The 54252-nt window shown below is 68.0% G+C and carries 60 protein-coding genes and 2 riboswitches (1 of these 62 only partly in view); of the genes, 36 read left to right on the top strand and 24 right to left on the bottom strand.

Annotated features, from left to right (window positions below; genetic code table 11):
• The 5 genes from trpC to ACXJLU_RS16710 form a co-directional block, all read right to left on the bottom strand.
• On the bottom strand, positions 1-229 hold the 5' portion of the coding sequence (trpC, locus tag ACXJLU_RS16730; RefSeq protein WP_457332807.1) for an indole-3-glycerol phosphate synthase TrpC. Its footprint begins 560 nt before the window's first position; 229 of the gene's 789 nt are visible here — the first part of the coding sequence; it begins with the start codon at positions 227-229; its stop codon lies off the left edge, out of view.
• Positions 226-1260, bottom strand: coding sequence for an anthranilate phosphoribosyltransferase (trpD, locus tag ACXJLU_RS16725; RefSeq protein ID WP_457332805.1), 1035 nt, complete (start codon positions 1258-1260; stop codon positions 226-228). Before trpD ends, trpC begins: the two co-directional genes overlap by 4 nt.
• A 19-nt stretch (positions 1261-1279) precedes the next feature.
• Positions 1280-2293, bottom strand: a complete 1014-nt coding sequence (gene ltaE, locus ACXJLU_RS16720; RefSeq protein WP_457332803.1) for a low-specificity L-threonine aldolase — start codon at positions 2291-2293, stop codon at positions 1280-1282.
• Positions 2290-2874 (bottom strand): anthranilate synthase component II, encoded by a 585-nt coding sequence (locus ACXJLU_RS16715; protein ID WP_073467484.1) that lies wholly within the window; start codon positions 2872-2874, stop codon positions 2290-2292. Before ACXJLU_RS16715 ends, ltaE begins: the two co-directional genes overlap by 4 nt.
• 249 nt (positions 2875-3123) lie before the next feature.
• Positions 3124-4194, bottom strand: coding sequence for a Fic family protein (locus ACXJLU_RS16710; protein WP_457332801.1), 1071 nt, complete (start codon positions 4192-4194; stop codon positions 3124-3126).
• A gap of 136 nt (positions 4195-4330) precedes the next feature.
• Positions 4331-4568, top strand: a riboswitch (cobalamin riboswitch).
• A gap of 84 nt (positions 4569-4652) precedes the next feature.
• On the opposite strand from ACXJLU_RS16710, the gene ACXJLU_RS16705 reads away from it, so the two are divergent.
• The 14 genes from ACXJLU_RS16705 (at position 4653) to ACXJLU_RS16640 (ending at position 17442) form a co-directional block, all read left to right on the top strand.
• On the top strand, positions 4653-5957 hold the full coding sequence (locus ACXJLU_RS16705; protein ID WP_457332799.1) for a cobyrinic acid a,c-diamide synthase CobB: 1305 nt from the start codon (positions 4653-4655) through the stop codon (positions 5955-5957).
• Positions 5954-6754 carry a precorrin-4 C(11)-methyltransferase gene (gene cobM / locus ACXJLU_RS16700; RefSeq protein WP_457332797.1) on the top strand — a complete coding sequence of 267 codons (801 nt, stop codon included), beginning with the start codon at positions 5954-5956 and terminating at the stop codon, positions 6752-6754. The genes ACXJLU_RS16705 and cobM overlap by 4 nt, the downstream gene beginning before the upstream one ends.
• Positions 6751-7629 (top strand): sirohydrochlorin chelatase, encoded by an 879-nt coding sequence (locus ACXJLU_RS16695; RefSeq protein WP_457332795.1) that lies wholly within the window; start codon positions 6751-6753, stop codon positions 7627-7629. Before cobM ends, ACXJLU_RS16695 begins: the two co-directional genes overlap by 4 nt.
• Positions 7604-8296: a precorrin-8X methylmutase gene (locus ACXJLU_RS16690; RefSeq protein WP_457332793.1), complete on the top strand. Its 693-nt coding sequence runs from the start codon at positions 7604-7606 to the stop codon at positions 8294-8296. The genes ACXJLU_RS16695 and ACXJLU_RS16690 overlap by 26 nt, the downstream gene beginning before the upstream one ends.
• Positions 8293-9402, top strand: a complete 1110-nt coding sequence (locus ACXJLU_RS16685) for a cobalt-precorrin-5B (C(1))-methyltransferase (protein ID WP_457332791.1) — start codon at positions 8293-8295, stop codon at positions 9400-9402. The genes ACXJLU_RS16690 and ACXJLU_RS16685 overlap by 4 nt, the downstream gene beginning before the upstream one ends.
• On the top strand, positions 9395-10705 hold the full coding sequence (gene cbiE / locus ACXJLU_RS16680) for a precorrin-6y C5,15-methyltransferase (decarboxylating) subunit CbiE (protein ID WP_457332790.1): 1311 nt from the start codon (positions 9395-9397) through the stop codon (positions 10703-10705). Before ACXJLU_RS16685 ends, cbiE begins: the two co-directional genes overlap by 8 nt.
• Positions 10702-11487, top strand: coding sequence for a precorrin-2 C(20)-methyltransferase (gene cobI, locus ACXJLU_RS16675; RefSeq protein WP_457332788.1), 786 nt, complete (start codon positions 10702-10704; stop codon positions 11485-11487). Before cbiE ends, cobI begins: the two co-directional genes overlap by 4 nt.
• Complete coding sequence (locus ACXJLU_RS16670; RefSeq protein ID WP_457332786.1) at positions 11480-12223, top strand: cobalamin biosynthesis central domain-containing protein; 744 nt, start codon at positions 11480-11482, stop codon at positions 12221-12223. The genes cobI and ACXJLU_RS16670 overlap by 8 nt, the downstream gene beginning before the upstream one ends.
• Complete coding sequence (locus ACXJLU_RS16665; RefSeq protein ID WP_457332784.1) at positions 12220-12615, top strand: cobalamin biosynthesis protein; 396 nt, start codon at positions 12220-12222, stop codon at positions 12613-12615. The genes ACXJLU_RS16670 and ACXJLU_RS16665 overlap by 4 nt, the downstream gene beginning before the upstream one ends.
• A gap of 29 nt (positions 12616-12644) precedes the next feature.
• On the top strand, positions 12645-12836 hold the full coding sequence (locus ACXJLU_RS16660) for a CbtB domain-containing protein (protein WP_457332782.1): 192 nt from the start codon (positions 12645-12647) through the stop codon (positions 12834-12836).
• Positions 12837-12849: 13 nt separating this feature from the next.
• Positions 12850-13650 carry a CbtA family protein gene (locus ACXJLU_RS16655; protein WP_457332780.1) on the top strand — a complete coding sequence of 267 codons (801 nt, stop codon included), beginning with the start codon at positions 12850-12852 and terminating at the stop codon, positions 13648-13650.
• Positions 13647-14633: a precorrin-3B C(17)-methyltransferase gene (gene cobJ, locus ACXJLU_RS16650; protein ID WP_457332778.1), complete on the top strand. Its 987-nt coding sequence runs from the start codon at positions 13647-13649 to the stop codon at positions 14631-14633. The genes ACXJLU_RS16655 and cobJ overlap by 4 nt, the downstream gene beginning before the upstream one ends.
• 45 nt (positions 14634-14678) lie before the next feature.
• A riboswitch (cobalamin riboswitch) is annotated at positions 14679-14887 on the top strand.
• An 89-nt stretch (positions 14888-14976) separates the two neighbouring features.
• Positions 14977-17076: a TonB-dependent receptor gene (locus tag ACXJLU_RS16645; RefSeq protein ID WP_457332776.1), complete on the top strand. Its 2100-nt coding sequence runs from the start codon at positions 14977-14979 to the stop codon at positions 17074-17076.
• 24 nt (positions 17077-17100) lie between these two features.
• Positions 17101-17442 carry a (2Fe-2S) ferredoxin domain-containing protein gene (locus ACXJLU_RS16640; RefSeq protein WP_457332774.1) on the top strand — a complete coding sequence of 114 codons (342 nt, stop codon included), beginning with the start codon at positions 17101-17103 and terminating at the stop codon, positions 17440-17442.
• Position 17443: 1 nt separating this feature from the next.
• Here the strand turns inward: ACXJLU_RS16640 and ACXJLU_RS16635 are convergent, their stop codons facing one another.
• Both ACXJLU_RS16635 and trpE read right to left on the bottom strand, forming a co-directional pair.
• Positions 17444-18139: a CTP synthase C-terminal region-related (seleno)protein gene (locus ACXJLU_RS16635; RefSeq protein WP_457332772.1), complete on the bottom strand. Its 696-nt coding sequence runs from the start codon at positions 18137-18139 to the stop codon at positions 17444-17446.
• Positions 18139-19623: an anthranilate synthase component I gene (gene trpE / locus ACXJLU_RS16630; RefSeq protein ID WP_073467499.1), complete on the bottom strand. Its 1485-nt coding sequence runs from the start codon at positions 19621-19623 to the stop codon at positions 18139-18141. Before trpE ends, ACXJLU_RS16635 begins: the two co-directional genes overlap by 1 nt.
• A gap of 412 nt (positions 19624-20035) precedes the next feature.
• Between trpE and ACXJLU_RS16625 the strand changes: the two genes are divergently transcribed.
• Positions 20036-20677, top strand: coding sequence for a chalcone isomerase family protein (locus tag ACXJLU_RS16625; protein WP_457332823.1), 642 nt, complete (start codon positions 20036-20038; stop codon positions 20675-20677).
• Between the two features lie 75 nt (positions 20678-20752).
• Here ACXJLU_RS16625 and gph read toward each other — a convergent pair whose 3' ends face one another.
• The 5 genes from gph to ACXJLU_RS16600 all read right to left on the bottom strand — a co-directional run bounded on the left by gph (position 20753) and on the right by ACXJLU_RS16600 (position 25719).
• Complete coding sequence (gene gph, locus ACXJLU_RS16620) at positions 20753-21427, bottom strand: phosphoglycolate phosphatase (RefSeq protein WP_457332769.1); 675 nt, start codon at positions 21425-21427, stop codon at positions 20753-20755.
• A gap of 223 nt (positions 21428-21650) precedes the next feature.
• Entirely contained in the window at positions 21651-22109 is a 459-nt protein-coding gene (locus ACXJLU_RS16615) for a hypothetical protein (RefSeq protein ID WP_457332767.1), read from the bottom strand.
• 200 nt (positions 22110-22309) lie between these two features.
• Positions 22310-22744, bottom strand: coding sequence for a hypothetical protein (locus tag ACXJLU_RS16610; RefSeq protein ID WP_457332765.1), 435 nt, complete (start codon positions 22742-22744; stop codon positions 22310-22312).
• Positions 22745-22898: 154 nt separating this feature from the next.
• Entirely contained in the window at positions 22899-23303 is a 405-nt protein-coding gene (locus ACXJLU_RS16605; RefSeq protein WP_457332764.1) for a hypothetical protein, read from the bottom strand.
• Between the two features lie 118 nt (positions 23304-23421).
• A complete protein-coding gene (locus ACXJLU_RS16600; protein WP_457332762.1) occupies positions 23422-25719 on the bottom strand; it encodes a TonB-dependent receptor in 2298 nt (765 codons plus the stop codon).
• Positions 25720-26106: 387 nt separating this feature from the next.
• Here ACXJLU_RS16600 and ACXJLU_RS16595 point away from each other — a divergent pair, with 387 nt between their 5' ends.
• The 5 genes from ACXJLU_RS16595 to ACXJLU_RS16575 all read left to right on the top strand — a co-directional run bounded on the left by ACXJLU_RS16595 (position 26107) and on the right by ACXJLU_RS16575 (position 29402).
• The gene (locus ACXJLU_RS16595) at positions 26107-27120 is read left to right on the top strand and encodes a transglutaminase family protein (protein ID WP_457332760.1); all 1014 of its coding nucleotides are present in this window, start codon (positions 26107-26109) and stop codon (positions 27118-27120) included.
• Between the two features lie 25 nt (positions 27121-27145).
• Positions 27146-27757: an RHS repeat-associated core domain-containing protein gene (locus ACXJLU_RS16590; protein ID WP_457332758.1), complete on the top strand. Its 612-nt coding sequence runs from the start codon at positions 27146-27148 to the stop codon at positions 27755-27757.
• A gap of 439 nt (positions 27758-28196) precedes the next feature.
• Entirely contained in the window at positions 28197-28646 is a 450-nt protein-coding gene (locus tag ACXJLU_RS16585) for a hypothetical protein (RefSeq protein ID WP_457332757.1), read from the top strand.
• Positions 28647-28667: 21 nt separating this feature from the next.
• Complete coding sequence (locus ACXJLU_RS16580) at positions 28668-29126, top strand: ankyrin repeat domain-containing protein (protein ID WP_457332755.1); 459 nt, start codon at positions 28668-28670, stop codon at positions 29124-29126.
• A 33-nt stretch (positions 29127-29159) separates the two neighbouring features.
• Positions 29160-29402, top strand: coding sequence for a hypothetical protein (locus ACXJLU_RS16575; protein WP_457332753.1), 243 nt, complete (start codon positions 29160-29162; stop codon positions 29400-29402).
• Positions 29403-29438: 36 nt separating this feature from the next.
• Here ACXJLU_RS16575 and ACXJLU_RS16570 read toward each other — a convergent pair whose 3' ends face one another.
• Genes ACXJLU_RS16570 through ACXJLU_RS16540 form a run of 7 tightly spaced genes read right to left on the bottom strand, consistent with a single transcriptional unit; the run spans position 29439 to position 35785 of the window.
• Complete coding sequence (locus tag ACXJLU_RS16570; RefSeq protein WP_457332751.1) at positions 29439-30080, bottom strand: response regulator; 642 nt, start codon at positions 30078-30080, stop codon at positions 29439-29441.
• On the bottom strand, positions 30077-31015 hold the full coding sequence (locus ACXJLU_RS16565; protein WP_457332749.1) for a sensor histidine kinase: 939 nt from the start codon (positions 31013-31015) through the stop codon (positions 30077-30079). Before ACXJLU_RS16565 ends, ACXJLU_RS16570 begins: the two co-directional genes overlap by 4 nt.
• Before the next feature lie 22 nt (positions 31016-31037).
• Entirely contained in the window at positions 31038-32006 is a 969-nt protein-coding gene (locus tag ACXJLU_RS16560; RefSeq protein ID WP_457332747.1) for a Bug family tripartite tricarboxylate transporter substrate binding protein, read from the bottom strand.
• Complete coding sequence (locus ACXJLU_RS16555; protein WP_457332745.1) at positions 32003-32872, bottom strand: ABC transporter permease; 870 nt, start codon at positions 32870-32872, stop codon at positions 32003-32005. The genes ACXJLU_RS16560 and ACXJLU_RS16555 overlap by 4 nt, the downstream gene beginning before the upstream one ends.
• A gap of 5 nt (positions 32873-32877) precedes the next feature.
• A complete protein-coding gene (locus tag ACXJLU_RS16550; protein ID WP_457332821.1) occupies positions 32878-34023 on the bottom strand; it encodes a type 1 periplasmic-binding domain-containing protein in 1146 nt (381 codons plus the stop codon).
• Between the two features lie 44 nt (positions 34024-34067).
• Positions 34068-35045, bottom strand: a complete 978-nt coding sequence (locus ACXJLU_RS16545) for a PQQ-dependent catabolism-associated beta-propeller protein (RefSeq protein ID WP_457332743.1) — start codon at positions 35043-35045, stop codon at positions 34068-34070.
• A 26-nt stretch (positions 35046-35071) separates the two neighbouring features.
• The gene (locus tag ACXJLU_RS16540; protein ID WP_457332819.1) at positions 35072-35785 is read right to left on the bottom strand and encodes an ATP-binding cassette domain-containing protein; all 714 of its coding nucleotides are present in this window, start codon (positions 35783-35785) and stop codon (positions 35072-35074) included.
• Between the two features lie 471 nt (positions 35786-36256).
• Here ACXJLU_RS16540 and xoxF point away from each other — a divergent pair, with 471 nt between their 5' ends.
• The 10 genes from xoxF (at position 36257) to ACXJLU_RS16490 (ending at position 45611) form a co-directional block, all read left to right on the top strand.
• The gene (gene xoxF / locus ACXJLU_RS16535; RefSeq protein WP_457332817.1) at positions 36257-37999 is read left to right on the top strand and encodes a PQQ-dependent ethylene glycol dehydrogenase XoxF; all 1743 of its coding nucleotides are present in this window, start codon (positions 36257-36259) and stop codon (positions 37997-37999) included.
• A 112-nt stretch (positions 38000-38111) separates the two neighbouring features.
• Positions 38112-38507, top strand: a complete 396-nt coding sequence (locus tag ACXJLU_RS16530; RefSeq protein WP_457332741.1) for a c-type cytochrome — start codon at positions 38112-38114, stop codon at positions 38505-38507.
• Positions 38504-39394: a substrate-binding domain-containing protein gene (locus tag ACXJLU_RS16525; protein WP_457332739.1), complete on the top strand. Its 891-nt coding sequence runs from the start codon at positions 38504-38506 to the stop codon at positions 39392-39394. The genes ACXJLU_RS16530 and ACXJLU_RS16525 overlap by 4 nt, the downstream gene beginning before the upstream one ends.
• 1 nt (position 39395) lies before the next feature.
• A complete protein-coding gene (locus ACXJLU_RS16520) occupies positions 39396-40097 on the top strand; it encodes a hypothetical protein (RefSeq protein ID WP_457332737.1) in 702 nt (233 codons plus the stop codon).
• Entirely contained in the window at positions 40094-40459 is a 366-nt protein-coding gene (locus ACXJLU_RS16515) for a hypothetical protein (RefSeq protein WP_457332735.1), read from the top strand. Before ACXJLU_RS16520 ends, ACXJLU_RS16515 begins: the two co-directional genes overlap by 4 nt.
• Positions 40435-41409: a YncE family protein gene (locus tag ACXJLU_RS16510; RefSeq protein WP_457332733.1), complete on the top strand. Its 975-nt coding sequence runs from the start codon at positions 40435-40437 to the stop codon at positions 41407-41409. The genes ACXJLU_RS16515 and ACXJLU_RS16510 overlap by 25 nt, the downstream gene beginning before the upstream one ends.
• Positions 41410-41432: 23 nt before the next feature.
• Positions 41433-41978, top strand: a complete 546-nt coding sequence (locus tag ACXJLU_RS16505) for an SRPBCC family protein (protein ID WP_457332731.1) — start codon at positions 41433-41435, stop codon at positions 41976-41978.
• 268 nt (positions 41979-42246) lie between these two features.
• Positions 42247-42906, top strand: coding sequence for a vWA domain-containing protein (locus ACXJLU_RS16500; protein WP_457332729.1), 660 nt, complete (start codon positions 42247-42249; stop codon positions 42904-42906).
• A complete protein-coding gene (locus ACXJLU_RS16495) occupies positions 42903-43664 on the top strand; it encodes a PP2C family serine/threonine-protein phosphatase (protein WP_457332727.1) in 762 nt (253 codons plus the stop codon). The genes ACXJLU_RS16500 and ACXJLU_RS16495 overlap by 4 nt, the downstream gene beginning before the upstream one ends.
• Before the next feature lie 6 nt (positions 43665-43670).
• Positions 43671-45611: a helix-hairpin-helix domain-containing protein gene (locus ACXJLU_RS16490; RefSeq protein ID WP_457332725.1), complete on the top strand. Its 1941-nt coding sequence runs from the start codon at positions 43671-43673 to the stop codon at positions 45609-45611.
• A gap of 48 nt (positions 45612-45659) precedes the next feature.
• On the opposite strand, the gene pqqE is transcribed toward ACXJLU_RS16490, so the two are convergent.
• The 5 genes from pqqE to pqqA form a co-directional block, all read right to left on the bottom strand.
• Positions 45660-46802 carry a pyrroloquinoline quinone biosynthesis protein PqqE gene (gene pqqE, locus ACXJLU_RS16485; RefSeq protein WP_457332723.1) on the bottom strand — a complete coding sequence of 381 codons (1143 nt, stop codon included), beginning with the start codon at positions 46800-46802 and terminating at the stop codon, positions 45660-45662.
• Between the two features lie 3 nt (positions 46803-46805).
• Positions 46806-47081 carry a pyrroloquinoline quinone biosynthesis peptide chaperone PqqD gene (gene pqqD, locus ACXJLU_RS16480; RefSeq protein ID WP_457332721.1) on the bottom strand — a complete coding sequence of 92 codons (276 nt, stop codon included), beginning with the start codon at positions 47079-47081 and terminating at the stop codon, positions 46806-46808.
• Positions 47078-47818 (bottom strand): pyrroloquinoline-quinone synthase PqqC, encoded by a 741-nt coding sequence (gene pqqC, locus ACXJLU_RS16475; RefSeq protein WP_457332815.1) that lies wholly within the window; start codon positions 47816-47818, stop codon positions 47078-47080. The genes pqqD and pqqC overlap by 4 nt, the downstream gene beginning before the upstream one ends.
• 20 nt (positions 47819-47838) lie before the next feature.
• A complete protein-coding gene (gene pqqB, locus ACXJLU_RS16470) occupies positions 47839-48759 on the bottom strand; it encodes a pyrroloquinoline quinone biosynthesis protein PqqB (protein ID WP_457332719.1) in 921 nt (306 codons plus the stop codon).
• Between the two features lie 64 nt (positions 48760-48823).
• On the bottom strand, positions 48824-48898 hold the full coding sequence (gene pqqA, locus ACXJLU_RS16465) for a pyrroloquinoline quinone precursor peptide PqqA (RefSeq protein ID WP_168563526.1): 75 nt from the start codon (positions 48896-48898) through the stop codon (positions 48824-48826).
• 276 nt (positions 48899-49174) lie between these two features.
• Between pqqA and ACXJLU_RS16460 the strand changes: the two genes are divergently transcribed.
• From ACXJLU_RS16460 to ACXJLU_RS16435, 6 genes are all read left to right on the top strand, one after another.
• Complete coding sequence (locus tag ACXJLU_RS16460) at positions 49175-50197, top strand: AAA family ATPase (RefSeq protein WP_457332717.1); 1023 nt, start codon at positions 49175-49177, stop codon at positions 50195-50197.
• Positions 50198-50201: 4 nt separating this feature from the next.
• The gene (locus ACXJLU_RS16455; RefSeq protein ID WP_457332715.1) at positions 50202-51050 is read left to right on the top strand and encodes a DUF58 domain-containing protein; all 849 of its coding nucleotides are present in this window, start codon (positions 50202-50204) and stop codon (positions 51048-51050) included.
• A complete protein-coding gene (locus ACXJLU_RS16450; RefSeq protein ID WP_457332714.1) occupies positions 51043-51945 on the top strand; it encodes a hypothetical protein in 903 nt (300 codons plus the stop codon). Before ACXJLU_RS16455 ends, ACXJLU_RS16450 begins: the two co-directional genes overlap by 8 nt.
• The gene (locus ACXJLU_RS16445) at positions 51942-52994 is read left to right on the top strand and encodes a vWA domain-containing protein (protein ID WP_457332712.1); all 1053 of its coding nucleotides are present in this window, start codon (positions 51942-51944) and stop codon (positions 52992-52994) included. The genes ACXJLU_RS16450 and ACXJLU_RS16445 overlap by 4 nt, the downstream gene beginning before the upstream one ends.
• A complete protein-coding gene (locus ACXJLU_RS16440; protein ID WP_457332710.1) occupies positions 52985-53530 on the top strand; it encodes a tetratricopeptide repeat protein in 546 nt (181 codons plus the stop codon). Before ACXJLU_RS16445 ends, ACXJLU_RS16440 begins: the two co-directional genes overlap by 10 nt.
• Positions 53527-54252: vWA domain-containing protein (locus ACXJLU_RS16435; RefSeq protein ID WP_457332708.1), on the top strand; the 726-nt coding region annotated here is incomplete at its 3' end. The genes ACXJLU_RS16440 and ACXJLU_RS16435, both read left to right, overlap by 4 nt.

Here is a 54252-nt window from a genome sequence, read left to right as displayed (position 1 = left end):
CCGGCACGAAGTGCTCGCGCAGCACGCCCTTGCTCGGGCTCGCCTTCTTGACCTCGGCGATCACCGCGGCCGAGCCGGCGGCGATCTTGCCGCGCAGCGCCTTCGTGAAGTCACGCAGCCCGCCGAGCGATTCGGCCTCGCGCCGCACCGAGGCCTCTTCGCGCAGCTTGCGTGCTGCCGCGATCTCGTCATGCTTGACCGCGACGATCTTGTTCAGGATATCGCTCATGCCGTCTTGAACTGGTTGGTGACTGCGACGAACTGGCTCAGCTTGGCCAGCGCCTTGCCCGAGGCCACCGCCTCGCGCGCCATCCGCACGCCCTCGGTCACCGACGACGCGACGTTCGCGCAGTACAGCGCCGCGCCGGCGTTCAACAGCACGATGTCGCGCACCGGCCCGTCTTCGTTCGCGAACGCGCGCTGGATGCACTGCACCGACTCGGCCTTGTCGGCCACCTTCAGCACGCGGGTGTCGTAGACCGGCATGCCGAAGTCGCTCGGGTGCACCATGTACTCGCGCACCTCGCCGTTCTTCAGCTCGCCGACCAGCGTCTCGCCCGACAGCGAGATCTCGTCCATGCCGTTCATGCCGTACACCACCATCACGTGCTCCGAGCCCAGGCGCTGCAGCACGCGCACCTGGATGCCGACCAGGTCGGGGTGGAACACGCCCATCAACTGGTTCGGGGCCCCGGCCGGGTTGGTCAGCGGGCCGAGGATGTTGAAGATCGTGCGCACGCCGAGTTCCTTGCGCACCGGGCCCGCATGCTTCATCGACGCATGGTGGTTGGGCGCGAACATGAAGCCGATGCCGCATTCCTGCAGGCACTGCGCGACCTGCGCGGCATTCAGGTTGACGTTGGCGCCGAAGGCCTCCAGCACGTCGGCGCTGCCCGAGCTCGACGACACGCTGCGCCCGCCGTGCTTGGCGATGCGCGCGCCGGCCGCGGCCGCGACGAACATCGCCGCGGTCGAGATGTTGAAGGTGTGCGCCGCGTCGCCGCCGGTGCCGCACAGGTCGACCAGGTGCGTCGTGTCGGCCACCACCACCGGCGTCGCGAACTCGCGCATCACCTGGGCGGCGGCGGCGATCTCGCCGATGGTTTCCTTCTTGACGCGCAGCCCCATCGACAGCGCGGCGATCATCACCGGCGACATCTCGCCGCTCATGATGCGGCGCATCAGCGTCAGCATCTCGTCGTGGAAGATCTCGCGGTGGTCGATGACGCGGGCCAGGGCTTCGGTGTTGCTGATGGACATGGTTCGGCTCGTCAAGGCGTCAGGAGGACATGTGCTCGCGCACCGCGGCGATCGCGCGGTCGACGCCGGCGGCATCGACGTCGAGGTGGGTGACGAAGCGCAGCCGGTACAGGCCGGTGGCCAGCACGCCGCGCGCCTTCAGGTGGTCGATCAGGCCGGCCGCCTTCGGGCCTTGCACGTCGACGAACACGATGTTGGTCTGCGGCGGCTCGACCGTCACGCCCGGCACGTCACCCAGGCCGGCGGCCAGCCGCTGCGCGAGCGCATGGTCGTCGGCGAGGCGCTCGACGTGGTGGTCGAGCGCATGCAGCACCGCGGCCGCCAGCACGCCCGACTGGCGCATGCCGCCGCCGAGCATCTTGCGCCAGCGGTGCGCGCCGTGGATGAAGGCCTTCGAGCCGACCAGCGCCGAGCCGACCGGCGCGCCGAGGCCCTTCGAGAAGCAGACCGACACGCTGTCGAAATGCGCTGCGATCTCGCGCGCGGCGATGCCCTGCTTCACCGCGGCGTTGAAGAGCCGCGCGCCGTCGAGGTGGGTCGCGAGGCCGCGCCTGCGCGCAAGGCCGGTCGCATCGGCCAGGTAGGCCTGCGGCAGCACCTTGCCGCCGAGCGTGTTCTCGAGGCACAGCAGGCGCGAGCGCGCGAAGTGCGAGTCGTCGGGCTTGATGGCGGCCTCGATGTCGGCGAGCGCCAGCGTGCCGTCGGGCTGGTGCTCGAGCGGCTGCGGCTGCACGCTGCCCAGCACCGCGGCACCGCCGCCTTCCCAGCGGTAGGTGTGGGCCATCTGGCCGACGATGTATTCGTCGCCGCGGCCGCAGTGGGTCATCATGCCGACCAGGTTGCTCTGCGTGCCGGTCGGCACGAACAGCGCGGCCTCCTTGCCGAGCAGCGCGGCGATGCGCTCCTGCAGCGCATTGACGGTCGGGTCGTCGCCGAAGACATCGTCGCCGACCTCGGCGCGGGCCATCGCCTCGCGCATCGCGGGCGTCGGCCGCGTGATGGTGTCGCTGCGCAGATCGACGACACCGTTCATGCGCGCAACTCCAGGAAGTTCTTCAGCATCGCGTGCCCGTGTTCGGTGAGGATGGATTCGGGGTGGAACTGCACGCCTTCGAGCGGCGTCTTCGTGCCAGCCAGTGCGGTGTGGCGCACGCCCATGATCTCGTCGTCCTGCGAGGTCGACGTGATCTCCAGCTCGGCGGGCAGCGTGTCGCGCTCGATCACCAGCGAGTGGTAGCGGATCACGGTGAACTGCTGCGGCAGCTCGGTGTAGACGCCGCGCTTGTCGGTGGTGATGACGTCGGTCTTGCCGTGCATCTGCGTCTTCGCGCGGATGATCTTGCCGCCCAGCGCCGCGCCGATCGCCTGGTGCCCCAGGCACACGCCGAGGATCGGCAGCCGGCCGGTGAACTCGCGGATCGCGTCGACGCAGATGCCGGCCTCGGCCGGCGAGCACGGCCCGGGTGACAGCACCAGCCGGTCGGGCTTCAGTTCGCGGATCCCGTCGAGCGTGATCTCGTCGTTGCGGAACACCCGCACGTCCTCGCCGAGCTCGGCGAAGTACTGCACCAGGTTGAAGGTGAAGGAGTCGTAGTTGTCGATCATCAGCAGCATGTGCTCAGGCCTCTGGAATCAGTGGGTTCGGGGCGGGTGCCGGCCGACGGCGGGTGGATCGCAGGGTCGGGGGCAGGGGCGCGGCGGAAGACTGGAGCGCCCGCGCGGGCGCCATGAGGTGGCTTCAGGTCGTTGGCTTGCGCCAACGCCAACCGCGGAGCGTCGCTGTGAATGAACGCGTGGAGACCATGGGGCCGCATTATGGCCTCGGGCCGGCATCCGAGAAAAGCCCTCCGGGATATTCCGGGGCTACGGCTGGGGCGGCTGCAAGACGGCGTTCAGCGCCAGGTTCACGTAGTAGTTTCCGCGACCGACCTTTTGTTTGCGCACGAAACCGCCCTGCGTCAACGCCTCCAGGTACTTGGTCGCAGTCACACGCGAGACGCCCAGGTCGTTTTGCAGGAACTCGATCTTGGTGTACGGGTGAGTGAACAGGTTGTTGATCAAGTCCTGGCTGTAGAACTTGTAGCCGCTGCGAATCCGATGCTTGTAGTCGAACAGCGCCGCCTTGATGGAATGAATCGTCGCGATGGTCCGACCGGCGGTTGCTTCCACCGCCTCCAGCATGTAGAGCACCCAGTCCTCCCATCGATCCTGGTCGCGCACCGCTTGCAGAAGACGGTAGTAGTCGGCCTTGGTGCGAACGATGTGGCTGCTCAGGTAAAGAACCGGTATGTCGAGCAAGCCTTCTTTCACCAAGTACAGGACGTTGATGAGGCGTCCCGTGCGCCCATTCCCGTCGTAGAACGGATGGATGCTCTCGAACTGGTGATGAATCAACGCCATCTTGATCAACGGGTCGACCGGGAATAGCTCGGGCTCATTGACGAAGTGCTCCAGGCCACGCATCAACTCGACGATCTCGGACGGCGTCTGCGGCGGCATGTAGACCGTCTGCCCGCTCGAATCCTTGAGGGCCGTGCCAGGCAGTTTCCTGAAGCCGGCGTTGTTGCGCTCCAGCTCGGCCTGGATCTCGATGATGTGGTTGGCGGTCAGCAACCCGCTGTCACGCACCAGGTCGAATCCGACGCGCAGCGCCTGCCGGTAACGCAATACTTCCTTGGCCGCCGGGTTCGCAAAGGCCTCTGGCAGCACATCGTCCTTGAAGAGTTCGTCATGCGTGGTGACGATGTTTTCGATCTCGGAACTGTCCTTCGCTTCCTGGAGACCCAAGGTGTTGATCAGGATTCCCTGGTTCGGGATGGAGGCGGCAATCCCCTTCAACTCGGCAAGTGCCCGACTGCTGCTCGCCAACCGCTTGAGGATGGCTGGTGCATCGAAGCGCGCGGGATTGAGCTGTGGGAGTGGGGCGATGACCATGGACAGGCGACATGTATAGGAAAAGCGATTTTCTATGCATGTGAGCCGCCATGCGCATAGAAATTCCGATTTCTTTGACATGTCCCAGGCACTCGTGCCCGGCAGCTGCTCGCCGCGCTCGGCGGGCTCGGCGGGCTATCATGCCGCCCACGTTGGTGCTCGCCGCGGCCGTCCGGTCGCGGCAGTGAAACGGGAATCAGGAAGATGAGCCCTGCCGGGGCGAATCCAACCTGAGCTGCCCCCGCAACGGTAAGCGGACGCCCTCCCCGGAGAGCGCTCCCGTGCGAATCACCCACTGTCGGCCCCGCGCCGATGGGAAGGGTGCACGGGAGATGTCCGCCAGCCCGGAGACCGGCCAACCCAGTGGGTGCGCGCCCGCGGCAACGCAGCGCATGCCTGTTCACGAGACCCTGCGGGGAAGCAGGGCGACGGCCGGTCTGTTGCGAGTTGTCCATTCGATGGAAGTCCCCGAGCTGCGCCCCGTGCGCTGCCCTGCCCTGCTGGTGTCCGCCCCCGCCTCCGGCCAGGGCAAGACCAGCGTCACCGCCGCGCTCGCGCGCCTGCACGCCCGCCGCGGCCGCCGCGTGCGGGTCTTCAAGGCCGGCCCCGATTTCCTCGACCCGATGATCCTCGCCCGCGCCAGCGGCTCGCCGGTGCAGCAGCTCGACCTGTGGATGGGCGGCGACGCACACTGCCGCGCGCTGCTGCACGAGGCCGCGCAGCATGCCGACCTGGTCCTCGTCGAAGGCGTCATGGGGCTGCACGACGGCACGCCGTCGACCGCCGACCTCGCGCTGCGCTTCGGCCTGCCGGTGCTCGCGGTGATCGACGGCAGCGCGATGGCGCAGACCTTCGGCGCCATCGCGCTCGGCCTCGCGAGCTACCGCGACGGTCTCGCGATGGCCGGCGTGCTGGCCAACCGCGTTGCCGGCGACAGCCACGCCGGGCTGCTGCGCGAGAGCCTGCCCGCGTCGATGCGCTGGTGGGGTGCGCTGCCGCGCGACGAGCAGATCGCGCTGCCCGAACGCCACCTCGGCCTGGTGCAGGCCGCCGAACTCGACGACCTCGACGCCCGCCTCGACCGCGCCGCCGATGCGCTCGGCCCCGATGCCGGCGAGCTGCCGCCCGCGGTCGGCTTCGAGCCCGGCCACGCGCCGCCCGTCGAGCCGCTGCTGCGCGGCGTGCGCATCGCGGTCGCGCGCGACACCGCGTTCTCGTTCCTCTACACCGCCAACCTCGCGCTGCTGCAGGCGATGGGCGCGAGCCTCGCGTTCTTCTCGCCGCTGCACGACACCGCGCCGCCCCCGTGCGACGCGATCTGGCTGCCCGGCGGCTACCCCGAGCTGCACCTGGACACACTGGCCGCCAATCGCTTCATGCACCAGGCGCTGCGCGACCACCATGCAGCCGGCACGCCGATGCTGGCCGAATGCGGCGGGCTGCTGCTGCTGCTGCAGGCGCTGACCGACGTGCAAGGCCGGCGCGCCGCGATGGCCGGGCTGCTGCCGGGCCACGCGGCGATGCAGACGCGCCTGGCCAGCATCGGCCTGCACGAGGCCGCGCTGCCCGAAGGCACGTTGCGCGGCCACAGCTTCCACTACTCACGGCTGGAATCGCCAATGACCCCGCTGTGCACCACGCAGCCGATGCGCGCCGGCCGGCGCGGCGAGGCGGTGTACCGCAGCGGCCGGCTGACGGCCTCGTACTTCCACGCCTATTTCCCGTCCAACCCGCAGGCCGTCGCGCGCCTGTTCACGCGATGAGCGCCGTGAACGCGATGTCGGGCCGCGTGTGGTTCGTCGGCGCCGGCCCCGGCGACCCCGAGCTGATCACCGTCAAGGGCCGCGCGCTGGTCGAGCGTGCCGGCGCGATCCTGTTCGCCGGCTCGCTGGTCAACGAGGCAACCACGCGCTGGGCCCCGCCCGGCTGCGTGATCGCCGACAGCAAGGACATGACGCTCGAGCAGATGGTCGCGTGGCTGATCGCGCAGGCCGCGCGCTGCGACACCGTCGTGCGGCTGCAGACCGGCGACCCGGCGCTGTACGGCACGCTGATCGAGCTGGTGCAGCCGCTCGACGCAGCCGGCATCCCGATCGCGGTGGTGCCCGGCGTGTCGTCGGCGATGGCCTCGGCGGCCGCGGCGGTCGAGAGCTTCACGCTGCCCGAGGTCACGCAGACGGTGATCTTCACGCGCGTCGAAGGCCGCACGCCGATGCCGGCGGGCGAATCGCTGGCCGAGCTGGCGGCGCACCGCTGCACGCTGTGCATCTTCCTGTCGATCACGCTGCTGCACAAGATCGAGGCCGGGCTGCGCGAGGCCGGCTGGGCCGACGACGCGCCGATGCTGGTCGTGCACAAGGCGAGCTGGCCCGGCGAGGAACGCATCGTGCGCGGCACGCTGGCCACCATCAAGCAGCAGTGCCGCGAGGCCGGCATCGTCAGCCAGGCGATGGTGATCGCGAGCCCGGCGCTGGGCGCGCGCGGCTGGGCCGAACTCGCCAAATCGAAGCTCTACGACGCTGCATTCACCCACCGCTTCCGGAAAGCGACCGCCCCATGAAAGACACCATCCTGCTGGTCGGCCACGGCTCGCGCGAGAAGAGCGGCAACGATGAGATCGAGCAATTCGCCGCGCTCTGGCGCGCGCGCCATCCGCACTGGCGCACCGAGCTGTGCTTCATCGAGTTCGCCGAGGTCGAGGTCGAGGACGGGCTGGACCTCGCCGCGGCCGGCTCCGAGCGCGTGATCGTCGTGCCGCTGATCCTGAACGCGGCCGGCCACGTCAACGTCGAGATCCCGTCGCACATCGCGCGGGCCCGGCTGCGCCATGCCGGCGTGCGCTTCGACTACGCGCCGCACCTCGGCGTGTGCGAGCCGGTGCTGGAGGTGCTGCGCCGCCAGCTCAAGCAGTGCATGCATGCGCTCGACATGCCCGACCCGACCGGCACCGGCGTCGTGCTGCTCGGCCGCGGCTCGTCGAACCGCGAGGCCAACGGCGAGATGGCGCGGATGGCGCGCTGGCTGTTCGAGGAAGGCGACCACGAGCTGGTCGACCTGGCCTTCACCGGCATCGCCTGGCCACGGCTCGAGCGCGTGGTGCAGCGCCAAGTGCAGCTGGGCATGCGGCAGGTGATCGTGCTGCCCTACTACCTCTTCACCGGCACGCTGATCCAGCGCATCGGCCGGCAGGTCGAGCACCTGCGCGGCCAGTACCCGCAGGTGCGCTTCGCGAGCGGCACGCATTTCGGCTTCGAGCCCGAGATCGCGCAGCTGCTGGCCGGGCGCGTCGACGCGCTGATGCACGGCGCGCTGGCGGCGGTGCCCGTGAGCGACGAAGCCGCGCAGTGGGAGGCCCATCACCACGACCACGATCACGCACACGACCACGCCCATCCCCACGAGCACGCCCATGACCACGCAGAACACGGTCACTGAACAGCTCACGCGCGCCGGCCGGGCGATCGAGCACGACAGCTTCGCGGTGATCGACCGCGAGGTCGGCCCGCACGACTACGCGCCGCACCAGTGGCCGATCGTGCGCCGCATGATCCATGCGAATGCCGACTTCGACTTCAACGGGCTCACCGCCTTCCATCCGCGCGCGGTGACGGCCGGCATCCACGCGATCCTGTCGGGCCGTTCGCGCGTGGTCGCCGATGTCGAGATGATCTGCGTCGGCCTGTCGGCGCCGCGGCTGGCGCATTTCGGCATGCGCACGCACCAGTTCATCGCCGATGCCGACGTGATCGCGCAGGCCAAGGCCGACGACACGACGCGCGCGGTGCAGGCGATGCGCAAGGCGCACCGGCTCGGGCTGCTCGATGACGCGGTCATCGGCATCGGCAACGCGCCGACTGCGCTGATCGAGCTGGTGCGGCTGATCCGTGACGAAGGCGCGCGCCCGGCGCTGGTGGTCGGCATGCCGGTCGGCTTCGTGTCGGCTGCCGAGTCGAAGGAGCTGATGTCGCAGGTCGATGACGTGCCGTGGATCGTGATCCGCGGCCGCAAGGGCGGCTCGACGCTGGTCGTCGCCGCGATCCACGCGCTGCTCAGCCTCGCCGAGGCGACGCCGGAGCACGCGCCGGGGGCCACCCCGCCATGATGGAGAAGACCGTCAAGCGCGGCACCCGCACCGGTTTCACGACCGGTGCGTGTTCGGCTGCGGCCGCGCGCGCGGCGGTCCTGGGCTTGATCGACGGCGAGGTGCCGCCGTCGGTCGAAACACTGCTGCCGAACGGCCAGCGCGTGCGCTTCGACGTGAGTGACGGCCAATGCGACGCGGGCAGCGCCCACGCAATGGTGATCAAGGACGCCGGCGACGACCCCGACTGCACCGACAAGGCCCACCTGACGGCCGACGTGCTGCGCCTGCCTGGCGCGGCCGGCGAGGTGGTGCTGCTCGGCGGCTTCGGCGTCGGCACCGTGACGATGGCCGGGCTCGGCCTCGCGGTCGGCGGGCCGGCGATCAACCCGGTGCCGCGCCGCAACATCGAAGAGAACGTGCGCGAGGTCGGCACCGCGCTGCTCGCGAGCGACGGCCTGCAGGTCACGATCTCGGTGCCGCAGGGCCTAGAGATGGCGAAGAAGACGCTGAACGCGCGCCTGGGCATCCTCGGCGGCATCTCGATCCTCGGCACCACCGGCATCGTCAAGCCCTACAGCACCGCGGCCTACCGCGCGAGCGTGGTGCAAGGGGTCGAGGTCGCGGCCACCACCGGCAGCGACACCGTCGTGCTGACCACCGGCGGGCGCACCGAGAAGTTCGCGATCGCCGAGATGCCCGGCCTGCCCGAGGCCTGCTTCGTGCAGATGGGCGATTTCCTGCGCTACGCGCTCGACGCCGCGGTGAAGGCCAAGCTGAAGCGCATCGTGATCGGCGGCATGGTCGGCAAGCTGACCAAGATCGCGCAGGGCGAGACCATCACGCACGCGAACCGCGCCGAGGTCGACACCGACTTGCTGGCCCGGCTGGCCGCCAGCATCGGCGCGCCGCCCGACGAATGCGCCGCGATCGCCGCCGCCGAGACCGCGCGCTTCGCGGCCGAGCGCATGCAGGCGCTGGGGTTGATCGACCCGTTCCACCGCGCGCTGGCGCGCCAAGTGGTCAGCACCGTGATGGGCCGCTACCCGGGCCGTTTCCGGCTCGACGTGCTGGTGTGCGATTTCGACGGCAAGAAGGTTGCGGAGGCCTCTTCGAATGATGAATGACATGACCCACGACGCTCCCCGCCCGCACCGCTGCCGCATCGTCGGCGTGCTCGACGACGGCGCCGCGAGCCTCGGCGCACCGGCCCTGCAGGCGCTGGCCGAGGCCGACCTGGTGATCGGCGCGAAGCGCACGCTGGCGCTGCTCGAATCGCGCATCCAGCCTGAGGCCGAGCGCCGCGCGATCGGCGGCCTGGCTGCCGTGGCCGAAGACATCCGCCAGGCCCAGGCCACCGGCAAGCGCTGCGTGGTGCTGGCCACCGGCGACCCGCTGTGCCACGGCATCGCCGGCTACCTCGGCATGCAGCTGTGCCTGGACGCGATCGAGGTGCTGCCCAACCTGTCGACCATCCAGCTCGCCTGCGCCCGCGTCGGGCTGGTGTGGCAGGACCTGAAGATCGAGAGCGTCCATGCGAAGGACGCCGGCGAATGGCCCGGCCCCGGCGCCGAGCCGTCGCACGGCCTGTACGCGCTCGCGCAATCGCTGCGCCGCCAGGCGCGGCTGGCGGTGCTGACCAGCCCCGACAACACGCCCGACCGCATCGCGCGGATGATGCAGGCCGAGGGCCTGGCGGACGATTTCCAGATCGCGGTCGCCGAGCGGCTGCTGCAGCCCGAAGAGCGCATCGTCACCGGCTTGTCGATCGCCGACGCGGCGCAGGCGCGCTTCGCCGATCCGAACGTCGTGCTGCTGTGGCGCCAGTCGGCGCGGGCCCTGCCGGTGCGCTTCGGCCTGCCGGACGCGAGCTACGAACAGCGCCATCCGGACAAGGGCCTGATCACCAAGCTGGAGGTGCGTGCGGTGTCGCTCGCGCGCCTGCAGCTGCGCGAAGACAGCATCGTCTGGGACATCGGCGCCGGCTCGGGCGCGGTCGGGCTGGAGGCGGCACGGCTGTGCCCGGCCGGCCATGTGTACGCGATCGAGAAGAACGACGACGACGTGGCCATCGCCGGCCGCAACCGCGCGGCGCTGGGGGTCGGCAACCACACGCTGGTGCACGCGAAGGCGCCGCAGGCGATGGACGGCTGGGCCGACCCGGACGCGGTCTTCATCGGTGGCTCGGGCGGCGAACTGGCCGAGCTGATCGCGCTGTGCCTGCGGCGGCTGCGCCCGGGCGGGCAGCTGGTGATGAACTTCGTGACGATCGAGAACCTGGGCACCGCGACCAGCACGCTCGCCGGACTCGGCGCGGAGTGGGACGTCGTGATGCTGCAGGCTTCGCGCAGCAAGCCGATCCTGCACATGCACCGGATGGCGGCCGAGAACCCGGTCTGGATCGTCTGCGCGCGAAAGGCTGCAGCATGACGCTCGGACGATTGATCGGCGTCAGCCTCGGCCCGGGCGACCCCGGCCTGATCACGCGCGCCGCGTGGGCGCAACTGGCGCGCCGCGACACCGTGTGGACCTACCCGACGCGCAGCACGAAGACGCCGAGCTATGCCTTCGACATCGTCGTTCGCAGCGAGCTCACGCCGCCGGCCGAGCACCTGCCGCTGCTGTTCCCGATGACGCACGACGAGGAGAAGCTGCTGCGCAGCTGGCACCGCGCGGCCGACACCGTGCTGCCGCTGCTGCTGGCCGGGCGCGACGTGCTGTTCCTGGTCGAGGGCGACGCCAGCACCTACGCGACCTTCGGCCACCTGGCGCGCACCGTGAAGGCCCGCGACGAGCGCATCGCGGTCGACACCATCGCCGGCGTCAACGCCTTCAACGCTGCTGCCGCCACGCTCGGCCGCCCGCTGGGCGAGCAGGACGACACCATCGCGGTGGTGCCCGCGGCCTATGGCGTCAGCGCGCTCGACCGCCTGCTCGGCGATTTCGACACGCTGGTGCTGATGAAGGTCAAGCCGCTGATCGAGGACTTGCTCGACTGGCTGCAGCAGCGCGCGCTGCTGGACGGCGCGGCCTTCATCGAACGCTGCGGCGCGCCGGACGAGCGCGTGCTGCGCGGTGCCGAGATGCTGTCGCTGCGCGGCCAGAAGGTCAGCTACCTGTCGCTGATGCTGGTCCACAACCACCTGCGCGTCCGTGGCGAACGGATCCGCGGATGCCTCAAGAAATCCAGCCCGGAGACCCTCGATGACTGACCCCCGCATCGCGATCGTCGCGATCACCAAGCACGGCGCATCCCAGGCGGCCCAACTGGCCGCGCAACTGCCGCACGCCCACATCGTCTGCGCCGAGAAATTCGCCGCCACTTTCGCCGGCCTCGCGAACCCGCTGCGCGCCTACACCGCGGCACTGCGCGACGAGATCGGCCCGCTGTTCGCGGCCTACGACCAGCTGATCTTCTTCGTCTCGCTCGGTGCCGTCGTGCGGCTGATCGCGCCGCACCTGAAATCGAAGGACGAGGATCCCGGCATCACCGTCGTCGACGACGCCGGCCAGTTCGTGATCCCGGTGCTGTCGGGCCACGTGGGCGGCGCGAACGCCTGTGCCGAACAGGTCGCCGCGCTGCTCGGCGCGACACCGGTGCTGACCACCGCCTCCGACGTCGGCAAGACGATTCCCGTCGACATCCTCGGCCGCGAACTCGGCTGGAAGGTCGAGGCGCCGAAGCTCAACATCACCCGCGTCTCGGCCCACGTCGTCAACGGCGAACCGATCGCCTTCGTGCAGGAAGCGGGCAGCCCGAACTGGTGGACCCGGCCGACGCCGCTGCCGGCCAGCATCCATCGCTTCGAGCGCTTCGAAGACGTGGACCTGGCGCGCTTCAAGGCGGTGCTGTGGGTCACGCGGCGCGCGATCGACGACACGCTGTGGCAGCAGTTGAACGAGCGCCTGGTCGTCTACCGCCCGCCGCTCGACGAGGCTGCGCCATGAGGGTCGCGCTCGGGCTCGGCTGCGACCGCGGCACGCCGGTCGAGACGCTGTCGCGCGCGGTCGGCGAGGCGCTGGCGCTGGCAGGCGTCGCGCTCGCCGACGTGGCCGCGGTGGCCAGCATCACGCTGAAGTCCGACGAGCGCGGGTTGCTGGAACTGGCCGGACAGCGCGGCTGGTCGCTGCACTTCTACGATGCCGCCGAGCTGGCCGAGGTGCAGGTGCCGAACCCGTCGGAGACGGTGCGGCGCTACACCGGCACGCCGTCGGTCAGCGAGGCGGCCGCGCTGCTTGCGGCCGGCGCAGCGCCAGCAAGCTCATTGCTGGTTGAGAAACACATCCTGCGCGGTGACGACGGTCGCCACGCCACCGTCTCCATCGCGCGCTGCAGATAACTCTCCCCCCTCTTCTGAAAGGAAATCCCATGAACTCGCAACAAGCTCTTCAACCCACCATCGACCTCCCCGCCACCGCCTCGCGCGGCGTGCTGCGCCAGCTCGCCGCCGGCGCGCTGCTCGGTGTCGTGATGCTGTACGGCGTCGCGTTCGCCGAGAGCCCGCTCGCGCACAACGCGGCGCACGACGTGCGCCACGCCACCGGCCGTCCGTGCCACTGAGCGGGAGCCGATGATGCTGTTCCGACGCCTGGTGTGGTGTGCACTGCTCGTCGCCTTGGCGGTGGGCAGCCTGCAGTGGATCGTGCAACGCTGGCAGGCGGTGCCGATCATCCTCGCGGCCGAGGAGTTCGAGGTGCAGAAGGCACCCGTGCAGGCCGCCCTCGACGCCCATGCCCACACGCCGGAAGAAGCCGCCCATGCGCACCACCACGACCTGGACTGGACGCCAGCCGACGGCGTCGAGCGCGGCTTCTGGACCTGGGTTGCCAACCTGCTGAATGCGTTCGCGCTCGCGCTGCTGGTGTTCGCGGCGATGGGGGCGTGGACCTGGAAGCGGGGGCTGTCGGCAGGCGCCTGGCCGATCGCCGCGGCAGTCGCCGCGACCGGCTGGCTGAGCCTGCACCTGTGGCCCTCGCTCGGCTTGCCGGCCGAAGTGCCGGGCATGGAGGCCGCCGACCTGCACCTGCGGCAGCTGTGGTGGCTGCTCGCGGCCGGCAGCGCGCTGTCGGCCTGCGCACTGGTCGCGTTCGGCAGCAAGCCGTGGCGCTGGGTGGCTGCCGCGGCGTGGCTTGCGTTGCCGTTCGTGATCGGCGCGCCGCAGTTGATCGGCGACCCGCTCGGCGCCTTCAGCGGCGAGGCGCACCAGCGCCTGCAGGTGCTGGGCCGCGATTTCGTGCTGGCAACGCATGTGTCGGCGTCGCTGTTCTGGCTGTCGATGGGCGTGGTTGCCGCGCCGGTGTTCAAGCGCTGGCTGGCGCCGCTGCTCGATCGATCGCCCGGCAACGCAACGCTGCCGACCGGGAGCCTGGCATGAGCGGCAAGATCACGCTGGTCGGGATCGGCCCCGGCGCCGTCGAGCACATGACCCAGCGCGCCCGCGAGGCCATCGCCGAGGCCGATGTCGTCGTCGGCTATGTCACCTACATCAAGCTGGTCGCCGACCTGCTCGAAGGCAAGGAGGTCGTGCGCAAGGGCATGACCGAGGAGCTCGACCGGGCCGTCAGCGCGCTCGAGGCGGCCCGCGCCGGCAAGAAGGTCGCGCTGATCTCGTCGGGCGATGCCGGCGTCTACGGCATGGCCGGGCCGACCTACGAGGTGCTGTTCCAGGCCGGCTGGACGCCGGCCGACGAAGTGCAGGTCGAGGTGGTGCCCGGCGCGTCGGCGATCAACGCCTGCGCGGCCCGCGTCGGCGCGCCGCTGACGCACGACTTCTGCTCGATCTCGCTGAGCGACCTGCTGACGCCGTGGCCGGTGATCGCGCGCCGGCTCGATGCGGCCGCGCAGGCCGACTTCGTCGTCGCGCTCTACAACCCGAAGAGCGGCCGCCGCACGCGGCAGATCGTCGAGGCGCAGCGGCTGTTCCTGCGGCACCGCCGGCCCGACACGCCGGTGGCCGTCGTCAAGAGCGCCTACCGGCGCCGCGAGCGCATCGAGTTCACCACGCTGGCCACGATGGCCGAGAGCGAGATCGGCATGCTCAGCACGGTGCTGATCGGCAACAGCCACACCTTCGTGCGCGACGGGCTGATGGTCACGCCGCGCGGCTACTCGAACAAGTACGACATCGAGCAAGGCGGCGAGACGCGCGACGGCGAACGCGCCGGCCGCTCGCTGAGCACCGGCCTGCTGGGCTGGCTCGAAACACTGCAGGCGCAGGTCGCCGAGGGCCACACCATGGCCGACCTCGCGCGGCTGCACGGGCTGCCGGCCGACTACCTGGCGGCAACGCTGGCCGAGCCGATCGAGATCACCACCAGCAACACCACCAACGCGACGACCGACGAGGGGGAGGGCTGAGACCCGCGCGGGGGCGAGCCGATGGCCCCCGCGCGGCAGACACGACCAGGTGCCTGCGGCGTTCACTGCGCCGCGGGTCAAACGGGAACGGGGTTCGAAGCCCCGACTGCACCCGCAACGGTGTGCGAGCGCAGACGCGTCACGGCGGTTCTGTAGCGATACAGCACCGCCAGCCACTGGGCCCTCCGGCCCGGGAAGGCGACGCGTTCGGGGCCTGAAAGGGTCTCGGCTCGCGAGTCCGGATACCGGCCTGGCGTGAGGGGCCGCTGCCCGAGGGCCGCGGCGAACACCACGCATGCATCTGCGGGAATGCGGATGCCATGCAGCGACGAGTCTTTCAACGATGCAACAGCGCAAGCTGCCCCCCGCCCTGGCCGCCACGGCCCTGGCGATGACCTTCTTCACCCCTGCCCCGGCCACGGCCGAGGACAGCCCCGCCGCCCTGGCCCCCGTGACCATCATCGGCCGCGGCCAGGACATGATCGGCCTCGCCGACTCCGCCACCGAAGGCAAGGTCAGCGCCCAGCAGCTCGCGAACCGGCCGCTGCTGCGCCCGGCCGAGGTGCTGGAGACGGTGCCCGGCATGACCGTCACGCAGCACAGCGGCGACGGCAAGGCCAACCAGTATTTCCTGCGCGGCTTCAACCTCGACCACGGCAGCGACTTCGCGAGCTACGTCAACGGCATGCCGGTCAACATGGCCAGCCATGCGCACGGCCAGGGCTACATGGACCTCAACTTCCTGATCCCCGAGCTGATCGGCGCGATGCGCTACCGCAAGGGCGTCTACGCCGCCGAGGACGGCGATTTCGCAACCACCGGCTCGGCCCGCATCGAGTACCAGCGCGCGCTGCCGGCACCGATGGTCGACCTGAGCGTCGGCCCGCACGACTTCCGCCGCGTGCTCGCCGCGGGCAGCCGCCCGCTCGGACAAGAGAAAGACAGCGGCCCGACGCTGCTGGCCGCCTTCGAGGCCGCGACCAACGACGGACCGTGGCAGCAGCCCGAGCGGCTGCGCAAGGTCAACGGCGTGCTGCGCCTGTCCGAAGGCACGGCGCGCGACGGCTACGCGCTGACCGCGATGGCCTACCACGCCGAGTGGACCGCCACCGAGCACGTTCCCGAACACGCGATCGCCTCCGGCGAGATCGACCGCTTCGGCGAACTGGTGCCGGGCGACGGCGGGCGCACGCACCGCCACAGCCTGTCGGCCGACTGGGCCGGCAGCGACGGCAACACGCGCACGCAGGCCAGTGCCTACGTGATCGACTACGGCCTGAACCTGTTCTCGAACCCGTCCGGCTACATCAGCGGCGAGCAGGGCGACCAGCACGAGCAGGCCGACGAGCGCACCGTGTGGGGCGGGCAGGTGGCGCGCCACTGGGCGATCGCCCCGGCCGGCCACGAGACCGAGCTGACGCTGGGCGCGCAGCTGCGCCACGACCGCATCGGCACGCTCGGCCTGTACGGCACGGTGAACCGCCAACGGACCGGTACCGTGCGCGAAGACCGTGTGCGCGAGACGCTGCTGGGCCTCTACACCGAAGCTCGCACGCAATGGCAGCCGTGGCTGCGCAGCGACCTGGGCCTGCGTGTCGACACCGTGCGTGCGAACGTGACGCCGACCGGCGGCGATGGCAACGTCCAGAACGGCGGCAGCGCACAGGCCCATCAGGTCAGCCCGAAGCTGGGGCTGGCCTTCGGCCCGTTCGGCGAGACGATGCGCACCGAGCTGTACGCCAACTGGGGCCGCGGCTTCCACAGCAACGACGTGCGCGGCGTCACGGCGGCCGTCGACCCGGTGCCGGCGCTGGTGCGCGCCACCGGCAGCGAAATCGGCCTGCGCGCGGTGCCGTTGCCGGGCTGGAACACCAGCCTGTCGCTGTGGCAGGTGAAGCTGGCGTCCGAGCTGGTGTTCATCGGCGATGCCGGCGTGACCGAGCCCAAGGGCGCGTCGAAGCGCGCCGGCATCGAGTGGTCGAACGACTGGCAGATCAACCGCTGGCTGCTGCTGGATGCCGACGTGGCCTGGTCGCGAGCGCGCTTCGAGCAAGAAGCAGAGCCCGGCAGCGGCACCCACGTGCCGAACGCGATCCCACGCTCGGCCTCGTTCGCGCTGGCGGCCGACGACCATGGCGCGTGGTTCGGCGGGCTGCGCTGGCGCCACATCGGCAGCTACGCGCTGGAAGAGACCGGCACGCAGCGCTCGTCATCGCTGTGGACCGCGAACCTGAAGGCCGGCTGGCGCGCCAGCCCGTCGCTGCAGTTCACGCTCGACGTGCTGAACCTGTTCGACCGCGAAGCCTATGACATCGAGTACTGGGGTGCGGCGTGCTCGCGCAACGACGGCCCCAGCTGCAACGGTGGCGCGGGCATCGATGGCCGGCTCGTGCACCCGATGGAACCGCGCACGCTGCGCGTTTCGATGCGCGCCACCTTCTGACGACTCACCAAGGAACGCAAGCCCATGACTGACGAAGTGATCAAGCCCAAGATCGGCGAGTACCGCCGCCACCTGCTGATCTGCACCGGCCCGCGCTGCACGGAGCAGGGCGAATCGCAAGCCTTGTTCGACAGCCTGGGCGACAAGTTCAAGGCCGCCGGGCTGCACGAGGGCGAGCTGCGCGTGAAGCGCAGCCGCGTCAGCTGCTTCGCCGCCTGCAAGGGCGGGCCGGTGATGTGCGTGCAGCCCGACGGCACCTGGTACTACAACGTGACGCCGGCCAACATGGACCGCATCATCGAGCAGCACTTGGTGGGCGGGCAGCCCGTCGAGGACCTGGTGTTCCACCAGGGCCCGACCGGCTGAGTCAGCGCGCCGCGGCAGCCCGCACGAAGGCCGCGGCGATCGGCGGCACCGTGCCCTTCAGCGCGGCACGTTCCGGCTGGAACAGCGTGCCGACGAAGAACGGATGGCCGTCCAGCTCGATCGCGCGGACCTCGCCGTGCTCGTCGTGCGCGGTGGCGCGCAACGGGCCCTGCGTCAGCTGCGCGGCGAACGCCGGGTTCAGCCCGTAGTTGCAGCGGTAGCCCTCTTGCGCGGTCTCGGTGCCATACGCGGCCGCGATGCGCGAGCCGGGTTGCAGCCGCAGGTCTTGGCTCACCTCGACCAGCGAGCAGGCCAGCGCGCTGATCACCGCGCGGGGCGCCTGCGGCGCGGTCTCGGCATGCTCCGCATCGGCCCAGCCGAGCGCGTTGCGCGCGTACTCGATCACCGCATGCTGGAAGCCGCCGCAGGTGCCGAGGAAGGGCACGCCACGCTCGCGCGCGATGCGGATCGCCTGCAACACCGCGTCCATGTCGCGGTACGGGCTGCCCGGCACGCACCACAGGCCGTCGTACGCGGCGAGCGCCTCGTCGGCCGGCAGTGCGTCGCTCGCGAGCCAGTCGAACGCGACCGGCTGCGCAAGTTGCTCTGCCACCAGCCGCAGCGCGGCGGGAATCGCGCGGTGCGCGGTGATGGTGTCGTCGCGGTCACCGATCAGGCCGATGCGCCGCGCGCCCATCAGAAGCCTTCCTCGACCAGCTCGGCCGCGCGGATCAGCGCGCGGGCCTTGGCCTCGGTCTCCTTCCATTCGAGCTCGGGCACCGAATCGGCCACCACGCCGGCCGCGGCCTGCACGTACAGCGTGTTGTCCTTGACGATGCCGGTGCGGATCGCGATCGCCACGTCCATGTCGCCGGCGAAGCTCAGGTAGCCGCAAGCGCCGCCGTAGATGCCGCGCTTGACCGGCTCGAGCTCGTCGATGATTTCCATCGCGCGCACCTTGGGCGCACCGGTCAGCGTGCCGGCCGGGAAGGTCGCGCGCAGCACGTCGAGGCTGGTCATGCCGTCCTTCAGCAGGCCCTCGACATTGCTGACGATGTGCATCACGTGCGAGTAACGCTCGACCGTGAAGGCCTCGGTCACCTTCACGGTGCCGGTCTTCGCGATGCGGCCGATGTCGTTGCGCGCCAGGTCGATCAGCATCACGTGCTCGGCGCGCTCCTTCGGGTCGGTGCTCAGCTCGGCCTCGAGCGCCTTGTCCTGCGCCGGCGTCGCGCCGCGCGGGCGGGTGCCGGCGAGCGGGCGGATCGTGATCTTCTCGCCCTCGGGCGTGGTCTCCTGGCGCACCAGGATCTCGGGCGACGCGCCGACGATCTGGAAGTCGCCCATGTCGTAGAAGTACATGTACGGCGACGGGTTCAGCGAGCGCAGCGCGCGGTACAGGCTCAGCGGCGATTCGGTGTAGCGCTTCTTCAGCCGCTGCCCGACCTGCACCTGCATCATGTCGCCGGCCGCGATGTACTCCTTGGCCTTCAGCACCGCGGCGAGGTAGTCCTCTTTCGCGAACTCGCGCTCCACCGCGTGCGAGGTGCCGCGGCGCACCGGCGGCGCGGTGACGCTGTACTTCAGCTTGTCGCCCAGCTCGGCCAGTCGCCGCTTGGCCTTGAAGAAGGCCTCCGGCTGGCCGGGGTCGGCATAGACGATCAGGTAGAGCCGGCCCGACAGGTTGTCGATGACGGCCAGCTCCTCGCATTGCAGCAGCAGGATGTCGGGCGTGCCGATGCCGCCGGGCAGCTCGGTCTTCGCGAGCTTGGGCTCGATGAAGCGCACCGCGTCGTAGCCGAAGTAGCCGGCGAGGCCACCGCAGAAGCGCGGCAGCCCGGGGCGCAGCGCCACCTTGAAGCGCTTCTGGTACTCGGCGACGAAGTCGAGCGGGTTGCCCTCGTGCGTTTCGACGACCTGGCCATCGGTGACGACTTCGGTGCGGAAGCCGGTGGCGCGCAACTGCGTGCGCGCCGGCAGGCCGATGAACGAATAGCGGCCGAAGCGTTCGCCGCCAACCACCGATTCGAGCAGGAAGCTGTGCTTGCCGCTGCCGGTGCCGTAGGCGAGCTTCAGGTAGAGCGAGAGCGGGGTTTCGAGATCGGCGAAGGCTTCGGCGATCAGCGGGATGCGGTTGAAGCCCTGCGCGGCGAGGCTCTTGAATTCAAGTTCGGTGATCACGTTCGAGGGCCCTCCACGGCCCGGCGCGGCGCCCAAGGGGCGGGCCTGTGACTGCATTCTTCGGGTGGCACGCGGCGCGAGGTGCAAGGCGAGCGCGGCGGCCGATGGAGCCGGGGGGAGGGGTTGGAAACAACCCGGCCCGCGGCAAGCAAATCTAGGTGCTGGATGACCAGCCTGCGAGGATCAGGCCCGCCAGGGCCAGGCTCCCCGGTCGTTCGACCCTTTGGTTTGCTTGCGTGCGATGAACATCGAAAAAGTGTAGCAGGCTTGGCATTCCATCGAGGGAAGCGATCGGTCGTCCGTGAAATCATGAATGGACCGACGCCTGTCACCGTCAGACACTCCTGCGTTGCCCGGAGCGGCCCATACTGGGGTCGCCGGGCCCCATGACAACGAGATGGAGACTGCCGTGATTCGTCAAACCTTCCTGCTGGCCGTGACGGCCGCTGCCCTCGCGGCACCGCTTGCAACGCAAGCCCAGACCCAGACCCCAGCCCAACCCCAGGCCATCGAACTGGCGGGCGTGCGCTACGAGCCCACCGTGCAGGTGGCCAACACCAAGCTGGTGCTGAACGGCGCCGGCATCCGCTACAAGGCGATCTTCAAGGTCTACACCGCCGGCCTGTACCTGACGGCGAAGGCGACCACGCCCGAGGCGGTGCTCGCGACGCCGGGCCCGCGCCGCATGCACATCACGATGCTGCGCGACATCGACGCGAACGAACTCGGCAAGCTGTTCACGCGCGGCATGGAGCAGAACACGACGCGCGACGACTTCATGAAGTCGATCGCCGGCACGCTGAAGCTCAGCGAGGTGTTCTCGGCGAAGAAGAAGCTGGTGGCCGGCGATTCGTTCTACGTCGACTGGACCCCGGGCCAGGGCACGGTGATCGTCGTCAACGGCAAGCCGGCCAACGAGCCGATCAAGGAACCCGAGTTCTATTCGTCGCTGCTGAAGATCTGGCTGGGCCATTCGCCCGCCGATTCGGGGCTGAAGGATGCGCTGCTCGGCAAGACGGCCACCGGCAACGGTGCCGGCGCCGGTAATAACTGACCCCTCGGTCGACGGGTACGTCGACCGATCCCCCGAGGGGATGCGGGCCGGCTTGGGGCGGCCCGGCGCTCGGCCCTAGGCTTCGATCCACAATTGATCCAGTCGGTCGATGAAGCCATCAGCATCGACCTGACGCACCGGTTCGCCGTGGTTGTAGCCGTAGGTCACGAGGATGACCGGGCAGCCCGCGGCACGCGCCGCCTGCGCATCGTTGGCGGAATCGCCGACCATCAGCACCTGTGACGGCGGCACGCCGAGCGCCTTGCACGATTCGAGCAGCGGCAGCGGGTGCGGCTTCTTCTGCGCGAACGCATCGCCGCCGAACACGTGGAGGAAAAAGCCGGCGAGCTGCTTCTTCTCGAGCAAGGCCTGCGCGAACGCCGTCGGCTTGTTCGTCAGGCAGGCCAGCGGCACGCCGGCACGCTGCAGGCGCAGCAGGCCTTCGACCACGCCGGGGAACACCTCGGCATGCTCGCCGTTGACGCGCCGGTAGTGCCGCTGGTAGCTGGCCCAGGCGTCGTCGTAGCGCTCGTAGTCCGCGCCCACCTCGGCCAGCGTGCAGCGGATCAGGTGCTCCGAGCCCTTGCCGACCGTGTCCGCGATGAAGTCGCGGCCGATCGGCGGCAGCGCCAGCTCGCCGAGCATCGCGTTCAATGCGACGGCGAAGTCGCCGAGAGTGTCGACCATCGTGCCGTCGAGGTCGATGAGCGCGGCGCGCCAGGCGGGGTGGTTCGACCGAATAGAGTTCACAACTGCGAAATAGAGTTCAAAAAGGAAGCGAGCCCTGCCGCATTCTCTCAACAATAGAGTTTCAAACCACCGACGTGCCAAGCCCTGATCGCCGTCATCGGCGTTGGCAGGACCGGGAGGTCGACGGTTGCGGACGCTCGTCAACGTGCCGTGCCGCCAGCGGATCGCGCCCACTTGCAGACAGCGGCGAGGTCCGATCTTCACGCGCCCAGAGCGCCCTCGGTCACCTGTCCCAGAAACTGATCCTCTTGGCTTTCGCGGGCAGCGCTGCTGTTGCGACCGGTCCGGCCTGCTTGGGGCACAGGTCGCTCAAGAGCATGCTTCTACGCTGCAGCATCTCCTTGGCCTCCTGTGGCATCAACTTGCGGAGTGTTGGACGGGCCTCGGTGGGGCGATAGAGCTTCCACAACCAATGCTGCCCGCGCTCGTCTTTGCAAACGTATACGGCCACATAGGGGGCACCGATCTCGACGAACTTGCTCGGAGCGAAACGGTCCACTCGCTTGTCCGAGAACAGGATAGTGGTCTCGGCCGCCACGAAACCGCCTTCTCGATACCGGCTGAACTCACGGTCAATGTTCACGAAGTCCATCATTCCGGACGTGCGGTACATCCGCAAGAAAAATGGCAGAAACACGGCGATCGCGAGCATCGCAAGGAAAGCTTCGAAAGACAACGACATAGCTGCTCTTCTTCGGTCAGGAGTACCGGCGCAGGCTAGCCGGATGTGAAAGTTGACCCGATCCGCGACGCTGCCCGAGTTGATCGCCAAAGAGTTGACGCTCAACGTATGACATGCGAGTCGCTTGGAGGCCGAAGGCAGTAGGCATCCTCTCGATGAAAGGGTTTGGCCCCATACGCCTCGCCTCTGCCTATGGCCTGTCATTTGTCGACGGAAGGATCGTGCCGGACCAGAAGGAACTTGCGCGGCACGAAGTAGTGAATCATTGAGATTCGGTCTCGGTAGAGGTAGACGGATGTCGAACAACCCGCGCACAGACCGTGCGCGTCCTTCTCGAAGATGAGCTTGGAGCCGACATGGATGCTTGGCTTCTCGGCAAAGTGAGAAATGACGCTCTCCGCCGTCGCGGGGCTGGGTGTCCAAGGTGCTCTATCCAGGGCTTCGACGACGTACTTTTGCTCCGCCTCGGTCAGCCCTAGGTTCTTCAGATCTCCGCCCTCGCATCCCTTCGAGGGATCAGTGCTGCACTTCCACCATTTGTTGTCGCTTCCATAGGTGGAGGAGTGGGTTGTCTTCGAGCACCCACTCTGGAAGACCACGAGAAGAATCGCTGCAATCAGCGTGAGGGTTTTCATTTGAGTAGGAATAGTGTTTGACGTCAGCTGCGTGCCCCACCTTGCCGAAGGCAGCTCAGCTCGATGGAGGAGTTGGAGGTCAGTGCACTCAACGAAGCAGGGTCATCCATGGCGGCTTCACTCTCGCCGGTCAAGCTTCATGCTGTTGGCCAACTCAGCTACCACCACCGAAAGTGGCGAACGGAAGGCAGGCACACATCACCGCCTTGGGGAAGAGCGTTCCAAGCAGAACGCCCGCGACTGCGCCACAGATCGACCAAACCGCAAGGGCGCCGAGGTCAATGGGCAACGGGCCTAGCAAGCCTCGTCCAAAGCATGCAATCCAGAAGCACCCAATTGCACCGACCGTGACACCGAGGAGTCGGTCCTTTCGCGAGACCGGCGCATGCCACCAGCGCTGAAAGCCATGCTTTGCAGATTCAGTGATCGTCGTCATCGTGGCCTGCTCGATGTGTTGTTCGCCGGCCAGCACGATAACAGTCGACGCGTCCCAGACCGTCGGCAACAAGAACGCCCGGATTTCATGGAGGTTGTCGCTGCTGAACGCGACACGATTCATACGCACTACTCAGAGGGAAGACACCGGCTTGGCGTTTGCAGACTCTATTGAGGCGTACCACGGGGTCGAGGGCATGAGGTTCACCGAGAGGAGTTCAGGGGCCGGACCCATTCTCCCTTCAGATCTCGGAACTCCCGAACGACACCCGCAGCCCGATCCACCCGGCCCGCGGCGCCCCCGGCGCGACGAACTGCTCGTGCCGCCAGTCCGCAGGCGGTTGCACCGCCCCGTTCGCATCGAACGCGTTCGTGCCGAGCAGGCCGCCGGTGGAGTACTTGCGATCGAACACGTTCGACACCTTGGCGAACAGCTCCCAGCCCGGCCGGAAGGTCCAGCCCGCGGTCAGGTCGAGCAACGCAAACCCGGCGGTGCTGCCGCTGCCGAAGAAGTCGACGCCATCGGCCTGGTGGGCATTGTTCTCGTTGCCGCGCACGTATTGCTTCGATTGCGCCCGCAGTTGGCCGCCGATGCGCCAGCTCGGCGTGGCCTGCAGGTCCAGGCTGAGCTTCAGCGTGTGGCTGGGCAGGCCGGGCAGGCGGTTGCCCTTGCGCACCTCGATCTCGTCGTCGCCGGTGCAGGCGGCGCTGGTCTCGGCGCTGCTGTTGGCCTCGGAGACCAGGCAGGCCGATGAATCGAAGGTGGCTCGCAACCAGCTGTACGACAGCGCCCAGTTCAGCGCGCCAACCTGCTGCGAAAGACCGAGCTCCACGCCCTGCCGCACGGTACGGCCGACGTTGCTGAAGTAGCCGGCCGACAGCCCGTTGCTGATGAACAGCAGGTCGTCCCGGTTGATGGTCCGGAAGACCGACGCATTCCAGCGCAGGCCCTGCGCCAGCTTGCCGCGCACGCCGGCCTCGAGCGTTTGCGACACCACCTGCTTCAACGGCGGGTCCGACTGCAATGCATTCGGCAGCACGCAGGCATGGGCCGGGTCCGAGCAGCCCAGCTCGATCGGGCTCGGCGCGCGGTTGCCCTGGCTCCAGCTGCCGTAGGCGGTGAAGCTGGGCGTCACCTGCCAGGTGGCGCCGATCGCCGGATTGAACTTGCGGTAGCGGTCTTCGGCATCGAGGTTCGTCGGCAGGCCCAGCTCGGCCCGGCCGTCGTCGACGGTGCTGACCCGGGTGTCGTTGTAGCGGCCCGAGACGGTGAGCTGCAGGTTGGGCTGCAGCGCGACCAGGTCGCTGAAGTAGACGCTGGTCGTGCGGCTGCGGCCGGAGATCTTCGCGTTGATCTCGGCGTCTTCGGTCGGGATCACCGCGCGGCTCGCGTCCAGATCGCCCTCGGCCTCGCTCTGCTCGAAGTGCGTGCGCGAGCGGTCCTGCGACAGCCCGAACGTCACGCGGTGCGGCTGCGCATTCCAGGTGGCCTGCACCGCCAGGCCTTCGCTGTCGGTGCTGGTGCGGGTGCGGTTCTCGACACCGGCCTCCTCGACGGCCGGCGGGTCGTAGTCGTCGTTCAGGTCGCCGTTCAGCGTCGACGCGCGATTGCGCCGCGCATACGCCGTGGCCGCCATCTCCCATTGCGGAGCCAGCTTGGCCGTGGTGTTGAAGGTGAGCAGCGTCGCCTCGTTGTCGGTGAGATCCGGCCGGGTGTAGACCTGCTCGCGGCGCTGCGCCAGCATTGATTCGGGCAGGCCGCCGTTGCCGACCAGCTGGTTGTCGGCATGGCCCAGGCTCAGGTCCCACGAGAAGCTGCTGCTGCGCTGCCCGCCCTTGACGAACAGCTGCCGCACGCGCGACGGCGACTCGTCGCGCCAGCCGTCTTCGTTCAGCGCGCCGAAGGCCAGGAACAGGTGGCCGGTCTCGCCGAGCTTGCGGCCGTGCGTCAGCTCGGTGCTGATGCGGCCGAACGAGCCGCCCTCGACCTCGACCTCGGTGCCGGGGTGCGTGTCGCCGCTCTTGGTCTGCAGCGACAGCGCGCCGCCCAGCGTGTTCAGCCCGAACAGCGGGTTCGAGCCCGGCAGCAGCGTGATGTTGGCGAGTGCGGCGCGCGGCAGCAGGTCCCAGTTGACGATGTCGCCGAAGGGCTCGTTGACGCGCACCCCGTCGAGGAACACCGACAGGCCCTGCGGCGTGCCGAGCAGTGGGCTGGCGGAGAAGCCGCGGTAGTTGACGTCCATCTGGTACGGGTTGCCCTGCACCTCGTTGACGTTGACGCTGGGCAGCTGCGTGCGCATGAACTCCGGCAGGTTCAGGCTCTGCAACTGGCGCAGCCGCCGGTCGGTGGCGGTCTGCACGTTGGACGGGATCTGGTCCTTGGGCACGCCGGTGCCGGGGACCGGCGTGGTCAGCACGATCTCGACCTCGGGCAGCACGACCGGTGCCGGCGCCTCGGCGGCCGGGGCCGATTGGGCGTGGACGGCGGGCGCGAATGCGGCCAACGCCAACAGCGAGGCGTTAGCAAGCGGGTGATGCATGTCAAGTCTCCGGTGGTCTTTCCTTGTCTCGGAGTTGCGGGAGTCGTCTGGGTGGTGGTGCCCGACGCTAACAAGCGAGCGGCGTGCGGCACAGGGAAAAATTCCCGGCCGCGCTGCTCGTTAACACCAAGGGTCGCCTGTCCCGTTGGCCCGGTGTTGACGCTGTCGCCGTCCTGCGGGTAGATTGCAGCCACTTTCAGCGCCTCACTGGGCGCAGCCTCAGCGGCATGCTCGCCACACGGTCGGCACAGCCCGTCAGCGCAAGTTCTTTGCGCCCGACATCCACGATGTATCAGCGCTTGCGGTGCACCTGACTCGAGTCAGTGCACGGCGAGGTTCATTGCGTGCGCCCAGCTGGCGCGCTCGCATTCGGCATGCGGAAAGATCATGAAGATCCTCTCACCCTGTATTGCTGCGCTGCTGCTCAGTTGCGCAGCCGCCTTTGCTCAAAACACTCCCCTGCCCAGGCCTGTGGCATTCACAGCGCAATTGCAATCGATCAGGGCAGAACTCGAGAAGCCAGATGAGGCGCTGGACCTCGGCGAATTCATTCTCTCCGTGCAACGAATGATCGATCCGAGCATCGACGTTGCAGGCAACCTCCAGCGGCTCGACGGCATGGCAAGGGAGATCAAGGCAACGTTCCCCATCATGGCCAACAGCAGGGTGAAAGTGGAAGCCCTGAAGAAGTATCTGTACGTGGCTGGCCCCTGGAACGACAACCGCCCCTTCCAGTACGACCTCGATGACCCGCTCGGCAAGAACCTTCGCAACAAGCTTCTGTCCAGCTATCTCGACAGCCACAAGGGGAATTGCGTTTCGATGCCGAGCTTGTTCGTCGTCCTCGGTCAAAGGATCGGCTTGGACGTGACGCTGGCGACAGTCCCCAGGCACATCTTCGTCAAGTACCGCGACGAGAGCGGGCAGCTCTACAACATCGAGGCAACAAGCGGCGGAGGATTCGCGCGCGACGTCTGGATGCGGCAGCTGTACGAGATGACCGACTTGTCGCTGCGAACCGGCATCTACATGCGGCCGCTTTCGAAGAAGGAGGCCGCAGTCGAGATGGTCGACACCTTGCTCGAGTTCTATGCAGCGAACGGCGTTCTGCAACCTCGCGTGGACTTGGCACTGCTCCTGCTGGCCCGCGCGCCGAAGCACGTCAACGGCATGTTGCATCTCGCAGCAGCCTACGGTTGGATGGCCGACGTCTCCTACATGCTCGACTACAACAGCCCCGATCCACGGATGCCCTTGAAGGAGCGGCTCAAGTACCGCGAACTGACTCAACAGGTCATGGAATGGGATCAACGCGCACAAGCGCTCGGATGGCGTCCCATCAGTCCTGAAGCCGAGTCCGCCTATCTCAGGCGGGTCGAGGAAGCCAGGAAGTCTTTATAGACAACAGCGATCTGGAGAACAGAAGATGCTCAATCGAATCGATTTCAAGCCATTGGCGATCATGCTGGCCCTGACCTCTCTGCACGGAGGCGCAACTGCGCACTACACGCAAAGCGATCCGATCGGGTTGGCCGGAGGAAGCGTGTCGACGTACACCTATGTCAACGGGAACCCGCTCAGCTACATCGACCCTCGCGGGCTGTTTGGATATGCGGAGCATCGGTGGATCACGAAGCAGGCTCTCGGCGGCGACCTGTCTTCATATCCAGACCTGGACGCCGACGTGGCGGGTGTTGATTTCCAGGAACACAGCCAAGACACTGATCGCGCCTTTTGGCACCACATGCGAGACGGCAAGACGGGTCAATCGGTCGATGAGGCAAGGCTGCTGTACGAGCAGTGGGTCGATGGCAACATCAAGAACTGCAACCGGCAAGGACTGGCGCGAGCGTTGCACGCTGCACAGGACAGTTTTGCAGCGGGCCATCGAGATTTCCAACCTTGGTCCGGCGGCATTCCGAGTGCCAAGCACCTCCGTGGAGACGTGCTCCCTTCGACAGCAACCTACGTGCGCGCGATTGAGGCATCCAAGACGCTCATCGAGCGATACAAGGCCGAATGCGAATGCTCCAAGTAGTTCGACGCCATCACCGACCGACCATCTTCGGGTCGGCGCTTTTGTTGGCTGGGCTGAGCGCCTCGTGCCATGCGGCGCCAAACCACAAGTGCATCTCGGCCCCGCCCCCCCTCGCGGCAGCGGTAAACGCGAACGAGGGCTCGTTCATCTTCATCTTTCCACGTCAATTGAAAGACGACTTCACGGGTTGCCAGACTCTCTGGAATGCGCGGGGAGAGGTCGTCTTCGTCTTGACGTTCCACCGCGGTTTCGCCACTTCTTACCAGGAGTTCGCGAATTCGGGGCACCTGAGTCTTTCTTGCGCGTACCGAGGCAAGAAGCTTCGAACGACTTCTGCTGAATGCCCCTCGTACGACGAGATCGCATCGGGTTTCAAAACGCTGCCCAAGGAAGAAGAGCCCCAAGTCCCAGCGAATGTTGACCCCAGAAGAAATTGAAGGTGAACACAACGTTCGTGTTGCGAAGACACCGCCTCGTACTGGCCGCGCTATTGGCCCCGCTGAGCGCGCCATTGCTGTACGTTCTCGCGACATTGGCTTGGTCAGGCTACCCCGCATCGAACCCGGAACATGTCGGGAAACTCGTGGATGAGTTCCTGCTTGCCCTGCTGCCGCTGAGCTACTTTCTGAGTCTCGGCATCGGGACACCCGTCGTGCTGGTTCTTCAGCGAATCCAGCGCCTGACCACCTGGCGATGCGTCGTGGTCGTTGCGCTGATCGGCACCGTCCTCGGCCTCTGCGCGACGTTCTGGTTCTCCGGCCCGCTTGGCAGTCATACGCCGCTGTCGGCCCGACTGGCGTTGTCCGCTTTCGGAGCACTGGCCGCAACGATCATTGCCCTGGTGTTCTGCGGAGTCGCCGGGATGCCGGTCAGGCGCTGCGAACTCTGACGACCTTCATTCGGCGCTGAGATGATCAAACGTTCGACTCGACTCACCGTGACACTACTGTCGTGGATTGCCATCACGGCCTGTTCACCACAAAACTCCAACGACCTTGTATGGGCGGCCTCGAGCGGCAACCTCCCTCGCGTGAAGGAAATGGTGTCGCAGAAAGTGAACGTCAACGCACGTGCGTTCGACGACGGCCAGACTGCGTTGATCGCGGCTGCTCGCAACGGCAGGCAAGACATCGTGGAATTTCTCGTCGCCAACGGTGCCGACGTCAATTTGAAGGATGCTGCAGGAACCCCGCTGTACTGGGCAGCCTTCGCGGGCCAGGCCGCCTCTTATGACTACCTTCGCGCTCACGGTGGACGCCTCAACACTGACGAAGCGGCGCTTGCCCATTTGCTGCGTGTGTTGAACGAGAAGGGTCTGTCCGATCTTGCCGTAGCCGTAAAGACAGCCTCGGCGCAGGAGAAGGGCTGACGAGACGCTGGCCGAGAGCCCACCGCGCATGCCATGAAGTACAAGCCGCAGAACATCCACCGATGGACAGCAATCGCGTGGTTCGCAGGCATGAGCATTCATTTCATTTGGTCCATCCTGCAACACCGCCATCGGCCGCCGACAGATGAGGTCTACGCTCAATTTCTGTCTTTTCAGATCGCGAGCTTTGCCCTCACCCATCTTCCCTATTGGATGGGCGGATTGCTTCTCGCTCTTTTCATTGAGTTCGTTATTTTCGGGCGCAAAGCGCGTTGAAGCGCTGCAGTCAACTGCAGCCGCTTCGCATGCGCCTCAAGCCCCAGCCGTGCTGATCACCTGATGCCGGATCGCCAGGTGCACCAACGCCGCCGAGGTGGCCACGCCGAGCTTGTCCTTGATCGCCGTCTGCAGGTTGGCAACGGTCTTCGGGCTCAGCTTCAGCACCTCGGCGCAGGCGCCGGCCGAGTGGCCTTGCGCGAGCAGCCGGAACACCTCGAACTCGCGCGCGCTCAGCTCGGCCAGCCGGTCGGCCTCGTCGTGCGGGTCGCGTTCGAGCAGCGTGGGCGACAACTCGCGCCCCAGGTAGCGGCGCCCGGCATGCAGCTCGCGCACCGCGTCGACCAGGCACTCCGGCGCACTCGCCTTGGTCAGGAACCCGCGCGCGCCGGCCTGCAGCGCGCGCCGCACCAGCACCGGCGCGTCGTGCATGCTGAACACCAGCAGCCGCGCCTGCGCGTCGCGCAGCAGCACGCGGCGCAGCAGCTCCAGGCCACCGCCCGCGGGCATCGCGAGGTCGGTGACCAGCACGTCGGGCCGGTGCGCGATGAACGCCGCATACGCCGCGTCGGCATCGCCGGCTTCGGCGATCACCTGGATGTCGCCCGCCTGGTCGAGCAGGCGCAGGTAGCCGCTGCGCACCACCGGGTGGTCGTCGGCCAGCAGCACGCGGATCACGCGAGCTCCCGGTGCGGCAGCGCGGCGTCGGCCGCGGCCGTCGCGGGCATCGGCACGCGCAGCACCAGCTGCACGCCGGCACCCGGCGACGCGCGCACGTCCAGCTCGCCGCCGAGTGCCGCGGCCCGCTCGGTCGCGCCCAGCAGGCCGAGGCCACGCGTCGCGGCGGCCAGGTCCATGCCCCGGCCGTCGTCCTCGATGCTCAGCTGCAGCTCGCCCTGCGCGCTGCGGCCCAGCTTCACATGCACCGCGCTGGCCTGCGCGTGGCGCATCACGTTGGTCAGCGCCTCCTGCGTCACGCGGTAGAGCGCGATGTCGATCGCGTCGCCGAGCTCGCGCGGCAGCGCCTCGTGGTGAAAGATGCAGGCCACGCCGCTGCGCTCTTCCCACGACTCGCACAGCTCCTGCAGCGCAGCGACCAGCCCCAGCTCGTCGAGGTTGGCCGGGCGCAGCCGGCGCAGCATGCCGCGCACCGCCTGGTACAGCTGCTGCGCCGCGCGGTCGGCCCGCTCCACGGCGGCCAGCGTGGCGCTGCGATCGGCTGCGCCGCACAGGCGAACGAAGGCTGTCTCGGCACGCACCGCGGCGCAGCCCTGCCCCAGTTCGTCGTGCAGCTCGCGCGCCAGGGCCACACGCTCGCTCTCCTGCACCGCGATCAGCTGGCGCGCCAGCTCGCGGTTGTGCGTCAGCAGCTCGCGCGCCTGCGCCTCGGCCAGCTCGCGCAGCGCGAGTTGCGCGCGTGCGTCCTGCGCGCGGCGCAGCGCGTACCAGGCCAGCCCGCCGGCCAGCACGGTGAGGCTGAACGGCAACTCGTCGGCCTGCCAGTGCTCGTGCGGCACGGCCCAGCGCTGCACCAGCTCGCTCAGTTCGAAGAACGACGCCAGGCCGTAGCTCGCCAGCGTCGCGAGCGCGACGATGGCGATGTCGCCCAGCAAGCGACGGCGCCGTGCGCGCCCTTCAGCTGCCGCCACGAGACAGGCCCATGCGTTCGACGATGAGCCCCTCCTTGATGAACTGCTGGCGGCAGACCTCGGCATAGTCGGCCGTGCCGAGGTAGTCGATCTCCTGGTCGTACTTGGCCAGCTCCTGCGCGAACAGCGGGTCGAACAGCGCCTTCTTGAACGCGTCGTGCAGCACCGCGACCACGTCCGCCGGCAGGCCGCGCGGCCCACCCAGGCCGTAGGGCGACATCGCGACGATGTCGAAGCCGAGCTCGCGCAGCGTCGGCACCTGCGGCCAGCGCTTCGACCGCTGCGCGGCAAACGTGGCCAGCAATCGCAGCCGGCCCGAATCGACGAAGGGCCCGAAGCCGGTGGAATTGACGCCGACCATCACCTGCCCCGAGTCGACCGCGATCATCTGCTCCGAGGTGCCCTTGTACGGCACGTGGATGTACTTCAGCCCGCGCGCGGTGAACAGCTCTTCGAGCACCACGTGCGGCGTGGTGCCGACGCCATTGGTCGCGATCGTCAGGCGGCCCGGGTTCTTGCGCGCGTACGCGAACAGGTCGTCGAGCTTGCGCAGCTTGCTGCTCGCGCTGACCAGCACGCCGAAGGTCACGCCGGAGACCTGGATGATCGGCGTCACGTCGCGGATCGGGTCCCACAGCACCTTCTGCGTGTGCACCGCGCGGAAGATCGGCTGCGGCAGCTGCGCGATCGTGTAGCCGTCGGGCTCGGCCTGCTGCAGCACCGGCATCGCCAGCGTGCCGCCGGCACCGCCACGGTTCTCGGTGACGACCGGCTGGCCCAGGTGGTGCGAGGCCAGCTCGGCCAGCAGGCGCAACGAGATGTCGGTCGCGCCGCCGGCCGGCCACGGGATCCACATCACGATCGGGCGCGACGGGTACGGCGTTTGCGCGCGCGCCAGCGGCCAAGCGCCGAGCGCCGCGGCAGCGCCGACAAATCCGCGGCGGGTGACGGTCATGCCGGGCCGCCTCCACGTTTGGCGAGACCGCCAAAACCGCGCTGCGGGTCGTAGCCCCAGCACGCCACGACGAAGAACACCACCAGGCAACCCAGCACCACCCACGGCGCGATCCCCGGATCCTTGCCATACAGCGCAAAGCGGATCCACTCCACCGCATGCGTGAACGGGTTGAAGCGCGCCGCCTGGTACACCCACTCGGCGCCCGACTCCTGCAGCTTCCACAGTGGGTAGAGCGCGGTCGACAGGAAGTACATCGGGAAGATCACGAAGTTCATCGTGCCGGCGAAGTTCTCCAGCTGCTTGATGTGCACCGACAGCAGCAGCCCGAGCGCTCCCAGCATCAGCGCGCCGCACACCAGCGCGAGCAGCGCGTGCAGCCCCGCCCACGAGAACAGCGGCAGCTCGGTGCCGAGCAGCATCGCCACCACCACGAAGGCCAGCGCCTGCAGCACCGAGAGCAGCGCGGTCGCGCACAGCTTGCTGAACAGCAGCCACGAACGCGGCAGCGGCGCCGTCAGCAGCAGCCGCATCAGGCCCATCTCGCGGTCGTAGACCATCGCCAGCGACGACTGCATGCCGTTGAACAGCAGCACCATGCCGACCAGGCCCGGCGCGATGTAGACGTCGTAGGGGATGTAGGTGTCGTAGGGCTCGACGATGGCGACGCCGAACACGTTGCGGAACCCGGCCGCGAACACCGCCAGCCACAACAGCGGGCGCACCAGCGCCGACACCAGCCGGCCGGTCTGCTGCGAGAACTTGAACAGCTCGCGCATCACGATGGCCTGCAGCGCCTGCAAAGCATGCGCGATGCCGTGCCGCCCTTCGGCCTCGACGGGCGCCGCCGCGGTGGGCGGGGTCACGGGTTTCACCGCGTCGCTTTGCATAGCTTCTCCGGGGCATCGGCGCCCAAGGTGTCGAGGACATCGGTGGGATGCAGCAGGCCCTCGATCGGCGCCTGCGCGATCACGCCCTGCCCGTCGGTCAGCAGCATCGATTGCCGCAGCTGCCCATCCCACGGCCGGAAGCTCAGGCTGCCGCCTTTCGAGCCATCGACCGGCGTCGCGGCCAGCGCCTTCGCCCACGCGGCGTTCGGCCCCTTCGGCTCGGCCGCGGCGATCGCGATCAATGCCTTGCCGCCCATCCACGCCGCCCAGTCGTGGTCGGTCATCGGGCGCTTCGCGGCCTTGGCGAACCGGCGCGACACCTGCGGCGCGCCATAGCGCTCGAACTGCGCATGCCAGGCCAGCGCCACCAGCCCGGCATCGCCGACCACCGGCCGCGGCAGCACGGTGCGGTAGGGCAGGCTGCGCGCGAACTCGCCGTCGCTGTCGACCACCCACACCGCGTCGTACGCGGCGCCGGAGGTCAGCAGCAGCGGGTTCGCGAGATCGCGCTCGCGCGGGTCGGCCGAGAGCTTGTAGGGCTTGCTGGCGACCAGCTGCAGGCCGTAGCGCTTGATCGAGGCCTGCGCGGTGGCCGCGCGAACGGCGTCCTGCGGGCCGCTGCCGATCAGCAGCAGCAGCTTGCTCCACTTGCGCGACACCAGCGTCTGCGCCAGCGAGTCGGCGCGCATGCGCTCGCTCGGGATCAGGTGGAACAGGCGCGCGCGGCAGTCCTGCTGGCGCAACCGATCGGCGCTGTCGCCGAGGTTCAGCACCGGCAGCTTCACCGCATCGGCCACCGCCAGCGTGGCGTCGCTGCCCAGGTCGGTCAGCACGACGGCCGCGCCGGCCTTCTCGGCGGCCTGCGCGGCGGCGCGCGCGGTGTCGGGCGTGGAGGCTGTCACCACGTTCAAGGCCACGGCCGCGCCGGCGGCCTCGAGTTCGAACTTGCCCTCATCGAGTGCCACCTGCAGGCCGTCGGTCGCCGGGCCGCCGGTGTGGCCGAGGTAGCCCCGCTCCAGCCGCGTGCGTTCCAGGCGCGCATCGTCGGCCGGCACGATCAGCGTGGCCTTCAGCGTGGCCGCGGCGGCGCCGGAGGTGGCGGTTGATGCGATGGCAGCGCAAGACATCAGCGTCACCGTCCAACTCAGCCGGCGGCCTGCGGCACCGTGCGTCATTCGAGGATCGCCACGCCGTAGGGCACGCGGCCGACCGGGATGCTCTTGATCGCCTTGGCACCCGCCACGTCGACCACCGTCACGTCGTCGCTCAGCCCGTTGACGACGAACAGCCGCGCCTCGGCCTTGTCGAGCGCCACGTTCCACGCGCGCTTGCCCACCAGCACCAGGTTCGTGGTCTTGCGGCTGACCACGTCGATGAAGGCCACATGGTTGGCCTTGCCGAGCGCGACGAAGGCGCGCTTGCCGTCGCGCGACATCAGGATGCCGACCGGCGTGATGTCGGTCGCGCGCGCGCCCTTCACCTCGAGCTTGATGGTGTCGGTGACGGCATGGGTGGCCGTCGCGATGATGCTGATGCTGGCGCCGAGCTCGTTGGTCACCCACAGCTCCTTGCCGTCGGGCGTCAGCGCCATGCGGCGCGGCCGCTTGCCGACCTTCACATTGCTGGTGATCTTCGCGGTGGCGACGTCGATCACGTGGATCAGGCTCGCGACCTCGGAGGTGACGTACAGCGTCTTGCCGTCGGCGCTGACCTTCACGCCCTCGGGTTCCTGGCCGACCTTGATCGACTGCAGCGTCTTGCCGCTCGCGGCGTCGATGAAGCTGGCCTCGGCGGCATCCTCGTTCGACACGTAGATGGTCTTGCCGTCGGGCGAGAGGTCGAAGGCCTCGGGCTCATCGCCCAGCGGCACGCGGCGCAGCGACTTGCCGGTGGCCGGGTCGATCACGTCGGCCGCGTTCGCATCGGTGCAGGCCACCATGATCTTGCGGTCGGGCGTGACCTGGATGTGCCGGCCGCGCTTGCAGGTCGGCACGGTGCCCTTCACCGTCAACGTCGCGAGGTCGATCATCGTCAGCGCATCGTCCTTCTCGCTCGACACGTAGGCCGTGCCCTGCGCCGATGCAGCGGTGCAGCAGGCGGCCAGCGCCCACGCTGCGCCCAGTCGTCGGCTTGCGGTGTTCAGATCCATGGGGTCTCTCTGGCTGGTGGTCAACATCAGCCGGTGCGGGCGATGAAACCCGCCTCCAGCGTCGATTCGCCAAGCGCCTGCGTGACCTCGGCCGGCGAGCCGTCGGCCAGCAGCGCGCCCTGGTGCAGCACCAGCACGCGGTCGGCGGCCATCGCCTCCTCGACCCAGTGGGTGGCCCACAGCACGCACACGCCGCGCTCGCGCACGTCGCTGCGCAGGGCGGCCAGCAGGTCCTGGCGCGATTTCGGATCCAGCCCGACGGTGGCCTCGTCCATCAGCATCACCGCCGGGTGGTGCAGGCCGGCGCGCACCAGCTCGACCTTGCGGCGGTTGCCGCCCGACAGCTCGCGCACCTTGCGGTCGAGTTCGCCGCCCAGGCCCAGCCGCTCGCAGCCGGCGGCTATGCGCGCGCGCGCCAGGCGGCGCGGCAGGCCGTGCAGGTCGGCCTGGAACAGCAGGTTGCGGCGGATGCTCAGGTCGAGGTCGAGCGAGACCTGCTGGAACACCACGCCGATCTGGCGCAGCGCCGACGCGGCCGCGCGGCGCAGCGAATGCCCCGCCACCTCGACCTCGCCCTCATCGGCGGCGAACAGCCCGGTCAGCAACTGGAACAAGGTGGACTTGCCGGCGCCGTTGGGGCCGAGCAGCGCGACGAACTGGCCCGCGGCCACCTGCAGCGACAGCGACTGCAGCGCCGCGCGCTCGCCATAGCGCTTGGTCAGTCCGGTGGTCCGCAGCATCGTCGAGGGGGGCATGGCGAAGCTCATGAACCACGAACACTGCAATACACGGGCCCACCGCGATGCTGCAGTGCAACGCAGCGCGCCGCAGCAGCCTGCACGGGCGTCGGCGCGGCGCGTCACGCCTGCTGCGCGGCACTGAAACACTCTGTGCCGAACGTGGTTGCCACGAATTCGGCGCAAGGTGTCAGCGGCATTTCAATTCCGGAACACCAGCGTCACAGCGCTGGAGCGAAACATGGGTTTTCCCTCTTCGGGCAATCCCGCAGTGGCACATGGGCGCAGAACTTGCGGTTCTGCACACGCCGAGTTCTGTGGGTCGCTGCGTGTGGTGGATCTCGGAATGGTGCTTCGCGACCGGACTCTGCTCACTTCATAAAACAGGAGACTTCGATGCGAAATTCCGGTCTGTCGACATGGCGTATCTGGCGCCATCTGGGCATGGTGTTGCTTGCTCTGCCGCCATTGGCGATGGCGAATGCGGATGTCGAGAAGAACATCGCCAACTCCAAGAACTGGGCGATGYAGGCTGGCGACATGTACAACCAGCGCTACACCAAGCTCAACCAGATCAACACCGGCAACGTCGGCAAATTGCAGGTCGCGTGGACCTTCTCGACCGGCGTGCTGCGCGGCCACGAGGGCTCGCCGCTGGTGATCGACGGCACGATGTACCTGCACTCGCCGTTCCCGAACAAGGTGTTCGCGATCGACCTCGACAGCCAGAAGATCCTCTGGAAGTACGAGCCCAAGCAGGACCCGGCCGTGATCCCGCAGATGTGCTGCGACACGGTGAACCGCGGCCTGGCCTATGCCGAAGGCAAGATCATCCTGCAGCAGGCCGACAGCATGCTGCTCGCGCTCGACTCGAAGACCGGCAAGGTCATCTGGAGCGTGAAGAACGGCGACCCGAAGCTGGGCGCGGTGAACACCAACGCGCCGCACATCTTCAAGGACAAGGTCATCACCGGCATCAGCGGTGGCGAGTGGGGCGTGCGCGGCTTCATCGCGGCCTACAACCTGAAGGACGGCAAGCTCGCCTGGAAGGGCTACAGCGTCGGGCCCGATGCCGAGATGCTGATCGACCCCGACAAGACCATGACCTGGACCAATGGCGCGATGGCGCCGGTCGGCAAGGACTCGTCGACCAAGACCTGGAAGGGCGACCAGTGGAAGACCGGCGGCGGCACCACCTGGGGCTGGTACAGCTACGACAAGGCGCTGAACCTGATGTACTACGGCACCGGCAACCCGTCGACCTGGAACCCGGCGCAGCGGCCCGGCGACAACAAGTGGTCGATGACCATCTTCGCGCGTGACGTCGACACCGGCATGGCCAAGTGGGTCTACCAGATGACGCCGTACGACGAATGGGACTTCGACGGCATCAACGAAATGATCCTGGCCGACATCGACGTCAAGGGCAAGCCCACCAAGGCGCTGGTGCACTTCGACCGCAACGGCTTCGGCTATACGATGGACCGCGTCACCGGCGCGCTGCTGGTCGCCGAGAAGTACGACCCGCAGGTCAACTGGGCGACGCACGTCGACATGAAGACCGGGCGTCCGCAGGTGGTGGCGAAGTACTCGACCGCGCAGGGCGGGCCTGACGTCAACACCAAGGGCATCTGCCCGGCGGCGCTCGGCAGCAAGGACCAGCAGCCGGCCTCGTTCGACCCGGAGACCAAGCTCTTCTACGTGCCGACCAACCACGTGTGCATGGACTACGAGCCGTTCAAGGTCGAGTACACCGCCGGCCAGCCGTACGTCGGCGCGACGCTGTCGATGTACCCGGCCCCGGGCAGCCACGGCGGCATGGGCAACTACATCACCTGGAACGCCGGCACCGGCAAGATCGTGCAGAGCCATGCCGAGAAGTTCTCGGTCTGGAGCGGCGCGCTGAACACCGCCGGCGGGCTCAGCTGCTACGGCACGCTCGAGGGCTACTTGAAGTGCGTCGACAAGAAGGACATCAACAAGGAGCTCTTCAAGTTCAAGACGCCGTCCGGGATCATCGGCAACGTGTTCAGCTATGAGCACAAGGGCAAGCAGTACATCGGCGTGTTCTCGGGCATCGGCGGCTGGGCAGGCATCGGCATGGCGGCAGGCCTCGAGAAGGACCAGGACGGCCTCGGCGCCGTCGGTGGCTACCGGGAACTGGCGCAGTACACCGAGCTCGGCGGTTCGTTGACGGTGTTTGCCCTGCCGAACTGAACGGCAGCCGGCGACTCCAAGAAGAAGCAAGAAGAAGAATCGAGAGACAACCTGGGCACAGGGACGGCACCCCGGGGGATGCCGTCCCGCCCCCTTGATGGTGGATGGTTCAATGAAATTGAAGCAGTCTCTGTTCCAGACTTCCGTCGCCGTGCTGGCGTGCCTCGCAGTGAGCGCGCTGGCCGACGACAAGCCCTACACCGTGGTCGACGGCTACAAGGTCGACGCGAAGACGATGGACGGCTTTCGCACCTGGCGCGCGGCCGCCTGCGACCGCTGCCACGGCGCCAACCAGGAAGGCCTGGTCGGGCCCTCGCTGATCAACAGCCTGAAGACGCTGAGCCAGGACGAGTTCGTCAAGACCGTCACCGAAGGCCGCCTGCCCAAGGGCATGCCGAGCTTCGGCGAGAGCCCGCAGGTCAAGGAACACATCAACGACCTGTACGCCTACCTGAAAGGCCGTTCGGACGGCGCCATCACGCGCGCCAAGGTCGAACCCAACAAATGAACCGCACCCGCAAGATCCTCACGCTGGCGCTCGCGCTGGCCGGCGCGGCGGCGTGCCTGCCTACCGCCGCGCAGGACGTGGACAAGCCGCCGGAGCGCCAGGCGCTGCGCGTGTGCCAGGACCCGAACAACCTGCCGTTCTCGAACGTCGCGGGCGCGGGCATCGAGAACCGCATCGCCGACGTGTTCGGCAAGGCGCTCGGGCTGCCGGTGCAGTACTACTCGTTCCCGCAGCGCCTGGCCTTCATCCGCAACACGCTGCGCTACAAGCTGCCGGGGCAGGACTACCCGTGCGACATCGTGATGGGCGTGCCGGTCGGCTACGACCAGGTGTCGGCGACCAAGCCCTACTACCGCTCGACCTATGCGCTGGTGTTCCCGCAGGGCCAGGGGCTCGACCAGGTGAAGTCGGGCGACGACTTCCTGAAGCTCGACCCGGCGCGCCTGGGCAAGCTGCGCATCGGCATCTACGACCGCTCGCCGGCGTCCGACTGGCTCAAGCTGCACCGCCTGGTCGACCAGGGCGTGCCCTACCCGATCATGAACGCCGACCCGCAGCAGTACCCGGGCGAGATCATCGAGAAGGACCTCGCTGCCGGCAAGATCGACGCCGCGATCGTGTGGGGCCCGATCGCGGGCTACTTCGCGCAACGCGTCAAGTCGCCGCGGCTGACGGTGGTGCCGCTGAAGTCGGAACCCGGCGTGCGCTTCGACTACGAGATGGCGATGGGCGTGCGCTACGGCGAGCGCGAATGGAAGCAGAAGATCGAAGGCCTGATCGACTCGCAGCAGGCGGCGATCCAGGCCATCCTGAAGGACTACGGCGTGCCGCTGGTCGACGAGTCCTTCGCGTACAAAGAGCCGGGCCAGACCAAACCGGCCCGATGAGGTGAGCAGCACCGTGTCGCGCGGGACCCTGATCCGCTGGCTGGCCGCCGCGGCGTTCGCACTGCCGGCGAGCGGCTTCGCGGCGCAGGAGTTCTCGGCCGCGGAGCAGGCGATCTTCATGGCCGACCAGCTCGCGAACCTGCGGCCGCCGTCGACGCTGCGCTACAGCTTCCACAAGGCCGGCAGCCTGGAGGCCGGCTTCGACGACGCCGTGGTGCTGTCGTTCAAGCCGCAGGCCGACGGCAGCTGCTGCACGTCGACCGGCGAGTTCCTGACCGGACCGCGCCGGCTGCCGCTGCCCGACATCGACAACGCGAAGGCCAACCCGGTGATCCTGTACTTCCTGGAGCACGACATCCGCGAGATGCGCCGGCTCACGCAAGGGCCGGAGAACTACTTCCGCAAGCGCATCCGGATGGCGGTCTTCCAGGGTGCGACGGTGGCACCGGCGTCGTTCGTCTACAAGGGCAAGACCGTCGCCGGCCGCCAGGTGTCGTTCAAGCCCTACCTCGACGACCCGAACCGCTACCGCTACGAGAAGCTGGCCGGCAAGGAGTACCGCTTCCTGCTGTCGGACGCGGTGCCGGGCGGCGTGCTGGGCATCCGCACGCACATCGCGGCCGCCGATGCCGCCGCCCCGCCGCTGCTGAGCGAAGACCTGCTGATCGAAGGCGCCGAGCCCCTCCCGAAAGCCACACCATGAAGCCTCTGCATCGACTGACCTGCGTCCTCGCCCTGCCCTGGCTGCTGCTGATCCCGGTGGCCGCGTCGGCGAACGACTTCCCGACGTCGGAGCGCGTGATCTACGTGCAGGAGTGCATGCGCACCCACCCCGGCCCGCACTTCGAGATGATCAACAAGTGCTCGTGCGCGGTCGATGCAATGGCCGGCGAGGTGGCCTATGACGACTACGTCGGCATGACCACGGTGGTCAACGCGATGTCGATCGGCGGCGAGCGCGGCGGCACGCTGCGCGACAACGAATCCATCAAGCCGCAGATCAAGCGCTACCGCGAGCTGGAGACCAAGGTGCACAAGGCGTGCTTCATCAACGACGCCAAGTAGCGGTGGCGGCGCTGCTGGCGGGCCTCGTGTCCGGCAGCGTCGCGGCGCCGTTTGCCTGGATCACCAACCAGGGCAGCCACGACGTGTCGGTGATCGACCTCGCGTCGCAGCAGGTGGTGGCCACGGTCCCCGTCGGTCGCTCGCCGGCCGGCGTGGTGGCCGCGTCGCGCGCGGGCAAGGTGTTCGTCTCGAACCCCGACAGCCGCGACATCTCGGTGATCGACATGCGCGAGCAGCGCGTCGTCGGCACGCTGGCGGCCGGCGACGGCCCGGTGGGCATCGATGCCTCGCCCGACGGCACGCAGGTGTTCGCCGCCGACTGGTATGCCAATCGACTGATGGTGTTCGATGCGGCCGGCAGCGGGCCACCGCTGGCGCGCATCGAGGTGGGCCGTGCGCCGGCAGGCGTGGCAGCGCATGCCGACAACGACACCGTGTTCGTCGCCGAGCGCGACGACGACAGCGTGGCCGTGGTCGGCGTGCGCGAGCGGCGCGTGCTGTCGCGCGTGAAGGTCGGCAGCCATCCGTTCGCGCTGCTGTTCGATACAGCGCGCCAGCGGCTGTACGCCCTCAATGTGCAGAGCGACGACGTGTCGGTGATCGACACCCGCGACACCGGCGCCTTGCGCGTGATCGCCACCGTGAAGGTCGGCAAGGCGCCCTACGGCGCCGCGCTCGCGCTCGGCGGCGCACTGCTCTACGTGACCAACCAGCACGACGACAGCGTCAGCGTGATCGACGCCGATTCGCTGAAGCTGCTGCGCACGCTGAACGGCTTCGGCTACCCCGAAGGTGTAGCGGCGCATGGCGACAAGGTCTACGTCGTCAACTGGATGGACGACGACGTCAGCGTGCTCGATGCCGCCAGCGGGCAGGCGTTGCGCCGCATCGCCACCGGCAAGAACAGCCGCGGCTTCGGCGCCTTCATCGGCGCCCCCGCGCAGCCCTGATCCCACCCACGAAGGAGGTTGTCATGCCCATGAAACTGCTTGGCGGCTGGCTCGCGCCGCTGGCCGCGATCACGATGCTCGGTGTCGCGCCGCTGACCGGCGAAGGCCACGGCCCGACGCGGCAGAAGGTGGTCGAGAAGATCACCATCGATGCCCCCGCCGCCGCGGTGTGGGCCCGCATCAAGAACTTCGACGCGCTGAAGGACTGGCTCCCGCCCGTCGCCGAGAGCCCGGCCTCGCAGGGCAACGCGGTGGGCTCGGTGCGCTCGCTGAAGCTGAAGGGCGGCGGCGAGCTGACCGAGACGCTGGAGGGGTATGACGACGCGGCGATGAAGTACAGCTACCGCGCGAAGGACGGCGGCGCACTGCCGGTGACGAACTACACCTCGACGATCACCGTCACCGCGAGCGGCAACCAGTCGATCGTCGAATGGCGCGGCGCGTTCTACCGCGGCTATCCGCAGAACGATCCGCCGCCGGACCGCAACGACGAGGCCGCGCTGAAGGCCATCACCGGCGTGTACCAGAGCGGGCTGGCGAACCTGAAGACGTTGGCGGAAGCGAAATAGAGCCAAGCGGAAACGGACTCACGGCCTATGCTCCGATAGCCGGAGGCCGAATCCGAGACAGCCTTGGCGCGACACCATTTGTTTCGAGCGCCTCGACTTGCGCGCCCTTCGTCTTCGGCTCGCCCTCAAGGTATTTTTCATGGCAAACGAGCATTGAACTCACGAACTGTCTGACCTCGGCCGGGCACTACGAGCCACGCAAAAGCATGTGCACATGCGGCGCCGATTACACTTTTAGAACAAATATCCACCTCTTCGGGGAGCATCCGTGAGCGACCAAATTTCGTTCGAGACCAATGACTTCGCCAGCAATCCGGAGCCTCGCTGCCCATGCGTACTGTTGCTGGACGTGTCCGGATCGATGAGCGGCCAGCCGATTTCCGAGTTGAACTCGGGCCTTACAACTTTCAAAGACGAACTGGCTGCTGACGCTCTCGCAATGAAGCGCGTGGAGGTTGCGATCGTGACTTTTGGGCCGACAAAGGTCGAAACGCCATTCACGACAGCTTCCGTTTTCTATCCCCCGACACTCAACACTCAAGGGGATACGCCCATGGGCAGCGCGATCCTTCAGGGGATTTACCTTGTCCGCGACCGCAAGAACGAATATCGAGCGAACGGCATTTCGTACTACCGGCCATGGATCTTTCTCATCACGGACGGCGGGCCCACCGACGCATGGCAAGCAGCCGCCGCTGCCGTACGAGAAGGAGAGGCGTCCAAGGCGTTTGCCTTCTTCGCCATCGGTGTCAAAGGCGCCAACATGGACGTGCTGAAGCAAATCAGCGTCCGGGAGCCTCTATCGCTGGACGGACTCAAGTTTCGAGAGCTTTTCAGTTGGCTGTCCAGTTCCTTGCGATCGGTGTCTCGGTCCACGCCGGGGACGGAAGTGCCTCTTGAAGCGCCGAAGGGCTGGGCGTCGGTGTGAACTGGCGCGTAGTCAACGCCTCCGAGGTCGGAACTTCTCACATCGCAATCAACCGTCCCTGCGAGGACAGTTCTTGGGCGAGCGTCGATACAACGGCTGATGGGCTAGCGGTTCTGTCATTGTTCGTTTCGGACGGCGCAGGCAGCGCTGCACGCGGTGGCGAAGGAGCCGAGATAGCCGTGCAAGCCGCCGCTGCCTTCATGGCCGCGAAAATTGCCCAGTCAGAGTTCGGCTTTAGCGACGAGATGGCCGTCGAGCTGATCATGGCCGTACGAGACAGGCTCTACGCGGTCGCAGAGAAAACGAGACTTACCGCACGCGATTTCGCGTGTACGTTCCTCGGCGTCATCTCCTCCCCTTTGGGCACCTTGGTGCTGCAGATTGGCGATGGCGGCATCGTGCTTGACGTAGGTGCCGGTCTAGAGGTGCCCGTGGTGCCAATGACCGGCGAGTACGCCAACATGACGCATTTCGTGACAGACGAAGACGCCGTGACAGTTCTTGCTACGAAGGTGTTTGTGGCTCGCGCCATTCGAGTGGCGGCGTTCAGCGATGGCCTTCAACGCCTTGCTCTGAACATGGCGAACAACACCGCTCACGAACCTTTCTTCGCACCTTTTTTCAAGGTTCTCGCCAGCTCGACTGCTGCACAGGAAGACGAACTGCAAAGCGCACTGGCTCGATTTCTCTCTGGCCCAGCCGTCAATGAGCGCACCGACGACGACAAGACACTGGCTCTCGCCGTTCTCGTGTCGTAGTCAGAGATGCCAAACGCAGTTGTCACATCGAAAGGCGCAGCAATCCTTCTCGGCAAAGAACTGGGCAAGGGTGGCGAAGGGTCCGTCTACGAAGTTCCTGCATCCGCAACCCACGTCGCGAAGCTTTACCACCGACCACCCGACGCGAGAAAGCAATCAAAGCTGACGTTCATGGCGGCGTCAGCCGATCAGAAGCTACTGAACTATGCGGCTTGGCCGCAGGAGACTTTGCATTCGACGCGTGGGGGACCCGTGGTCGGCTTCCTCATGGCGAAAGTCGCGGGCCGAGACCCGATTCACATGGTCTACAGCCCTGCGCACAGAAGGCAGGAGCGTCCCAAGGCGGCTTGGGACTACCTACTGTTCGTAGCGAGAAACACGGCAGCTGCGTTCGAGACCTTGCACGAACATGGGCACGTTCTCGGGGACGTCAATCAAGGAAACGTGATGGTGGGAGGCGACAGCAAGGTTGTCCTCATCGACTGTGATTCCTTCCAAGTGAATGCCCGCGGAAAGCTCTATTTGTGTGAGGTCGGAGTCTCACATTTCACGCCACCGGAGCTTCAAGGTCTTTCGTCGTTCGATGGCGTTGTCCGAAGTGCCAATCACGACAACTTCGGGCTGGCGCTTCTCATATTCCACCTCCTGTTTGGTGGCCGTCATCCCTATTCTGGTGTGCCCCTGCGCAACGGAGTTGGAGATGCGCTTGAGACTGACATCAAAGCACTCAGGTATGCGTATGCCCGAGATGCCCAGAGCCGTGGTCTTGCACCACCACCCAGGTCAATTTCGATGTCGCTACTTCCAGACGCGACGGAGGCGATGTTTCACGCTGCATTCGCCGAGACGGGCGCTCAAGGAAATCGGCCCACGGCAAAGCAGTGGGTAGCGACATTGGACAGTGTGCGCGGCCGACTCAAGCGATGCAGCACGACATCAATGCATGTCTACCCGGATCACTTGCTCAAGTGCCCTTGGTGCGCCCTCGAACAGGAGGGCGTTGTCTACTTCATAGACTTGGGTGCGGTCTACTCGCCAACGGCTACCGGATTCGTTCTTGGCAAGGCGTGGGCGCTCATCGAAGCCGTGCCCTCTCCCGGTGTCGTGGCTCTTCCTAACATCGCGAGTTTTTCGGTCAAAGCCGAACCGCTTCCGGCAAATGTGCCCGGCGGCGGAACGATTGCCTTCTACCGCCTTCTGGCAGTGTGTTTGGGAGTTTTCTTGATGGTCGTTGCACCGAAGATCTGGTTCTTCGGCATCCTTGGTGGCATCGTTGGCTGGATCGTGGCCAGTTCGACGGGATCCGAATCTCGTGCGGAGGAACGATCGAAGAGGCAGAAGGCAAAGGAAGCCGCACAAAAGGAATACGACCGGGTGGTCGAACAAGTACAACGCGAAGCAGGCCCTCAAGGCTTCAGTGCCAGACGGCAAGAACTGATAAAACTTCGGGACGAGTATCAGGCGCTACCGCAATCGGAGAAGCGCGAGCTCGACAAACTTCATTCAACAGCTCAAGAGCGGCAGAAGCAGAAGTTCCTCGACGGCTTCTTCATCGATAGCGCCAGCATCCCAGGTGTTGGGCCAGCGCGAAAGGCCGCACTCCGCTCGTTTGGCATCGAGACAGCTGCCGACGTTGATCGCAACAAGGTTCGCCAGATCAGAGGGTTTGGAGATGGTCTGACCCGAGCCGTTACAGATTGGCGGGCAAGCTGTGAGCGCCGGTTTGTCTTCAACCCAAAGACAGCGGTCTCCGAAGCGGACAAGAACGCTGTACGGTCAAAGTTCGGTACTCGAAAGATTGCATTGGAGGGGCAGCTTGGCGGCGGGGCTGCCGAGCTTCAGCGATTTCGACAGGCGGCCTCTTCAAGGGCGAACAGCCTTCAGCCTCAACTGATGCGCGCGGCTGAGGGCTTGGCGAAGGCGACTGCAGACTTGAACGTTTTGTAGCTGAAGCGCCTGTCGCCTTCAGTACGCATCACTTCACATCGAACCTGCTCACGCAGGCTTGGCGCTGAGCCGGCGCGAGTTGGCCGGGTCGCGGAACACCAGCGGGTGTTCGACCGCGGCCTTCACGCCGACCGTGCCCGCACGCTCGACCGCCTCCTGCACCAGGTGGTGGTGCGGGCTCTTGACGCACACCGGGTCGGCCATCGCCGGGTCGTGCGCGATCAGCCAGGCCTGGCAGCGGCAGCCGCCGAGGTCCACCTCGCGCTGGTCGCAACTGGTGCACGGCTCCTTCATCCAGCCGGTGCCGCGGTAGCGGTTGAAGCCTTCGGAGTCGAACCAGATGTCGCGCACGCTGTGCTCGCGCACGTTCGGGAAGCTCAGCCCGGGCAGCATCTTCGCGGTGTGGCAGGGCAGCGCGGTGCCGTCGGGCGCCACCGTGAGGAACATGCTGCCCCAGCCGTTGACGCACTTCTTCGCCTTGCCCTCGTGGTAGTCGGGTGCGACGAAGAACAGCCGCATCTTGTCGCCCAGGCGTTCGCGCCATTCGTCGGTCACCGCCTCGGCATGGCGCAGTTGCTCGTGCGTCGGCAGCAGCTGGTCGCGGTTCAGGAAGGCCCACGAGTAGTACTGCGTGTTGGCGAGTTCCAGGTACTCGGCGCCGAGTTCGGCGGCCATGCCGATGATGCGGTCGATGTGGTCGATGTTCATCCGGTGGATCACGACGTTCATCACCATCGGCCAGCCGTTGGCCTTGATGATCTGCGCCACCTTGTTCTTCAGGCCGAAGGTCTTGGTGTGCGACAGGAAGTCGTTCATCTCGCGGGTCGAGTCCTGGAACGACAGCTGCACGTGGTCGAGCCCGGCCTCCTTCAACGCCGCGGCGCGGGCCTCGGTGAGGCCGACGCCGGAGGTCAGCAGGTTGGTGTAGTAGCCCAGCCGGTGCGCCTCGGCGACGATCACTTCCAGGTCGTCGCGCAGCAGCGGCTCGCCGCCCGACAGGCCGCACTGCACCGCGCCGAGTTCGCGGCCCTGGCGCAGCACACGCAGCCAGTCTTCGGTGCCGAGTTCGTCTTCCTGGCGCGCGAAGTCGACCGGGTTGTAGCAAAAGACGCAATGCAGCGGGCAGCGGTAGGTCAGCTCGGCGAGCAGCCACAGCGGCGGTCCGGGCGGGGATGACGACACGGCGGCCATCGTTCAGTCCCAGGCCAGCCAGCGCTGCTTCGCGGCCAGCTCGATGAAGCCCAGCACGTCCGGCTCCAGGCCCTGCGCCGAGAACGCCTTCTCGAGGTCTTCGACGATGGCGGCGACGCTGCGCTCGCCATCGCAGCGCTTCATGATCTCGCCGGCGCTGCCGTTCAGCTTGACCATGCCCTCGGGGTAGAGCAGCACATGGCAGTCCTGCACCGGCTCCCATTGCAGCCGGAAGCCGGGGCCGACGCGCGGCTGCGTTGATGTCGACAAGACGTTCATGACGTGACACCGTAGCGAGTCGCCATCGCATCGTTCATCGCCCACAGAATGTCGAGCTTGAACTGCAGCACCTCCAGCGCGCGCTCCTGCAGCGGCCGCGTCGTGAAGTGGTCCAGCGTGATCGACAGCCCCTGCTCCACATCGCGCCGCGCCTGGCCCAGCCGGTTGCGGAAGTAGCTCAGGCCCTCGGGCTCGATCCAGCCGTAGTGCTCCGGCCAGGTGGCCAGCCGCTGCTTGTGGATCTCGGGTGCGAACAGTTCGGTCAGCGACGAGCACACCGCTTCCTGCCACGGCGCGCGGCGCGCGAAATCGACATACGCGTCGACCGCGAAGCGCAGCGCCGGCGTCACGTGGCGCAGGTCCTGCACCTCGTCGCGGCCCAGCCCCACCGCCTGCGCGAGCCGCAGCCAGGCCTCGATGCCGCCGGCATCCTTCACGCCGCCGAGCTCGAAGCCGTCGTGGTCGAGGATGCGCTGCACCCAGCCGCGGCGCACCGCGGCATCGGGGCAGTTCGACAGCACCGCCGCGTCCTTGATCGGGATCGCGATCTGGTAGTAGAAGCGGTTCGCGACCCAGCCGCGCACCTGCTCGGGCGTCGCCTTGCCGGTGTTCAGCATCACGTTGAACGGATGGTGGATGTGGTACGACTTGCCGCGCTCGCGCAACTGCGCCTCGAACTCGGCGCGGGTCCACGCGGGCGGGCCGGCCTCGGCAGGGTGACGGCCTTCTTTCAGCATGTCGGCGCGCAGCGTCATGGTCAGATCTCGATGCTCATGCCGTCCTCGCAGACCTCGATGCCGGCGCGCTGCAATTGCGCACGCTCGGCCGAGTCCTCGTCGAGGATCGGGTTGGTGTTGTTGATGTGGATCAGCAGGCGCCGCGTGCGCGCCGGCAGGCGGCTCAGCCACTCGAGCATGCCGCCCGCGCCCGACTGCGGCAGGTGGCCGATGTCGCGCGCCGACTTCTTGCTCAATCCAAGCGTCTTCATCTCGTCGTCGGTCCAGAAGGTGCCGTCGACCATCACCACGTCGGCGCTCGCCATCGCGTCGAACACCGGCGGCGTGATCGCGCCCAGCCCCGGCGCATAGAACACCGACGTGCGGCGCGCCGCATCGATCAGCGTCATGCCGATGTTGTCGCCCGGCACCGGCGCCTCGCGGTGCGGCGAATACGGCGCGGCCTTGCTGCTCAGCGGCATCGCCTTGAACGCGAGGCCGGCCACGCCGGGCACGCTGAACGGCGTGCCGTCGAGCGCGATGCGCTGGCGCTGCACGCCGCAGAAGTGCGACAGCACGCGCAGCACCGGGTTGCCCTGGGTCAGGTCTTCTTCGACCGGATCGGTGCACCACAACGGCAGCGGCGACGTGCGTTCGCGCAGCATGAAGAGGCCGGTGGCGTGGTCGATCTGGCCGTCCATCAGCACGACGCCGGCGATCGCGGTGTCACGCAGCGCACGCGCCGGCTGCAGCGCCGGGTGGCTGCGGATCTGCTCGAGGATGTCGGGCGAGGCGTTGAAGAGCACGCCGTCGGCGGCCCCGTCCGGCCGCACGAAGATCGACGACTGCGTGCGGGCCTTCGCGCGCACGCGGCCCGAACGCACGCCGGCGCAATTGGCGCAGTTGCAGTTCCATTGCGGGAAACCGCCGCCTGCTGCCGAGCCCAGAACGGTGATGCGCATGGGAGAGGTGTTGGAGCCGGCACCCCAGGGTTGCCAGGGTGCCGGCGAGAACGAAACGCCGCGATCAGCGGGCCGTGACGTACATCGTGATTTCGAAGCCGAAGCGGAAATCCGTGGCAGTCGGTGTTTGCCAAAGCATGAAGACTCTCCTATTCGTGGACTCACAGTACCGGCCGGCACTGCGGGGGCCTCTGGGTCCCGTCCTGCATCGTGACCTGCTGCGCGTGATCGCTCCAGTCGGGTGATCATGAATGCGAACTGGCGATTTTCATGAATCTCCGCGGCGGGGGTTCTCCAACTGACAGCTCGCGGGCTTGCCTCTTGCTTCCCAGCCCCGGGCGCAGGCCTTCCATGCCCAGTCCGTTGCAGGGCTGGCGCAGAGTGTCCCGCGTCGAACCACATGGAGACGCAAGGCATGGACCGCAACGATGCGCTGTTGACGGATTGGCGCGAACGCGCGCTGGCGCTCGAGGCCGCGGTGGGCCAGGCGGTGATCGGGCAGGCCCGGGTGATCCGGCTCGTCAACCTGGCGGTGTTCGCGCGCGGCCACGTGCTGCTGCAGGGCGACGTGGGTGTCGGCAAGACCACCCTGCTTCGCGCGTTCGCGCAGGTACTCGGCGGCGACTTCGCGCGCACCGAGGGCACGATCGACCTGATGCCCAACGACCTCGTGTACTACACCTACATCAGCGCCGAGGGCCGGCCCGCGGTCGAGCCGGGGCCGCTGATCCGGCACGGCGAAGACCTCGCGATCTTCTTCTTCAACGAAATCAACCGGGCACGGCCGCAGGTGCATTCGCTGCTGCTGCGCGTGATGGCCGAGCGCAGCGTGTCGGCCTTCAACCGCGAGTTCCGGTTCCCGCACCTGATCGTGTTCGCCGACCGCAATCGCGTCGAGCGCGAAGAGACCTTCGAGATCTCGTCGGCCGCGCGCGACCGCTTCATGATGGAGGTCACCATCGACGCGCCGGCGAGCGATGCTGATCGCCGCGAGCTGATGTTCAACCCGCGCTACCACGACACCGACCGGCTGATGGAGGAGCTGCCGGCCGCGATGCTGAACCACCAGGCGCTGAACGAGGTGGCCGAAACGATCCAGCGCAGCGTGCAGGCCTCGCAGGCGCTGCAGGACTACGCGCTCGGGCTGTGGCGAGCGACGGCCGTGCCGGCCGAGTACGGCGTCAAGGTGTCGGGGCTCGACACCGCGCAGCTGATGCTGGCCGGCGCGAGCCCGCGCGGCATGAGCTACCTGCTGCGCGCGGCGCGCGTCGCGGCCTGGCTGGATGCGCGCAGCTTCGTCACGCCGGAGGACGTGCAGGCGGTGTTCGTCGAGACCATCGCGCACCGGCTGTGCTACCAGCCGGTGTACGAGATGCGGCGGCAGGAGATCTCGGGGCCGCTGATGCGCGGGATCCTCGCCGGCGTCGCGGCGCCGTAGCGGCATGTTGAAGCCCACCCCCGAGATCCACTACCGCATCGGCAGTGCGGCGCTCGGCCACTTCCCGGGCCACCACCGCAGCCGGCGCGGCGACAGCGGCTTCGAGTTTCGCGGCCATGCCTCGCTGCTCGACGCGCCCGATCCGCGCCGGCTCGACCTGCATTCCAGCCTGCGGGACCCGTTCGGCCAGTGGTCGGTGCGCGTCTACAGCCAGCGCAAGTCGATCCCGGTCGCGGTCGTCGCCGACCTGTCGGCCTCGATGGGCTTTGCCGGTGCGCAAGCCCGGCTCGATGTGCTGGCGGATTTCGTCGACAGCCTCGCGTGGTCGGCTTGGCGCACCGGTGACAGCTTCGGCTTCATCGCCTGCGATGAACAGGTGCGCACCGACCTGCTGCTGCCGCAGAGCCGCTCGCGCGCCGCGGCCGGCGAGCTGACGCGCACGCTGCGCAGCCTGCAACCCACCGGCCATTCGGCGCACGGCCTGCATCACGCCCACCGCCACCTGCCGCAGCGCCGCTCGCTGGTGTTCCTGCTGTCCGATTTCCATTGGCCCGTCGACGAGGTGCAAGCGGTGCTCGCGAGCCTGGCCCACCACGACCTCGTGCCGGTGGTGCTGTGGGATCCGCAGGAGTTCAGCCTCAGCGCGCCGCGCGGCCTGGCCCCGGTGCTCGACCCCGAGAGCGGCCGCCAGCGCCTCGTGTGGTGGCGCCCCGCGCTGCGCGAGCAGTGGCGCGTGCAGCAGGCCCAGCGGCGCGAGGCATTGCTGCAGGTGTTCCGCGCGCAGCGGCTGAGCCCCTTGTTCATCGAAGGCGCCTTCGATGCCGACGCGGTGACGCGGCACTTCCATGCGTGAACGCCTGGTCGCCCTCGCGTTGATCGCTTGCAGCGGCCCGGTGCTCGCTGCACCCGACACGCTGCACGCCAGCACCGTCGAGCCGCGCGCGTTCGGCTACCACGTCGGCGACACCATCGAGCGCGAGCTCATCGTCCACATCCCCCAGGGCTTCGTGCTCGACGAGGCCTCGCTGCCGCGCCCCGGCGCGCGCGGCAAGGCGCTCGAGCTGCAGGGCGTATCGCAGCATAGCGCCGCTGACGCCAGCGGCACCCGCCTGACGCTGCAGCTGCGCTACCAGGTGTTCATGGCGCCTGCCGAGGTGCGCACGCTGGAGATCGCGCCGTTCTCGCTGGCGTTCAAGGGCGAGGGACGCGAGCAGTCGCTGCGCGTCGACGCCTGGCCGGTGACGGTGTCGCCGCTGGTGCCGCTCGAGGTCTCGCCGCGCGAAGGCCTGGGCGAGTTGCGGCCCGACCTGGCGCCGCCGCTGATCGACACCCGCCCCGCGCAGCACCGCCTGCTGGCCTATGGCGCGGTGCTGCTGCTGTGCCTGGCCTGGCTCGCGCAGGTGTACCTCGCGCTGCCGTGGTGGTCGCGGCGCCAGCGGCCGTTCGCGAGCGCGTGGCGGCAGCTGAACCACCTGCCGCCGGACAGCCCGGCGCCGGCGCGGCGGGCCGCGTTCCAGCGCCTGCACGAGGCGCTGAACCAGACGGCCGGCGAGGTGGTGTTCGAGCACGGCGTCGACCGCTTCGTCACGGCCCAGCCGCGCTATGCCGCGCTGCGCGACGAGCTGCTGGCGTTCTTCCGCCAATCGCGGCACGAGTTCTTTGCCGACGCCCCGGCCGCGGCGAACGACGGCCGCTGGCTGGTCGAGTTCTGCCGCAAGTGCCGCGATGCCGAGCGAGGCGCGGCGTGATCCATTTCGACACGCCGTGGCTGCTGGTCCTGTTGCCGCTGGCGCTGTGGCCATGGTGGGCGCGCGCCGCGCACCCGGTGCGCAACGCCTGGGTCGCGCTGATGCCGCGCGACCGCGCATCGGACACGCTGCAGCGCGTGCTGAAGGGCGCCGCGGTGCTCGCGCTCGCGCTGCTGGTGCTGGCGATGGCCGGGCCGTACCGGCCGGAGTACACGGTGGAGCGCGTCGGCCAGGGCGCCGAGATCGTCGTGGTGCTCGACCGCAGCCGCAGCATGGACCAGGGCTTCGCGGGAGCCCGCCTCGCGGCCGGCACGGCCAAGCCGCGCGGCACCGGCCCCGAGGCGCTCGACTACTACATGAGCCTGTCGCCGGGCCGCTCGCGCGATGCCAAGGGCAAGGTCGCGCGCCGGCTGCTGTCGGAGTTCGCGGCCGGCCGGCCCGACGACCGCTTCGGCATGGTGGTGTTCAGCACGCTGCCGATGCGGGTGCTCGAGTTCACGCAGAAGAACGAGGTGGTGCAGGCCGCGATCGCCGCCGGCGAGATCGGGCGCGGCCTGTCGGAGACCAACATCGGCCTGGCGCTACTCGAGGCGCTGTCGTTCTTCGACGACCGGCCCTACACCGGGTCGCGCATCGTGATGCTGGTGTCCGACGGCGGCGACCACCTCGACCCGGCGACGCAGGAGCGCATCGCGTTCGCCGCGCGCAAGCAGCGCACTGCCATCAACTGGTTCTACCTGCGCTCGGCCAACAGCCCCGGCCTGAACGCTGAAGCGGGCGACCCGCTCGGCGCAGCCGACACGGTGCCCGAGCACCAGCTGCACCGCTTCTTCCAGTCGCTCGGCACGCCGTACCGCGCCTACGAGGCCGACAACGACAAGGCCTTGCAGGCCGCCATCGACGACGTGAACCGGCTGGAGAACATGCCGATCACCTACCTCGACACCGTGCCGCGGCGCGACCTGTCGCCGTGGGGGCATGCCATCGCGCTGCTGTGCGTGCTGCTGCTGTGGGGCGCGCAGGCGCTGGAGATCCGGCGATGGGCGTGAACACGCGGCGGCGCACGCGCATCGTGCTGGGGGTGCTGGTGATCGCCGCGGTGGCGGCGCTCGTTGACGGCGTGCACCTGTGGCGGCTGCATCGCTGGAACGCGGCCATCGCGGCCGACCCGCCGGTGGCCGTCGGCAATCCGCCGCCTGCCGAATTGCAGTTCGCACTGGCCCATGCGCAGGCCGCGAGCGGCGCCACCGACGAGGCCTTGAAGCGCTACCGCGCGCTGCAAGGCGACACGCCGCTCGGCCAGGCGGCGCGCTACAACAGCGCGAACCTGCTGATGCGCCAGGCCATCGAGGTACGCGGCGGCGCGCAGCCGGGGCTCGCGATCCCGCTGCTGGAGCTGGCCAAGCAGGGCTACCGCGAGGTGCTGCGCAACGACCCCGGGCAATGGGATGCGCGCTACAACCTCGAACGCGCGCAGCGCCTGCTGCCCGACCCCGATGACTCGCTGGCCGCGCCCGCCGACGGCCGGCGCGATGCCGAGCGCGCCGTCACGACGATGCGCGGCTATTCGCCGGGCCTGCCATGAAGGCCGTCGCGTGGCTGCGCGCGTCGTGGCGCGGCCGGCGCGACGCCTGGCTGCTGGCGCTGGCGGCCCTCGCGCTGGCCGCGACCTTTTTGAACCCCGGGCTGCGTATCGAGCGCCGCTTGTTCGAGCACGTGGTGGTGCTCGACATCACGCAGAGCATGAACGTGACCGACCAGGTGCTGGCCGGCAAGCCGGCGTCGCGCCTCGCGTTCGCGAAAGAGGCGCTGCGCCAGGGCCTGCTCGACCTGCCCTGCGGCTCCAAGGTCGGCTGGGCGGTGTTCACCGAGTACCGCTCGTTCCTGCTGCTGGCGCCGGTGGAGGTGTGTGCCAACCTGGGCGAGCTGCGCGCGACGCTCGCGCGCATCGACGGCCGCATGGCCTGGTCGGGCAACAGCGAGGTGTCGAAGGGCCTGCACAGCGCCATCGGCATCGCGCGCGACCTGCCCGGCAAGCCGTCGCTGGTGTTCATCACCGACGGCCAGGAGGCCCCGCCGCTGAACCCGCAGTACCGGCCGGCATTCGACGACAAGCCGGGCGAGGTGCCGGGGCTGCTGGTCGGGGTCGGCGAGTTGCTGGCGTCTCCGATCCCGAAGACCGATCCGCTCGGGCGGCCGCTCGGCGTCTGGCGTGCGGACGAGGTGATGCAGACGGACATGCGCCGCCAGGGCCGTGGCGCGAGCGTCAGCGGCGAGGCGCTGGCGGACGACGGCGCCGGCCCGGCG

Source organism: Rhizobacter sp. P5_C2, assembly GCF_054049715.1.
Note: the sequence above shows the minus strand (reverse complement) of the source record. Positions and strands in the feature narration are given on the sequence as shown.

Coding starts and splice junctions, on each gene's coding strand:
- trpD (WP_457332805.1), bottom strand. CDS start 1,260: ATGTCCATCAGCAACACCGAAGCCCTGGCCCGCGTCATCGACCACCGC.
- ltaE (WP_457332803.1), bottom strand. CDS start 2,293: ATGAACGGTGTCGTCGATCTGCGCAGCGACACCATCACGCGGCCGACG.
- ACXJLU_RS16715 (WP_073467484.1), bottom strand. CDS start 2,874: ATGCTGCTGATGATCGACAACTACGACTCCTTCACCTTCAACCTGGTG.
- ACXJLU_RS16710 (WP_457332801.1), bottom strand. CDS start 4,194: ATGGTCATCGCCCCACTCCCACAGCTCAATCCCGCGCGCTTCGATGCA.
- ACXJLU_RS16705 (WP_457332799.1), top strand. CDS start 4,653: ATGGAAGTCCCCGAGCTGCGCCCCGTGCGCTGCCCTGCCCTGCTGGTG.
- cobM (WP_457332797.1), top strand. CDS start 5,954: ATGAGCGCCGTGAACGCGATGTCGGGCCGCGTGTGGTTCGTCGGCGCC.
- ACXJLU_RS16695 (WP_457332795.1), top strand. CDS start 6,751: ATGAAAGACACCATCCTGCTGGTCGGCCACGGCTCGCGCGAGAAGAGC.
- ACXJLU_RS16690 (WP_457332793.1), top strand. CDS start 7,604: ATGACCACGCAGAACACGGTCACTGAACAGCTCACGCGCGCCGGCCGG.
- ACXJLU_RS16685 (WP_457332791.1), top strand. CDS start 8,293: ATGATGGAGAAGACCGTCAAGCGCGGCACCCGCACCGGTTTCACGACC.
- cbiE (WP_457332790.1), top strand. CDS start 9,395: ATGAATGACATGACCCACGACGCTCCCCGCCCGCACCGCTGCCGCATC.
- cobI (WP_457332788.1), top strand. CDS start 10,702: ATGACGCTCGGACGATTGATCGGCGTCAGCCTCGGCCCGGGCGACCCC.
- ACXJLU_RS16670 (WP_457332786.1), top strand. CDS start 11,480: ATGACTGACCCCCGCATCGCGATCGTCGCGATCACCAAGCACGGCGCA.
- ACXJLU_RS16665 (WP_457332784.1), top strand. CDS start 12,220: ATGAGGGTCGCGCTCGGGCTCGGCTGCGACCGCGGCACGCCGGTCGAG.
- ACXJLU_RS16660 (WP_457332782.1), top strand. CDS start 12,645: ATGAACTCGCAACAAGCTCTTCAACCCACCATCGACCTCCCCGCCACC.
- ACXJLU_RS16655 (WP_457332780.1), top strand. CDS start 12,850: ATGCTGTTCCGACGCCTGGTGTGGTGTGCACTGCTCGTCGCCTTGGCG.
- cobJ (WP_457332778.1), top strand. CDS start 13,647: ATGAGCGGCAAGATCACGCTGGTCGGGATCGGCCCCGGCGCCGTCGAG.
- ACXJLU_RS16645 (WP_457332776.1), top strand. CDS start 14,977: ATGCAACAGCGCAAGCTGCCCCCCGCCCTGGCCGCCACGGCCCTGGCG.
- ACXJLU_RS16640 (WP_457332774.1), top strand. CDS start 17,101: ATGACTGACGAAGTGATCAAGCCCAAGATCGGCGAGTACCGCCGCCAC.
- ACXJLU_RS16635 (WP_457332772.1), bottom strand. CDS start 18,139: ATGGGCGCGCGGCGCATCGGCCTGATCGGTGACCGCGACGACACCATC.
- ACXJLU_RS16615 (WP_457332767.1), bottom strand. CDS start 22,109: ATGTCGTTGTCTTTCGAAGCTTTCCTTGCGATGCTCGCGATCGCCGTG.
- ACXJLU_RS16610 (WP_457332765.1), bottom strand. CDS start 22,744: ATGAAAACCCTCACGCTGATTGCAGCGATTCTTCTCGTGGTCTTCCAG.
- ACXJLU_RS16605 (WP_457332764.1), bottom strand. CDS start 23,303: ATGAATCGTGTCGCGTTCAGCAGCGACAACCTCCATGAAATCCGGGCG.
- ACXJLU_RS16600 (WP_457332762.1), bottom strand. CDS start 25,719: ATGCATCACCCGCTTGCTAACGCCTCGCTGTTGGCGTTGGCCGCATTC.
- ACXJLU_RS16595 (WP_457332760.1), top strand. CDS start 26,107: ATGAAGATCCTCTCACCCTGTATTGCTGCGCTGCTGCTCAGTTGCGCA.
- ACXJLU_RS16590 (WP_457332758.1), top strand. CDS start 27,146: ATGCTCAATCGAATCGATTTCAAGCCATTGGCGATCATGCTGGCCCTG.
- ACXJLU_RS16580 (WP_457332755.1), top strand. CDS start 28,668: ATGATCAAACGTTCGACTCGACTCACCGTGACACTACTGTCGTGGATT.
- ACXJLU_RS16575 (WP_457332753.1), top strand. CDS start 29,160: ATGAAGTACAAGCCGCAGAACATCCACCGATGGACAGCAATCGCGTGG.
- ACXJLU_RS16560 (WP_457332747.1), bottom strand. CDS start 32,006: ATGACCGTCACCCGCCGCGGATTTGTCGGCGCTGCCGCGGCGCTCGGC.
- ACXJLU_RS16550 (WP_457332821.1), bottom strand. CDS start 34,023: ATGTCTTGCGCTGCCATCGCATCAACCGCCACCTCCGGCGCCGCCGCG.
- ACXJLU_RS16545 (WP_457332743.1), bottom strand. CDS start 35,045: ATGGATCTGAACACCGCAAGCCGACGACTGGGCGCAGCGTGGGCGCTG.
- ACXJLU_RS16540 (WP_457332819.1), bottom strand. CDS start 35,785: ATGCTGCGGACCACCGGACTGACCAAGCGCTATGGCGAGCGCGCGGCG.
- ACXJLU_RS16530 (WP_457332741.1), top strand. CDS start 38,112: ATGAAATTGAAGCAGTCTCTGTTCCAGACTTCCGTCGCCGTGCTGGCG.
- ACXJLU_RS16525 (WP_457332739.1), top strand. CDS start 38,504: ATGAACCGCACCCGCAAGATCCTCACGCTGGCGCTCGCGCTGGCCGGC.
- ACXJLU_RS16515 (WP_457332735.1), top strand. CDS start 40,094: ATGAAGCCTCTGCATCGACTGACCTGCGTCCTCGCCCTGCCCTGGCTG.
- ACXJLU_RS16505 (WP_457332731.1), top strand. CDS start 41,433: ATGCCCATGAAACTGCTTGGCGGCTGGCTCGCGCCGCTGGCCGCGATC.
- ACXJLU_RS16490 (WP_457332725.1), top strand. CDS start 43,671: ATGCCAAACGCAGTTGTCACATCGAAAGGCGCAGCAATCCTTCTCGGC.
- pqqE (WP_457332723.1), bottom strand. CDS start 46,802: ATGGCCGCCGTGTCGTCATCCCCGCCCGGACCGCCGCTGTGGCTGCTC.
- pqqD (WP_457332721.1), bottom strand. CDS start 47,081: ATGAACGTCTTGTCGACATCAACGCAGCCGCGCGTCGGCCCCGGCTTC.
- pqqC (WP_457332815.1), bottom strand. CDS start 47,818: ATGCTGAAAGAAGGCCGTCACCCTGCCGAGGCCGGCCCGCCCGCGTGG.
- pqqB (WP_457332719.1), bottom strand. CDS start 48,759: ATGCGCATCACCGTTCTGGGCTCGGCAGCAGGCGGCGGTTTCCCGCAA.
- ACXJLU_RS16460 (WP_457332717.1), top strand. CDS start 49,175: ATGGACCGCAACGATGCGCTGTTGACGGATTGGCGCGAACGCGCGCTG.
- ACXJLU_RS16455 (WP_457332715.1), top strand. CDS start 50,202: ATGTTGAAGCCCACCCCCGAGATCCACTACCGCATCGGCAGTGCGGCG.
- ACXJLU_RS16450 (WP_457332714.1), top strand. CDS start 51,043: ATGCGTGAACGCCTGGTCGCCCTCGCGTTGATCGCTTGCAGCGGCCCG.
- ACXJLU_RS16440 (WP_457332710.1), top strand. CDS start 52,985: ATGGGCGTGAACACGCGGCGGCGCACGCGCATCGTGCTGGGGGTGCTG.